Raw genomic sequence first — 57,671 nt, 5'->3', positions numbered from 1 at the left:
CTCGACCTCCTCCGGCTCAGGCCTGTCCCGGAGGTTGATGACGGACGTCCGTGAGGTCGCGGGTCCCGCGATCATCGAGGCCACGGCCACGAGGGCCGTGGCTGCGACCAGTACGCCTCCGAGCCACAGAGACAACCGCCGCTTTGTTGACATCCTGCGCACAGCCCCTCGTCTCATCGCCGCCACAGATCTTCGGAAGGCCTCATCACGCCCGCATGACCCCTGAGAAGTGGCGTACACGGCTTGATACGGAGGGTGCCTAAGTGGGGCGGCGTCGGGACCCGGGGAGAAGTACGTATTGCGCCTTCAGCTATGCACCACACACCGTCACCAGATTTGACGGGTCTCGGCATCACGCCCGATCACGCAGCTGAGTGCCCGCGCCTTCGCAGTGGACCAATGCCCAGGTTCGGATGTCGCGTCACGTCACGACGCTCGTCAGGCCGGTGCCCGAGTCTCGACGCGCACTGCCTCCTCGTCGTGGACGACCACAACAGCGGGTCGATAACCTGCTTCGCCGAGATCGGTGACGAGAAACCAGCGGTCGTTGGAGTAGGTCAACAGCCGCGGACCCGTGTAGCGGTAAGTAGGACCTCCGTCCGAGTTCGGTACCCGCGCTGCGGTGACCAGGGATCCCCCGCTGAGATCGATGGGCTTTTCGCTGTAGATCGTCACCAGAGGCATGCTGCCGGGATCGGCGGCGAGGTCGCGGGCCGCACCTGTTCCCAAGGTGCGTGCGTAGGTCGTGGCCGCCCAGAACGCGGACAGGGCCAGAACGAGCACGCCGACGACGGCAGCGGCGCGCGGAAGCGGCGCAGGCCGTCCGGGCACGCCGGCGCCGAAGCGCAGCAGCATCGTTGCGCCGAGCGCCAGCAGGCCGGCTCCGGCAATCGGCGGGACAGCCGCGATGACGGCGTAGGCCCGGGCCGTGAGCAGGGCGACGACTACCAGGACGATTCCAACACCGGCTAGGCCCAGACGTATGCGCCGGCCCCACACTCCGAGCTCCTCACGGGCGAGGACGAGCGAGATCACCCAGTCGACGGTCACGAGCGCGCAGCAGACCAACGCGAGGACGAACACGGACGCGGATCCGACGTCCGCGCTCTGCAGTGTGAGGTCCTGCGGGCTGAAGCCGAGCAGCCCGGACTTCACGCCGAACCAGTCATAGAAGGCGCGGGTTCGGACCCATCCGACATAGACGAGGAGACCGGTCAAAACCGTCAGCGGTGTGAGGAAGCTGGACAGAAGCTGCAAACGCGCGGCGCTTCCGCCGCCAGTCGCTGCCCGCGCCACAGCCGACTCGCTCACGTGCCGCCACCCGAGGGCGGTACATAAGCCTTCGATGTTGGTGGAGCGGTGGTTTGCGTAGGTGGCGGCGTGGTCCTTGCAGTCGTCGTGCACGGCTCGGACGGGCAGTCTCTACGAGCTATCGGCGCCGGCAGTTGGACAGGCACGACGGGAACGGTCTCGGGTGTCACGGCGGTAGACGTCGCTGCAGCCGTAGTAGCAACAGCCGGTGTGGTCGGAGGCTGAGCAGCGTGGGTCCGGCCGTTCGCAGCCGGCGCCCGTGTCTCCTCTCGTGTCACGGTCGGCTGGTCGGACTCGGGCGAAACGCTACCTGTCGAGGAGGACGGTGGCGTCGGCGTCACCGCAGGATGGAACGAACCACGGGAGTCCGCTTCGGCAGCGGGCCCGCACCCTGCGCAGAGGAAAACTGCGCTGCTGATCACGGTGAGAATGACGACGCGCATGGAGACCCCCACCTCGGGGAACGGGGAGCGCCCGAGGTGAGGAAGTGGTCGCCCTGCGTATCCGTGGCGTTACGGCACCTTGCGTGTTGGAGGATCTCACCTCCCCCACCCCACGTCCGGCAGCCTCCTGACGAGCGGGTGTTCCGGGTCCACCCCCCGCACCCCGTCCCGCATCAGCGCGAGCTCGCGAGCAGCCGCTGAAAAGTGACCGCGGCGCATCAACACCCCGGCAAGGTGCATCCGGGCGACGAGGGTGTCGAGGTGCTCCTCCCCCAGCTCCCGAATCCGCCGGTCGAGGACGTCCCGGAAGATCGTCTCGGCGGCGGGGAGTCGCCCCTGAAGGAGGTGGACCAGCCCGAGGGCGTCGAGGCTCCGCATGGTCTCCACCTCGTGCGGCCCCAGCACCTCGGTGTGCAGATCCACTGCGGCAGCCGAGGCGCGCGCAGCCGAGTCGAGCCTGCCGTCGAGCCGCAGCAGCCAGGCGGTCAGCGAGGCGCAGCGGAGCTCGTCGGCGCCGACCTCCCGGGTCAGCGCCTCGAAGCGCGGCAGCAGATCGAACGCCTCCGCCCGGCGGCCGGCGAGCCCGAGCACCCAGATCCGTCGGTAGAGCGCGGCGAGGGAGTGGGGATGGTGCTCCCCCAGCACCCGGACGGTGTCCTGCAGAACCCGTGAACTCTCCGCGAGGGCCGTGGACACCCGCCCTGCGGTTCCGACGACCCACACCAGCTGCTCGCGCGTCGCAAGAGTGTCCGGATCACCAGGCCCGTACACCCGGTTCCGCACGGCGTGGATCTCCTCCAACGCCGCCTCCGCCGCCGCCAGACGTCCGGACAGCGCCTCGACGACGGCAGCCCCGTGCCGAATCTCCAGCACCAGCCGGTCCTCGTCGCCGAGCAGCATTGCGGCGTGCGGAGCCAAGCGCGAGAACCGGGCCCGGGCGTCGGCGAGCCGCCCCCGCCGGGTCACGACCCTAGCCAGGTAGTAACGCGTCGTCAGGGTAGCCAGGTGATCGTCGCCCAGCACCCGCCGTCGATCGGCCAGCAACGCCTGCAGCTCCCGGTCTGCCGCCTGCACCCGCCCGCTGCGCAGCAACGCCCACGCCCGGTAGGAACGGCTATCCATCGTGTGCGGATGGCTGGACCCCAGCACCTCCCGCCGACTCCGCACCACCCCCGCAGGTCCTCCTCGGCCTTGCGCGCGTCGCCGAGCGCCAGGGTGAGCCGGGCGAGCGTGTGGCGGGTGCGCAGCGTGCGGGCGTGGTCGACGCCGAGCACCTTCTCCTGGTCGGCGAGGAGGTCGGAGTAGGCGTCGACGGCGTCGTCGAAGCGCAGCTGCCGCATCGCGACCCAGGCCTGCCGGACCCGGACCATCAACGTCATCGAATGCGTCGCGCCAAGGGGCTCCAACTCCTCGCAGAGCGAGGCGAACAGCTCCCGGGCCTCGTCCAGCCCCTCCTTGCCGAACGCGTCCTGCGCCAGCAGGCAGCCGAGCCGGTAACGCGAGTTGTGCACGTCGAGGTGCGCGCGGGTGCCGTGCAGCTCCTCCCGTAGCCGCACGAGCGCGCGCAGCTCCTCCTCCGCCTCGACCGGGTTGCCGGCCATCCCCGTCACCCAGGCCAGCCGATGCCGAGTCGCCAGGGTCTCGCGGTGGAGGGGGCCGAGCAGCTCGGTCCGCTCCACGAGCACCCCGATCAGCCGGCGCGCGGCCGCGTCGAGCTCGCGCTGCTCCGCGAGGACCCAGCCGAGGAGGTACTGGTCGCGCAGGCATGGCCGCTCGGCGGGCCTGCGCTCGTGCTGGTCGGGGAGGCGGGGCTCGGCAAGACGACCACGGCCCGCGCGGTGGCCGCACACCTCGGCGGGCGCAACCGCGCGATCTGCGTGACCGCCCACGACCTCGACGACGTCTGCGACGGGCTGCGCCGGGTCGCCCGCCTCCTCGGCGCGCCCACCCGCCGGCTCGACCTCGCCCTGCGGCCCGTCGACCCGGCTGTGCGGGCCGAGGCGCTCTGGACCGCCGTCGTCCATCGTGTGCGGGGGCTCGACCCGCAGTCGGGGGCGAGGATCGTCCTCGACCGGCTTCCCACGCCCGCCCGCAGCGGTTGGGCGGAGCCGGCGCAGCGGTTGTCCTCGCTGCTCGGGGGCCTGCCGCTGGCCCTGCGGGGTGCCGGGGAGGCCGCGGCGTCGGGTGGCACCGCGCGGTTGGAGGAGATGCTCGCGGACCTGGACCCGAGTGCACTGCCGGGCGGCGACGCCGTCGCGGCCACCTTCGAGGTCTGCCTCGACGCGGTGCCGGGCGAACTCCGGGACCGGGCCGAGGGCCTGCTCGGGGTGCTCGCCCGGTTCCACCCGGACGAGCCCCTGCCCGCCGCTGTCGTACCCGAGGACCCCGAGGCGCTCGACGCGCTCGTGCGGGTGGGGCTGCTCGACCGTCGTGAGGCGGCCGACGGCACCACGGTGGTCCAGCTGCACCACGGGTTCGCGGAGCTGGCACGCCGGAACGCGCCGGCCCGGTCGCACGCCCAGGCCGTCGTCGCGCTGGCAGCGCGAGCTCGGCGCGCTGCTGACCTTGGGGCTGACCTGCAGTGCGCGTGCCGCGTCGGCCCAGCCGGCTCCGTCGTGGGCGAGCCGGTGGTCGACGGCGGCGCGCAGGGTGTCCGGCATGGTGCGCAGAAGCGGGTCGAGACGGCCGGTGGGCTGGTCGCGAAGGGCGTCGACGAGATCGACCTCGGCGAGCCGGGCCTGCTCGCGGGCCTTCTGCACCTCGGCGGCCAGGGTCAGCGCGGCCCGGTCGCGCCCGGGGCGCCAGGCCGTGAGCTGCTCCCCGAGGACGAAGTAGCAGCGGGTGACGAGGTAGCCGGGCACGGCCCGCCCGCCGGGCCGCCACCGCCCGCCGACGACGTCGTGCCGCTTGAAGCGGGCCAACGCGTGCGCCACGGTGGCGTCGAACAGCTCGCTCCGCTGGGCGCCGTCGGTGCGGAGCATCTCCCCGTCCTCCGGTGTGAGCCACAACGGGTGCAGCCCGGCTCGCCTGCGGTGGACGTTGGCCTCCGTGACCAGCGTGTGCCGCAGGAACTGCTGGTGCATGGTGGCCAGGGCGTAGCGGGCGAGGTGCTCGGCCACCCCGTCCCAGCCCGGCCCGCTCGCCCCGCACCCCCGCAGCACCGCGACCGCCTCCTCGTCGCCGATGCGACACAGGAGGCATCGGCACCACTGATCCGGTTCCTGCTTCCGCTCGTGCACGTTCACGGACGCCTCCCCGCAGGTGTCCGGGGGCGTCCACCGCGTCGCCCGCGCCGACCTTTCGCCTTGCCGCGCACTCCGTCCTACGGGCGCGGAGGACCCGGTCCCCTCGCGATCCGCAGAAAAGTGTGGGCAGACGTCCGACGCGTGCGGTGTCGGGCGATCACCCGACACCTACCTCCCTGGCCACCCCCACCGCGGTCGCACGACCACGATCAGCATCCGCTCCCGCCGCGGCGAGTCGCGCGCCACAATCACCCGCAGCGCCCCGCACGCCTCCGCAATCACCTCGGCCGCGGCGGCGAAGTCCTCACGCCTGGTACCCAGACGACAGAACGCGGTGACGACGACGGCCTCGCCACACGGCCGGGCATTGACCAGCAGCGGGAGGTTGCCGGACCGGTTCTCCAACCCGGCCCACACGCACCCGACACGCACCCGGTGCAGCACGACGAGCGCGAGCACCTCCCCCGCCACCCGTTCTCGCGCGGGCCCAAACAGCAAGGACAGCGCGACTGTTCCGACGGTGGTGACTGGCGCGACCCACCCGAACTCGGACCAGAGCACGCCGAGCCCGCCGAGCAGAGTCAGCTCGCGCCACCAGCGGGCGAGGGTGGCGCCGGGCGCGAAGCGAAGCCGACGTTCGGGCTCGAGCCGCCGCAGGTCACGGGGACGGCTGGGGACGGGCCGGCAGGACTCAGAGGGGTGGGCCATCTGCGCCTCCGCACTCGACGCGACGGCCAGGTGAGCCGTCGTGGAGTGCTAGGGCGCGCTGGTGTTGTTCCCCCTCGGAGACACGGGCGGGATCCGGTGACCTGGTCTTCTCCGGATCCAGCGCGGCGGTGCTCAGTCGAGCAGCGCGAGCGCGCGCTCCCCGCGCGAGGGCAACGCAGGCTCGTCCACCCGCCCGATCAGGTCGGGCCGGTGCAACAGATTTCGGCTGGGTCTTCCTCCTGCCCACCAGGGCGGGTGGAAGACGGGGAGCCCGTCCTCCATCATGATCGTCCATTCGCCGCGATGGACGAGGCGATGATGCCTCGGACATAGGAGCACCAGGTTCTCCAGGCAGGTGGAGCCGCCCTTCGACCAGTGTTCGATGTGGTGCGCCGCCGTCCACTGGGCCGGGATGGAGCAGCCCGGCTGAGCACAACCTCCGTCGCGCTGCTCCAACGCCCGCCGCAAGGCCGGGGTCACCAGCCGAGAGCGCCGCCCGACGTCGAGCGGTTCACCCCGCGACCCCAGCACGATCGGCACGATCGCCGCGTCGCAGGCCCACCGCCGCGCGTCCTCCGCCTTGATCGCCGAGGCCAGTGTGCCGTCCCCAAAGCTCAGCAAGCCGGCACCGGAGCCCCGAAGCTCCGTCAGCGGAATCGTCACCGTGACCTGCGGCCGCGCGCCGCCGTCGATCGGCAGGGCCCCGGAGTCGAGCATCCGGCGGCACAGCTCGACCAGCGCGTCGCCCTCCCGCTCGGCGATCGACCGGGGATCCGGCCTCCGCTCGCCCGGCAGGTGCTCGCATCCGGTCTCCTCGCACTCGCCCGGGCCGTGCTCGGGCACCAGCTCAGACAGCGGAGACAGCGCCGTGCGAACAACCGCCGCGGACTCCCGGTCGAACCAGCCGCGCGCCTCGAACCCCTCCCCGCGCGGCATGAACCGAAGCCGAGTCCGCGCCGGCGCGCCGTCCCGCGGCCGGGGCCCGTCCGGGTCGAGCAGTGCCAACGCGTGCTTCCCCGCCCGCCGCAACGCCTCCGGGTCGAGGGTGCGCCCCAGCTCGGCGAGGTCCCGCTCCAGTGGCTTGCGGTGGTCGGCCTCGAGATGCGCGGGCAGCGCGGCGATCGTCTGCTGAATCACCCGCACGTGCTCGAACGAGATCTCCGCGGCGGCGAGCCCGAGCGCCGTCGACGGCAGCTCGGCCGGTAGCTCCTCTCCCAGCAACGACCGCTCCGGCACCACCGCCCGCGCCGCCCGGACCCGCGCCCTGGCCACGGCTACGGGCACCCGCTGCACCGACTGCAGCATGTCCGCCGTGTCCCGGTACCCGTGTTCGGGAGCCAGCCCGCGCGACTCCAGCTCGGCCACCGCCGCGAGCATCCGCGCGTCGATCGCGTTCCGCGCCAGCTGGGCATCGGCGACGGCCGCGAGGAGCTCCTCGTGCGCCATCTCCGCCCAGCCGGTCACGTCCAAAGTGTATCGAACACATGTTCGAGAATCAAGCTCTGGCTCAGCCCTCGGCGCAGCGCCACCCACCCGTCCGCCGACGACCGACGCACTCGAGAAGTCCCGCCCTGAGCGCCGCTGCTGTGAGTGACGCGAGCGGGTGGCGATCGCCCTGCTACGGGTTCTGGCGGGGCGGTTGCCGGCAGTCGGCCAGGCCGATGTTGTCGACGAGCTGCTGGTGCGCGAGCGAGGAGACCCCGCTGCCGAAGCCGGGCCCGGCCATGGAGCTCACCGCCGCGCCGGCGCAGTTGTGGTCGCCGGCTGCCGCTGGAACGGCGGCGGCTGCGACCGCCGTCGTACCGATCGTCGACGTGAAGATCGCCGAAAGGATCAGCCCGGCCTGCACACTTCTCCGCATTCGTCACTCCGCATCTGACTCAACCCTCGGACCGCGCGCCCGCACGACCCGTGCCTCAGCATCGCGTCCGCCAGTGACACGGGTCTGTACGTAGATCTCACCCTTGCCCGAGTCCGACGGCTCGTCATCCGGCCCCGGCACGACCGCCGTCTGCTCGACCTCCGTGCGTAGCGTGAGGAGCCCTCACGACGACCCATAGCCCCTCAGGACGAGTGGCGACGACCGAGGGCCCGGTAGCTCCACCCCGCGGCTTCCCACTTGTCGCGGTCGAGCGCGTTGCGCCCGTCGAGCACCCGCTTCTGCCTGACGACCTTGCCGAACGCCACCGGGTCCAGCTCGCGGAACTGCTTCCACTCGGTCAGCAGCAGCACCGCGTCAGCGCCCTTGGCCGCTTCCTCCGGGGTGTCGGCGTAGTCGATCTGCGGCCACTGCTTCTTGCAGTTCTCGATAGCAGCCGGATCGGTCAGCACGACGTTCGCGCCCTGAAGCTGCAACTGCGCGGCGACGTTTAGCGCCGGCGAGTCCCGGATGTCGTCGCTCTCCGGCTTGAACGCCGCCCCGAGCACCGCCACCCGTTTGCCGAGTAGCGAACCGTCGAGCACCTCACGCGCCAGCTCCACCATCCGGATCCGCCGACGCATGTTGATGTTGTCCACCTCCCGCAGGAACGTCAGCGCCTGGTCCGCGCCGAGCTCACCGGTCCGCGCCATGAAGGCACGGATGTCCTTGGGCAGGCAGCCGCCGCCGAACCCCAAGCCGGCGTTGAGGAACTTGCGGCCGATCCGGTCGTCGTAGCCGATCGCGTCGGCAAGCTGCTTGACGTCCGCCCCGGTCGCCTCGCACAGCTCGGCCATCGCGTTGATGAAGGAGATCTTCGTGGCAAGGAACGAATTGGCTGCCGTCTTCACCATCTCCGCGGTGGCATAGTCAGTCACGACCTTGGGCGTCCCCGCCGCGACAATCGGCGCGTAGACCTCGTCGAGCAGCGCCTCCGCGGTCGGGCCGGTCTCGTCCTGCGGGATGCCGTACACCAGCCGGTCCGGGTGCAGCGTGTCCTGCACCGCGAACCCCTCGCGCAGGAACTCGGGATTCCATGCCAGAGCCGCGCCGGGCACCTTCTCGACCACGAGTTCCGCAAGCCTCGCGGCGGTGCCCACAGGCACCGTCGACTTCCCCACCACCAGCTCACCCGGCTGAAGCACGCCGAGCAGCGACTGGGCCCTGACCCCGTTTCGTGGACACGCTGATCCCCGCACCGTCGGGGGAAGCGAGATGATGTCTGACCATGGCCCGCAAGAACTACTCCGACGAGTTCCGTCGGCAGGCCGTCGAGCTGTACGAGTCCACGCCCGGGGCGACGGTGAAGGGCATCGCCGCCGACCTGGGAGTCGAGCGGACCACGCTGGCGTTGTGGCTCGACAACCTCGGCACCGGCACGCGCACCGCCCCCGACGGGACCCGCAGCCGAAGCGCGCGTTCGGTGCGTGCGCCGCGCCAGAATTCCGGTGCCGTGTCCGAGGCGGATGAGACGCCCGAGCAGCGCCTGGCCCGCCTCGAGGCCGAGAACACCGCGTTGCGGGCGGAGAAGACCAAGCTCGAGACCGAGCGGGAGATTCTTCGCCAGGCGGCCAAGTATTTCGCCGGGGAGACGAACTGGTGACCCGCTTCCAGTTCGTCGCCGACCACTCCGACACGACCTCCAGCCCGCGCCCGGGCTGGACGGTGAAGCGGCTCTGCGCACTGCTCGACGTGCGACGCTCCTCCTTCTACGCCTGGCTCGCCGCCGCCCCGACTCGCGCCGCACGCACCGCGGCCGATACCGCCTTGGCCGAGCGGATCCGCGCCGTGCATGACGGCGACCGCACGTGCGGGCGGCCGCGGATCACCGCCGAACTCAACGACGGCGTCGAGCCGGCTGAGCGGGTGAACCACAAGCGGATCGGACGGGTCATGCGCGAGCACGGCATCGCGGGCTATCGCAGGCGCCGCCGGGTGCGCACCACCATCCCCGAGCCCGCCGACACGACGGTGCCCGACCTGCTCGGACGCGACTTCACCGCGCAGGCTCCGAACACCGTCTACGTCGGCGACATCACCTACCTGCCCCTGGCCGACGGGCGGAACCTCTACCTGGCCACCGTGATCGACTGCTACTCCCGCAGGTTGGCCGGGTGGGCGATCGCCGACCACATGCGCACCGACCTCGTCGCCGACGCCCTGCTCGCCGCAGCCGCGGACCGCGGCAGCGTGGCCGGGGCGATCTTCCACTCCGACCACGGCTCGGTCTACACCAGCCGCGTCTACGCCGAGCTCTGCGACCGACTCGACGTCCGGCGGTTGATGGGCGCGGTCGGGTCCAGCGCCGACAACGCCCTCGCCGAGTCGTTAAACGCCACCCTGAAACGAGAAGTGCTGCAGGACAACGCGTTCTGGCCCGACGAGACGACCTGCCGCCGCGAGCTGTACCGGTGGCTGACCCGCTACAACACCCGACGCCGCCACTCCTACTGCCGCTACCAGACCCCGAACACCTACGAGGCGAGCTACGCCGCTACCGTCCCGGAAGTCGCGTAATCCAGCCCGTGTCCACTATCCGGGGTCAAGGCCCACTCGACCGCGACCTCCACGTACTGCAGGTCCGCCGCGTACTCGCCGCGCTTCTGTGGCGTCCCGACACAGACGAAGTGGATCTGGCACCCCGCCGCCTCCGCCAGGTCGGAACTGAACCGCAGCCGCCCCGAGCCGAGCGACGTGGTGAGCAACTCCTCGAACTCGGGCTCGAAGAACGGCGCGCGGCCCGTCGCCACAGCCCGATCTTGGAGGCGTCGACGTCGACGCCGACCACCTCGTGTCCGAGCTCGGCCATGGACGCTGCATGGACGGCGCCCAGGTAGCCGCAGCCGATCACCGATAGCTTCATCCAGTTCCTCTCGCGCGCACTTCACCCGGACTATCGCTCACCTTCGACTGCCGGCGCGCGCAGCCTAGAGCGAGAATTCCCACACCGCGCGTCACAGCGCATCTCGTGACTACGTCGAACGCCACTCGCTCGTACTGCATTCGGACTGAAGCATGTGTATCATCCGTCACCTGGCAGCCTGTTCGTGGCGATGGACGACACGGAGGTGTTCGGAGTGCGTGGCTACTGCCGTGTGATGCTCACGCACACCTTGTAACACCCGCGCCCGAGCGGCCGACGGACCCGATGCTCCCCAGCGAAGGTCCGCCGACGACGTCGAGACCTGTCTCTTCAGCACGCTCCCCACCTGTTCTTGGAGTCTCCCCTTGCGCATCGCCATGATCGGCACCCGCGGCGTTCCCGCGCGGTACGGCGGCTTCGAGACCGCGGTCGAGGAGATCGGGCTCCGCCTGGTCAAGGCGGGCCACGAGGTGCGCGTGTACTGCCGGGGGGACGACGACTCAGCCGAGTACCTGGGGATGCACCGCGTCCGGCTCCCGGCGATGAAGCACCCCGTCACCGAGACGTTGAGTCACACAGCGCTCTCGGTCGCACACCTGCTCCGCCATCGAGCGGACGTCGCTCTGGTCTTCAATGCCGCCAACGCTCCGCTCCTGCCGGTGATCAGAGCCGCACGGATTCCCGTCGCTGTCCACGTCGACGGTCTGGAATGGAAGCGGGCGAAGTGGGGCCCCAACGGCCGCCGCTACTACCTCGCGAACGAACAACTTTCCGTGGCACTCGCCGACGAACTCATCGCGGACGCCGTCGGGATTCAGGACTACTACCGCGAGCGCTATGGGGCGCAGAGCATTTTCATCCCCTACGGCGCTCCCATTCAGGAGCACTGCGATTTCGCGCGGCTGCGCGAACTTGAGCTCGACGCCCGCGGTTACCACCTGGTCGTCGCGCGCCTCGAGCCCGAGAACCACGTCGACGTCATCATCGAGGGCTACCTGCAGAGCAAGGCCACCAAGCCGCTCGTCGTGGTCGGCTCCGTCCCGTATCCGAGTGACCACCAACGCCGCATCCGGGAACTCGCCGCGACGGATGCGCGGGTCAGGCTCGTCGGCGGTGTCTGGGATCAGGACCTGCTCGACGCGCTCTACGCCGGCGCCGCGAGCTACCTCCACGGCCACTCCGTAGGGGGCACGAACCCCTCGCTCCTGCGTGCGATGGGAGCCGGCGCCAACGTCATCGCCTGGGACGTCAACTTCAACCGAGAGGTCCTCGGCGCGTACGGCAGCTTCTTCGCGCGTCCCCAGCAGCTGGCCGAGCGCATCGACGCGACCGAAGCCGACCTTCCGGCGGCCGAGGCCAACGGCGTCGGTGCGCGCGAGCGCGCGGCAGAGGCTTACGGCTGGGACGACGTCGCACTCGAGTACGAGCAGCTTTGCGTCGATCTCCTGAACCGCACCCGTTCCCGACGTCACCGCACCCGAATCTGAGAGAAGACATGCGGATCCTGGTCACCGGTGGAGCCGGCTTCATCGGCTCCAACTACGTCCGTCACGCCTTGACCGGCGCCTACCCCGCCGTCGAGTCTGCTGAGATCGTCGTCCTCGACGCCCTGACGTACGCAGGGACGATGACCAACTTGTCCGAGGTCGCGGAGTCTCCTCGCCTTCGGTTCGTGGAAGGCGACATCCGGGACGCGGCTCTCGTCTCCGAGACGATGCGCGGCACCGACGTCGTGGTGCACTTCGCCGCGGAGTCCCATGTCGATCGCTCGATCACCGGCGCCGCCGACTTCGTCTCGACGAACGTGGTCGGCACCCAGGTCCTCCTGCAGGCCGCTCTCGACGCGGGCGTGGGGAAGTTCGTTCACGTGTCGACCGACGAGGTCTACGGCTCGATCGACGAAGGCTCCTGGCCTGAGGACCATCCCCTCCAGCCGAACTCGCCGTACTCCGCGTCGAAGGCGTCGTCGGATCTCCTCGCCCGCGCCTACCACCGGACGCACGGCCTGCCGGTGTGCATCACCCGGTGCTCGAACAACTACGGGCGCCACCAGTTCCCGGAGAAGGTCATCCCGCTGTTCGTCACCAACCTGCTCGATGGCAAGAAGGTCCCGCTCTACGGGGACGGGCTGAACGTGCGGGACTGGCTCCACGTCGACGATCACTGCCGCGGCATCCAGCTGGTCGTCGAGGGCGGCCGGCCCGGCGAGCTCTACAACATCGGCGGCGGCACGGAGATGACAAATCGGGACCTCACGTACCGCCTCCTCGCCGCGGTGGGGGCCGACGAGTCGATGATCGAACCGGTCGCCGACCGCAAGGGTCACGATCGCCGCTACTCCGTCGACTGGTCGAAGATCGCCGACGAGCTCGGCTACTCGCCGCAGGTCTCGATCGCCGAGGGCCTCGTCGACCTCGTGGACTGGTACCGCACCCGTCGCGACTGGTGGGAGCCGCTCAAGGCCGGAAGCGCGGTGGCGCGATGAAGGCTTACGAGCTCGGCATCCCCGGGGCCTGGGTCTTCGAGCCCCCGGTCTTCCCCGACAACCGCGGCCAGTTCGCGGCGCCCTTCCAGGTCGCTGCGTTCCGCGAGGCGCTCGGCTTCGACCTGGTTCTCGGGCAGGTCAACCAGAGCATCTCCGCTCGCGGCGTGATCCGCGGTGTGCATTTTTCGGATGTGCCGCCCGGCCAGGCCAAGTACGTCTCGTGCGCCCGCGGGTCCCTCGTCGACGTCATCGTCGACATCCGTGTGGGCTCCCCGGCCTTCGGCGTTGTCGAGACGGTGGAGATGGACCCGACGAGCGGCCGGTCTGTCTACCTCGCGGAGGGGCTCGGCCACGCCTTCGTCGCCCTCGAGGACGACACGACGATGACCTACCTCTGCTCGACGGGCTACAACCCCGGCAGTGAGCACGGGATCTCACCGCTCGACCCCGAGCTCGGCATCCCGTGGCCGAAGGGACTCCCCCAAGTCCTCTCCGAGAAGGACACCCAGGCACCGACGCTGGCCAAGGCCCGCGAGACCGGCCTCCTCCCCTCGTGGGACGCCTGCCAGGAGCTCTACCGCTCGCAGCGGGAAGGACAGCGATGAAGGGCATCATCCTGGCCGGGGGCTCCGGCACTCGCCTGTACCCGATCACTCGCGCGGTGTCGAAGCAGCTGCTGCCGGTCTACGACAAGCCGATGATCTACTACCCATTGTCGACTCTCATGCTCGCCGGCATACGCGAGATTCTGATCATCAGTACCCCGGACGATCTCCCCGGCTTCCGCCGGCTCCTTGGAGATGGCTCGGAGCTCGGCCTGCAGCTCTCCTACGCGGAGCAGCCGTCGCCGGATGGCCTAGCCCAAGCATTCATCATCGGAGCCGACCACGTCGGCGACAATCCTTCCGCTCTCGTCCTGGGCGACAACATCTTCCACGGTCCTGGCTTCAGTAGCCGCCTCGCAGCAAGCATTGAAGGCTTGCGTAGTGGTGCAGATGGCTGCGTCCTGTTCGGATATCCCGTCAGAGACCCCGAACGGTACGGCGTAGGTGAGGCAGACGACAACGGACGCCTCATATCAATCGAGGAGAAGCCACTCAAGCCACGCTCCGACCGGGCGGTAACCGGCCTTTATCTCTACGACGCCCAGGTTGTAGAAATCGCTAGGTCACTCAAGCCGTCAGCTCGCGGCGAGCTAGAGATAACGGACATAAACAGGACCTATCTCAGTCAGGGAACCGCACGCCTCGTCGACCTGGGCCGTGGATTCGCTTGGCTCGATACCGGACTTCACGACTCGCTGCTTGAGGCCAGCCAGTACGTCCAAGTGCTTGAGCACCGGCAAGGTGTCCGCATTGCCTGCATCGAGGAAGTCGCGCTACGCATGGGATTCATCGACTCGGCAAGGTGCTACTCCCTCGGCGAACGTATGGCGAAGTCCCGCTACGGGCAGTACGTGATGTCTGTAGCTTCCTCGGACGCGTTCGCACACGCATGAGCCACCGTCGAGCGCGCAGGCCACAGTCGCCCGACACGAATCTGATAGCGCATCGCGGCACGAACCAGTGGTGACGGGAACAGAAACTCATTATGACGATCCGACAGGTTCTTCTCCTAATCCGCGGCAATTGGGTGCTACTTCTGATCGCAATCGCACTGGGGATAGCCGCAGGTATTGGAGTTCATGCAGTCCGACCCGCTGCCTACACAGCGACGGCAACGCTTTACGTAAGCGCCCAAAGCGGTGATACCCCTCAAGGGGCGTTCCAAGGAGCGCAGCTCTCTCAGCAGCGTGTCACCTCATACGTGGAATTAGTGACAAGTCCGCGCGTAACCACAGAGGTTAAGCGCCGCCTCAACCTTCCACAGACGCACGCTCAGATCGCCTCGCACCTCGCCGCGTCAAGTGCCCTCAACTCGGTGCTCATCGACATCCAGGCGAGCGACCCAAACCCCAACACCTCGGCCCAACTCGCCGATACTGTCGCCGACGTGATGACTGAGCTCGTAGCAGACCTCGAGCGCCCGTTGAACGCCGGCGTCCCAGCCGTGCAAGTCAGGCTTGTCCAGCCCGCTCCGGTTCCAACCGACCCCTCCTCGCCGAGCATGCCCTCGCTGGCAACATTCGGCGCTCTTGGTGGACTCATTATCGGCGCTGCGATCGTCGTCGTGCGCAACTCCCTTGATACCGCCATCCGAGACACTGATACCATTGTGAGCGCAACTAGCGCGCCGAATCTCGGCTCTATAGCCTTCGAACCGACGATCGAGACCAGCCCTCTTCCGATAAGCACAAATCCGAGAGGACGAGCTGCCGAAGCATTCAGGCACGTCCGAACCAATCTACAGTTCGTCGACATCGACCAAGAGAACCGAGTCTTCGCAGTTACCAGCAGCCTTCCTGCCGAAGGCAAGAGCACTCTGACGGCCAACCTAGGACTTGCTCTCGCTGCCACAGGCGAGCCCACTCTACTAATTGAGGCAGACCTGCGTAGGCCCAAGCTTGCCGAGCTGTTTGGCCTCGAGGGCAGCATCGGCATGACAACGGTGCTTACGGGGCAGACCCATCCGAGCCAGGCCATCCAGAATTGGCGCGGACAACTTGACGTTCTCGCCAGCGGCCAGCTTCCACCAAACCCTAGCGAACTGCTTGGATCAAACGCGGCAAAGAAGCTAATCGCAGATCTACGGCCTCGCTATAGAAATATTCTCATTGACACGCCACCGATCCTTCCAGTAACCGACGCAGCTGCTCTGAGTTCTGCGGTCGACGGAGTGATCCTCGTCGTGAGCGAAAAACAGACATCGATCGGCCAGCTGCGTGGATCGGTCGATCGCCTCCACAGCGCCAAGGCGATAATAACGGGGACTGTATTTACGATGGTGCAACGAATCGGAGACAAAAGCGGCTACTACGGCGGCACCTACTACCAGACCGAACCGTCCAAAATCGCTAAACATAACCAGCAGCGATGACCGCTCCCCGCTACTCTATGAACAGTTCACCAAAAGAAACTGCCGCACACGATGCTTGCCAACTTCCAGACACTTGGCACGCCCGAGTGGCGGTCGGCATAGCAACATACAGGCGACCAGACGGCCTGGAGTGGCTGCTTTCAGCGCTTGCGTCGCAGATCTCTGCAAATCCGTTCGAAGTGGTGGTTGCTGACAACGATCCACTAGAAAGCGCCCGCGCCACAATCGATCGACTCTCTAGCCTACTTCGAATTCGGTACCTGCAGGTCTCAACGCCTGGGATAGCAGCCGCGAGGAACGCCATCATCCAGAGCGCGATTGACGTCGACTATATCGTGTTCATAGATGACGATGAGATCCCTTCGCCGGGTTGGCTCTCTAACATGGTTGAGGCCCAAGCTAGGAGCGGACAAGCCGGGGTCGCAGGACCTGTTCGATACGTCTACGAGTACCCTCCCCCACGATGGGTCCACTCTGGGGGATTCTTCATATCTCCAGACTTTAGCGAGGGTTTCTCGATGCCTCATGCCGCGACGAATAACCTGCTGTTGAATCTACGCTTGTTACGCGCTAAGGGCGGGATACCCCGCTTCGATGAAGCACTCGGGATTACGGGCGGATCCGATACTGATTTCACACGTCGATTGATCCGGTCTGGAGAGACTATAGTCTGGACAAAGACAGCCGAAGTCATCGAAATCGTCCCAGCAGCGCGCTGCACTGCACGCTGGGCTATTCGTCGGGCCGTACGAACAGGCAACAACGCTGCGCAAATCGTACTTCGCGCTGACACTTGGTCCCTCCGAGGCAGAACACGAGTGTTCGTGGGCGGAATTTTACGCCTCCTCGGCGGCTCAGCTGAGTTGGCGGTCAGCTGGCTGCCGCTAGCACAATTCCGTGCCGGCAGGTCGATACGCCGTGCATGTCGGGGCTGGGGAATGCTTAGAGAGCTTGCTGCGGTACGGGTAACGGAGTACAAGCGATGAGAGCAATTCTCAATTATCTCCGAGCTTCTCGCACAAGCCCGAACCTGCATCGTCGCGTGCTCTACCTCGCCGTCCACGACATCACCTATCCGAGAAATCGCCGAATCCGTTCATACCTCTCCGAGAATTATGGCATCGACTCCGAATCTACGGAACTTGAACAGCACGGTGGCTACCTTCGCCGAAGCGTTCGGATGCTCATTGCTGGTCTACGCAGATCCAACAATATCGGCGCGGTTGTGCTCGCCGAGTTCAACGTGCAGTATTGGTGGATCGGCTATATCATTGGCCGCTTCCGCCGGGTTCCGGTGATCACTGATAGGTTCGTGGGTCTTTACGAGACCAACGTCGAGGACTGGCAACGATTCTCTTCTCGATCCATAAAAGCACGAGCGCATGGACTGTTCGATACTCTCGCAGTTCGTTTTGCCGACTATGTTCTTATCGATACCGAAGTCCGGGCTATGGAGCTACGTTCCCAGACCTCACGCGCACGAGTCTTCTCGCTTCCGGTGGGTGCACCTGATTGGGCAGTTCCTCGGCCGCGCGCTAGATCCGCCAGTGATCCTCTAAAGATCTTGTACTACGGGAACTACATCCCGCTGCACGGACTTTCTACCGTGATGGCAGCTGCGGAAACCCTAGCTCGAACGGGTAAGACCTTCGCTCTAACGATGGTCGGGGATGGCGAACTACGGGGCGAGATCGAGAGCGCCTTTCGTCGTGGCACAGCCTCAGAACACGTCAGCTTTCTCGACCCCGTGCCCGAGCATCAATTGTCGGAAATTATAAGCGAGCATGACGTGGTCTTGGGAATCTTTGGCGATTCACGAAAAGCGGCTTCCGTGATCGCCAACAAGGTTTGGCAGGGACTGGCATGCGGCCGCACAGTCATAACACGTAATTCTCATGCCCTCGGCGAGATTGCAAGTCTTACTGAGGGACAACTGGTTCAGATTGAGGCGAGCAATTCTGACGAGTTAGCTTCAGCGCTTGCAATGATAGAGCCCGTACCTGACGACGGCGAAGCGAGTGCAAGCCATATACGACTTCGAGAATATGTCGACTCAAGGTATGCCATGTTTGCCGCAGCGCTGATGCAACGCCTTGAAGGAGCACTTGATGAGCCGTGACACGAGCGTGAAGCGGCACATCTCCTACAAGCGCGTAGGAAGACTTGGGTTGTTCGCGCTCGCTCCGGCGATCGCCGCAGTAAGCCCACTGGTGACACTCCCCGCCATTACCAGTGCCTTTGGATCAGGCGGCTGGTCGGCAATTGCCGTGGGGTTCTCCGTTGGCGGCGCTGCCGCGACAGTTATTGAGATGGGGTGGGGGTTGACTGGCCCTCAGGCTGCGGCTGCCCAGTATCGTACGCGCACCAGCAACCTCATCGCTCTCAGCCTAGCGACTAGATGCATCGTGATGCCTCTGGTCGGTACTGTGGCCGCTCTCGTCGCCTTCATCGCTTCGCCCTCGTACCCCGTCGTAAGTCTAATGGCGGCGGTCGCGACCAGCGTTGGCGGATTGGGCTTCCCATGGCTCTACATCGGTCTGAACAAGCCGCTACTTCTGCTTGCCAATGACGTCGCTCCGCGGGTACTCGGTTCGGTTAGTGGCGCGCTGATTCTCGGCCTCGGCGGTAAGCTCGTTTTCGTCCCCATAATGCAGGCAGTAAGCGCACTCTATATTATTGCAGCCGGTCTTGTATGGTCTCACCTAACACTCGCTGATCTCAGATCGATTGATAGGTTCGACTTTCGTCGCATATTTCGATTGCAGCTGGCTGCTATGAGCGGCCGCCTCGCCAGTGCTGTCTACATAGCCCTACCAACCACACTAGTAGCGCTGGTGGCACCGGGATCTGTCGCCATCTTCGCGGCGGTCGATCGGGTTCAGCGCACTCTTCTGAACGGCCTCAGTGCACTACCCAATAGTATGCAGTCGTACGTTGCCCTCGCACCTCCGGGGCAGACTAGGTCCCGCCTATACAAGACCGTTCTCCTCAATGTGGCAGCAGGAGCAACCGCTGGGGTCTTGCTTGTTGTATTTGCCACTTCGGTCTACTCTTTCCTTTTCAGTGGGACAATCCACCCCACGCTTTTCGCGGTATGCAGTTCGGCGCTTATTATTACCGCTACGTGTATGTCGCGCGCCACTGGAGGACTCGTCCTTGTGAAGCTGGATCGCGTTGGATCAGTCGCAATCAGTGCGGTGGTTGGCTCGATTATAGGCCTCACGGGTATCGTCCTCGGCGGACATTTGGGTGGGTATGAAGGCGCCCTTGCAGCCATGGCGCTGGCCGAGCTATCAGTGCTCGCTACTCAGACCGCTACACTAACCCGGTTCCGGCAGCTTGGAACCCAGCTAAGAACTGAAACCTCGGCGAGCCGCTGATGCCGAGCCAGCTTGCCGCGGTTCGCGGGTCCGACAAGGCCCTTCTTGCACTGCTCCTTGTCAATCTGTTGTTTCTCCGGTACATGCGCGAGGCAGTCCCGGCGTTGTCTGCCGTCCCGATGACCGTGTTCACCGTCGTAGCCTGCATAGCAGGCGCGCGAGGTATAGTGAGAAACTCTCAATTCCTCATACTGCGACGTATCCTATTACCGTTGCTCCCTCTATTACTAATTGTTCTTATAAACTTTTCTCTCCGCGGCGTTAAGTTGGTTGGCGTAGGCAACGTGCTGACAGCCTTGCTGCCCGTGGCGGCGATTGTCTACTTCGCTCATCTGACCTGTCAGTACTCAAACGACGCATTGGCTCGAGTTGTCGCAGTCGTGTCTCAAGTTCTGAATGTGTACTTCGTCGTCAACTCGGCTATTGTTTATGTACAGATCTCAAGTCAACGGTTCTTGATGGAGCCGTTTCTCGCGCACAATCCCAACGCGTTCGATCATATGGACGGACTCATTGGCTCGAACGGTGCGAGCGTGTTGAACTTCGTATGGCTTGCCACGTTCGGGCTTAATGTAACGCGGATTGTACGCAGACAAGGACACCCCGCACTGCCGATCGTCGTTGTGATTCAGCTTGGCGTAATGGCTGATATATCTACCAAGAACGACAACAAGATGTTTATCCCGATGTTTGCCGTCTTTGGGATTGTGTTGCTATATTTTGTTGGCAAGTCTAGCTGTGTCACCGGGCGAATGAAAGGAGCTGTTGGAGCGTCCCTCGCAGTTCTCGCTACGATTGTGATTTCCGCGAATGGGTTCTTGAGTAACTCCGGTTCATCATATCGCCCTGTAGATAATTCATCATATGTGGAGATTATCCTCCCGTCCAGCACCGTACCCGACGCAAGAAACGAGCGTGCATACCTAAACTACGTTGCCTATCGCGACTACCATGCAGCGAGTCTCGGCGCTGGCCTCTCAAACGTAGATGATCAGAAGCAGCGGATACACGTTCACCTGGGCATCAATAGCGGATCGTTGCTGCTAATTCAAGGTGGGGTTATTTATCTGGCCGGTCTAATCGCTTTGATGGTCGCAGCGCTTGTGACTGTTACCGTCGCCCGAAACCGGATACGTGCAGGAGACGTGATGTCGATTGGGCTCCTGATCCTCATCACAACATTTGCCTCGCAGATGTTCAGAGATCAATTCTCCAGCGTCGCAATCGGTCTGTTCTTTGTAGCGATCTCGACGCTCGACGGACAGCCTGGCGTCGAAGGCGAAGTCCGACAAGAAGCCCGCTCAAATTAGAACTTTCCCTTCCTGGGAATCAGATACGCGAAAAGTGGCTCTAGGGCCTATGTACGGTTGACGACACGCGTACACGCAGCAGACGAGGAGTTACCCGGCAGGTGAGCGGGATCCGGTTGATCGCCTTTCATCCAAGCGTTGAGCTTTATGGCTCCGATCGAATGCTCCTCCGCGTAATTGAGGCAATACAGTCATCGACAGAGATAACTGTGGTGCTTCCGTCGACCGGCCCGCTGAGCGAAATGTTGACGCAGTTGGGCGTCGAAGTACGAACAGACCCCTCAATGGCTGTGCTTCGCAAGGAGATCCTTCGATCGCCTACGAAGCTCGTTCTACTATCACTCAACGCGCTCTGCAGCCTAGTACGCACAGCGATCATGATTCGTGAATCGCGAGCGAGCATCTGCTATATTAGTACAGTAACTATTCCCGTTCCGATCCTCGCGGCACGCCTCCTACGTGTTCGGTCGGTGCTGCACGTACATGAGGCAGAGACCGCACTCCGTCCCGTTTTCATGAAGCTGCTTACCTTTCCAGCTCGGTTGGCAAGCGATGTTATCTGCATAAGCCGCGCCGCCCGCGATTTTGTCTCAAATGGAGGTCGCTGGCGTGAGGTTGATGAGAAGACTATTATTGTTCCGAATACCGTCCGCACTCCTGGATTGGTTGATCCGCTCCCCCATGAGAGACCCGAAATTCTGCGGCTTCTGCTACCCGGGCGACTCTCGCCTCGGAAAGGAACGGATGTTGCGGTCGCAGCGCTCGCCGAGCTACGTACTCGTGGGATTCGAGCCGAGCTAACTATCATTGGTAGTGCATTCAGTGGCTACGAGTGGTACGTTTCGGAGATCCGGAAGGTGGTCTCGACGCTCAAGCTAGGCGCTTTTTGCACTATTCACGACTTCAGATCAGACATAGATGATGTTTATCGAGAGCACCACGTGGTTATTGTTCCTTCGCGTATCGAGCCATTCGGTCTGGTAGCGCTCGAGGGGATGGCGCGTGGCCGCATCGTCATTGCTAGCGATGTAGGCGGTTTAAGCGACATTATCCATAATCGCCATGACGGAGTCCTGTTTCCGCCTGGGAGTCCGACCACCCTCGCGGACGCGGTCGAATACGCATGGTTGAACTGGCAGACAGCCCTTCAGATCTCTAGCAACGCCGAGCGGACGGTAGCCATAAGATACTCTGAAGATGCGTTCGCTCGGAGTATCCAAATGGCTCTCCTAGGCGGAGAACAGGACGCCTGAGCCGCTTTCCGGTGCGCTCGGTTAGATTCGCACGGCCCGTTGCGTCGTCGGATCGTGCCTGGAATGCGCATGTAAGGCCGTCTGGCGGTCGCGAGGACGGGAGTCCGCCCGCAGATACACACGGGACCAGCGGCACCGCCACCCCCTGATGTTGCCGTCCTCCTTTGCCTTGGCGATCGCGTCCCGGAGGGACCTGGCCAGGGGCTACGCAGCCGGCGAGTGTCACGCCACCGGTCCTCGGCGCGGGTGGCTCTACCCCGCCCGCTCCGCGAACCCCAGCGCGTAGTCCGGGTACCACTGCCCCGCCGGCGGCTCCCCCGGCCGGCACGCGCCGTCCGACTCGCCCGGCCGCTTGACCCACAGCAGGTCGTCGACCAGCGGGTTGCCGCTCTGGGTGGTGGGCCTCGCGCCGAGGGCACGGCCGGGTGGGTTGCAGAAGCTCGGGGCACCGTTGACCTGATCGGACCCCACCGGGCCCGCGCCGTTGCGGCTGGTGTCGATCACGAAGGGGGCCCCGCCCAGCGCCTCGGAGATCTTCGTGCCGTAGGCGACGTTGTCCTCGGTGGTCCAGAAGTTGGCGACGTTGAGCGCGAAGCCGTCCGCCCGCTTCACCCCCGACCGGTCCAGCGCCGCGGCGAGAGCGCCGGTGTCGGTGATGAAGCCGGGGTTGCCGGCGTCGAGGTACACCCGCGCACCCGCCCCCTTGAGCTGGTCGATCGCCTCGCCGAGAAGCTCGTAGCGCTCGTCGCGCAGGTTGCCGTCCACGCAGCCGGAGATCTCGTGCGGCACCGCGTCGGGTTCGAGGACCACCGTGGCGCCGGCACCGTCGAGCGCCGCGGCCAGGCCCTTGACCCACTGGCGGTACTGGCCGCCGTCGGTCGCGCCGCCGCCGGAGAAGCTGCCGCAGTCCCGGTGCGGGATGTTGTAGCCCACCACCAGCGGCTTCTGGCCGGCCTGCTGCGCGCGCCCGACGTACGCCCGGGTCTCGGACTCGACGGCTGCGGGATCAGCGGAGACCCACAGCGGGACCGGCTGCTCGGCGATCTTCCGGATTTCCTGGGCGTCGTCCGTGCGGCCTTGTTGCTCCCACGTCATGACCTGCGCCGCGGCGGGTGTGGTCGGGTCGACGTAGAAGCCCGTCGGCGAGGTGACCGCCGAATCGGCCGTGGGCGTCGCGCTCGGCTGCTCCCCACCCGAGGAGCAGCCCAGTGCAGCGGCGGCCAGCACGCCACCGGACAGGAGGCTGCCCAACCAGCGGGACAGACGACGTCGAGCCACGTCCACCGATTCTGGCAGAGCGGTCTCCGCGCTCACGTGACGTGCACCCAGTGCGCCTTCGAAGGCGTGCCTGCGCCGTCGACCAGGAACAGCATGTAGTAGCCGGGCGGGACCAGCGTCGGCTGCTCGGGGATCGCGAGGTCCAGCGTGCCATTCGGGTTCGTCGTGACGTCCAGGGCCACGCTGCGCTGCTCGACGTCCGTGGCGTGCGTGGCCGCGGACGGCCGGATCAGCCGCGCCTTCGCGATCTGCCCGGCCTCGGGCGAGGCGACGGTGATCGTGGAGCCGAGGGCCGCGGTGTCCGGCGCCGTGGTGATCGTCGGCTGCGGCCCGTGGACAGGTACGGCGGCGTGTAGATCTCCAGCCGCTGCTCGAAGGGCGCGGTCTTGGTGTCCGCGGCGTCCTTGAACAGCGAGTTGCCGCCGAGGGTCATCACCTGGCCGGTGGGCAGCAGGATGCCCTCGGAGTGGTAGTCGCGGCCGACGAACGGGTCCGCGGCGGCCGAGAGCGTGTTCGTGTCCGGGTGGTAGAGGCTCGCGACCAGGTTGTCGCTCGCGCCCTTGCCGCGGTAGTCGCGCGAGCCGTTCGCGATCAGCAGCGAGTCGTCGGGCAGCTGCACGACGTTCGGGTAGCGGGTCGGCACCGGCAGGTCCGGGCCGGGTGTGTACGCGGCCTTCGGGCCCTTCTTGAGGTCGATGACGTCGATCCGCTTGCTGGTCAGCGGAGACTCGCCGACGCCGCCGCCCCCGACCACGATCATCTTCTGGTCCTGGACCGGCCCGGCCCAGGCCGAGCCGCTCGTCTCCATCTGGTCGGCGTCGCGCAGCCCGGCGACGGGCTCGAACGAGTTGTCCCCGGGGTTCCAGAAGCCTGGGACGCGGCCCTGGTCGGCGGGGCCGTAGCCGGCGTTGGAGCCGGTGTAGAAGAGCGTCCCCTCCTTCGCGGTCTGGAAGATCGCGGGGTAGGTCGGGAAGTAGCGGAACAGGTCCGGACGCTCGGTCCAGGTCTTGCTCTTCGGGTCGTAGATCTCGTTCTGGCCGGGCAGGATCACGCCGCTGCCGTCGAGCCCCGAGGTCGTGAGCACGGTGCCGTCGGGCAGGCCGGTCAGCGTGGGGTACCAGCGCTTTTGGTTCATGTCCCCCACCCGCACGTACTCCTCGGCGAAGGGGTCGAACTCGTAGGCCTGCTCGATGCCCTGGTAGTCCTGCTTGTCCATGGTCATCTTCTGGCCGAGGCCGTAGACGTTGTCCGCGTCGGCGCCGGTCAGGCCGGTGATCGTGTACTGCGTCGGGACGTCGGTGACGCCGGCGGTGCCGGTGTCCTCGGACTCGACCCACACCTTGCGTCTCGCTCGCGGTGACGGTGACGTTGCCGCGCTTGCCCATCTGGGTCTTGGTCGCGGGCTTCACCGTGAAGGCGTTGGTGGCGAGGTACTTCCGGCTGTCGGGCGCGACGAACTCGGTGCCCTTCGGGAAGTCCCGGCCGGCGTCGGGGTTCTCGTTCTTGACCACGAGCTGGCCAGCCGCCTTGGTCACCGCGCCGTCGAGGATCTCGTAGCGCTGGGTGCCGCCGGCGACGAGCAGGTTGCCGTCGGAGAGGAAGGCGTGCCCGCCGCAGAACATGTCGTCGGGCGTGAGCACGATCCGGCCCTGCCCGGTGGCGGGGTCGTAGACGAGGGACGTGAAGGTGCCGGCGTCGAACTGGGTCTGGTCGTTGCCCGAGCCGGCGATGATCAGCAGCTTGCCGGTGGGCAGCAGCGCGGCGTGGATGGCGTTGACACGCAGGTCGGAGGGGAGGTCGATGACGTCCCACTTGCCGTACTGCGCCTTGTACTCGGCGCTGTTGATCAGCTTGTCGTGCTGGTAGTCGCTCACGAACGCCACCGCGGGCGGCACGTTCACGGCGAGCAGGACGCCGGGGACCGTCACGAGGGTGGCCAGCTTGCGGTGCCGGACCAGCCGTCCCAGGACGGCGCGAAGGGCGCGCTTCACGCGATGGCTCCGATCTCGTCGTCGGTGTTACGGGGAGCGGGGACCGCACCCGGTCGCAGCAGGCCGGGCTGGGCCGGGATGTGCGGCTGCGGGCGGAGCGGGCGGACGGGGGCGGTGGCGCCCACGAGCTCGCTCGGGGACTGGGTCCCGGTGGCGTCGTCGTCGCGCTCGAGGAGCCAGATGGCCAGCGGGGCGAGGCTGACCAGCAGCGCGATCGCCGGCCACATCATCACGTCCACGTTGGCGTAGCCGAGGACCACCGAGGTGACGAGCGCGGCGGCGAGCAGGGCGGACCACTGCAGGTGCCGACGGAAGGTGTCCACCCGGTCCGGCGACGACGCGTCGGCCTTCGGGGTGACCACGAACTTCGCGGGCCGGCGCAGGACCGTGGCGGTCAGCGCGCTCGCGTAGATCGGCGCGGAGAGCACCGACATCGCCATCCCGCGCAGCCCGGCGCTGCCCGTCTCCTCGTAGGGGCTGACGTTGTAGCGGCGGTTGCGGATGTAGACCCACGCCTGGAAGAGCGTGGCGTCGACGTAGAGGGCGAGCCACAGCTCGGGCGGGACCACGATGCCGGCGACGCCGAAGGCCAGGTACAGCGTGGCGTTGACGGCGCCGAGGATCCAGCCGACCGCCATCGACGGGTAGAAGGTCGTAATCAGCAGGTAGTGCAGCATCCGGCCGGGCGTCAGGCGCAGGAACCGGCGCCAGAAGGTGCCGGAGAGGATCTCGAAGGTGCCGCGGGACCAGCGCAGCTGCTGGCTGAAGTAGTCGGTCCAGGAGGAGGGGCCCTCCCCCACCGCGACGACGTCGGGCGTGTAGACCGAGCGCCACCGCCGGCCGGTCCCGGGGTTGCGGCGGGTGTGCAGCGCCAGGCCGGTCGCCATGTCCTCGGTGATCGAGTCCGCGAGGCCGCCGATGCACATCAGCGCGTCGATGCGGACGGCGTTGTTCGTGCCGACCAGCATCGGGATGCCGTAGGCGTTCGCCGCCCGCTGGATCACGCTGTGGAAGGGGAACTGCTGCGACTCGGCGGCCTTGGTCACGAAGTTGTCGACGTTGGCGTAGCACTGCGGGCCGACCACGAACGCGACGTCCGGGTCCCGGAAGTAGCCGAGCATCCGCTCCGCGTAGTTCGGCAGCGGGACGTGGTCGGGGTCGACGGAGAGGAAGACGTCGTAGCGGTAGCCGTGGGCGTCGACCCAGGCGTTGTAGTTGCCGTGCTTGGTCTTCGCCTTGAAGAAGCCGCGGGGCTGGTTGTAGGCCTCGACGCCCTTGCGGGAGAAGTGGTGCACGCCCGTTTCGAGGCACATCTCCTTGACCGCCGGGGCGTCGCCCTCGTCGAGGAGCCAGACGTCGAACCGGCCGTCGTGGCGGATCCGCCGGGCCGCCTCGAGGGTGGTCCGGACCATCTCGATCGGCTCCTTACCGGGCACGATCGTGGTCAGGAACGCCACCCGTAGGCCGCTGTCCGGGCGGACCGGGATCGGGTCGCGGGCGAGGATCGAGGCCAACGACAGCGAGACGACGTTGACCAGGCGTAGCGCCTCGACCAGCGCGATCGAGGCGATGACGAACACGTTGGCGGCTTGGGCGAAAGTGTTGCCGTCGACCTCGGGGCGGTGGCTGGGGTGCAGCAGCCACAGCACGAAGCCGATCTCGACGGCGACGTTGAGGACGACGATCGCGAGGGACCCCGCGTAGCGGCGGGGGCCGTCGGACTTGTGCACGCCCTTGAACTCGACCTGGTAGGGCCGGTCGGCGGGTGGCTCGGTGATCGGGCCGGAGATCTCGCTGAAGGCGCGGACGCGTTCCTGTTCCCCGACTGGACTCGCCACTGCTGATCCCATCTGACGTGCAGGCCTCGACGGGGCGCGCGGCGGCACGCTTCCCCGGCACGGAGGTCAAGTCCGCTGGCGTGGTGTGTGACGGCTGACGCGTGATCTTCTTGTTCTGTCAGGCGCTGAGCGCCGGGATGGTGTCGGTGGAGCTCACCTCCTCGTTGCCGGCGATGGCGTCGGGGACGGCGGTGACGCGGGCCCGTGCGAGGACGTCGAGACCGAGGTAGCGGCGTCCTTCGGCCCATTCGTCGTGCTGCTCGGCCAGGACCGCGCCGACGAGGCGGATCAGGGCATCGCGGTCGGGGAAGATCCCGACGACGTCGGTGCGGCGGCGGATCTCGCGGTTGAGTCGCTCGCTCGGGTTGTTCGACCAGATCTGGCGCCACACCTCCTTCGGGAAGGACGTGAACGCCAGCACGTCGGTGCGAGCGGTGTCGAGGTGCTCGGCGACCTTGGGCAGCTTGTCGGCCAGGGTGTCGAGGACCCGGTCGAACTGGGCGTGCACCGAGGAGGCGTCGGGCTGGTCGTAGACCGAGTGCGTCGAGCTCGGACGCCACGATCGAGACCTGCGACTTCGACAGTCTGGTGATGCCGAGGGACTCGACGAGCTTCTCCATCCGCCGAGTCGACACGCCGAGCAGATAGCAGGTCACCACCACCGTGGTCAGCGCCCGCTCCGCGCGTCGGCGGCGCTCGAGCAGCCAGTCCGGGAAGTAGCTGCCGGACCGCAGTTTCGGGATCGCCACCTGCAGCGTGCCGGCGCGGGTGTCGAAGTCGCGGTGGCGGTAGCCGTTGCGGGTGTTGGTGCGCTGCTCGGAGCGTTCGCCATAGCCGGCGCCGCACACCGCGTCGGCCTCGGCCGACATGAGCGTGTTGATGAACGTGGTCAGCATCTGCCGCAACAGGTCCGGGCTCGCCTGGGACAGCTGTTCGTGCAGGAACTGGGTGGGGTCGATACTTGAGGGCGTGGTCATCGCGTGATCACCTTCCGGAGACTGTGAGAGGCCTTCAGAAGATCACGCGGTGGCCGCCCTACACCTCGACCCGCCCGTCACCGGGCCGGTCGTACACCACCTTGGTGGACGCCACTGGCACGGAGAGTGCTGGGACGCTGCCCGTGCATCACCCTTTCGAGATCGCGTTGCGTGGCGTTACGTGCGAGTAAGGTCCGGACTGTTCGGTTTCCCGCCTGGCGTAGAGCCCTTGCTGCGCTGTTCGGAGTGCAGGTTGAGGCAGAGCGGACTACTCACGGCGCTCTACCTGGTCCGCGCTGCGTCTCAGAAGGTCTCCCGGATCACAGGACCAACGCCTCTGGCTCCGCTCGTTCCGGTCGCCAGATAGCTTCGATCATCACTTGTGACGATCAGTGACGCGTTGGGCTAACAGGGTCACCGGGATGGCCGACAAGCGGAGCAGATGTGGATCGAGGGGGTCCGTATCTGGAGCCACGAGGAGTAGCCCGACATGACCGCCGCGTTCGACGAGCTCACCGTCGACCTCAGCAGCGTTCCCGTCCCCGCCCAACGCCCGGCGCCCATCGAGGCCGTCCGCGCGCTGGAGCTGCCGCCGGCGCGGCGGGCCGGGACCATCTGGTCGGTGCTCAACGCGGTCGTGGCGGTGCTGATCGTGCTGCTCGTTCTGCCGGTCCTGCTCGGCGTCGCTCTCGCCGTCAAGCTCGACGGAGGGCCGGTGTTCTTCCGCCAGACCCGCGTCGGACAGGACGGGCGCCACTTCCGGATGGTCAAGTTCCGGACCATGGTGGTCGACGCCGAGGCGCGGCTCGCGGCCCTGCAGTCCGCCAACGAGGCCGCCGGGCCGCTGTTCAAGATCGCGCGGGACCCCCGGATCACCGGAGTCGGGGCGGTGCTGCGCAAGTACTCGCTCGACGAGCTGCCCCAGCTGTTCAACGTCATCGGCGGCACCATGGCCCTCGTCGGCCCCCGGCCCGCCCTGCAGCGCGAGGTCGACCTCTACTGCGCCGCCGCCCGTCGTCGGCTGATGGTCAAGCCCGGCATGACCGGGCTGTGGCAGGTCTCCGGACGCAGCGACCTGTCCTGGGGCGAGTCGATCACCCTCGACGCCCGCTACGTCGACACCTGGTCCCCCGCCCTGGACCTGAAGATCCTGGTCCGGACCGTCGGCACGGTCATCAAGGGCGACGGGGCGTACTGAGCAGGAGCCATCGCCATTGAAGCAGATGTCAACACGCCTGCAGCGACGGTACTTCGAGATCGTAGAGCTGCTGCTGTTCGGCAGAGATGACCTCTCCGGCGTCAGTGCAGATGCGGGCGATCGCTCCGAGGACATCGGTGTCCCACAGGCTAACCGTCCTGTCCACGCTTCCACTCGCCAAATAGCGCCCGTCGCGGCTGAAGGCGAGATGCGTAACTGCGTCGGTGTGGCCCGTCAGCGGCTCACCGACGCTGGTCGGGTTCGCACGGTCGGCGACGTTCCACAAACGGACCGTCTTGTCGGCGCCACCCGTTGCCAGGATTAGCCCGTCCGCACTGAACGCGAGGCTCGGCACATAACCCGAGTGACCGGTCGCTATCGCACTTATCGACGCGATGGAGTTCGGGTTCGTAACATCCCAGAGTTCTACTCGGCCATTGTCGTTACTCACCGCGAGTGAGTGACCATCGGGGCTGAAAGCGAGTGCGTCGACCGTGGCGCCCGCGACCTGCCAATAGGACGAGTGAGGTTCTTCTCCAGGTGAGCCGCCTATCTGGAAGATGCCGAGACTGTAGTCGTCGTACCCTACAGCAATGGTGCGTCCATCGGGGCTGAGGTCCATCGAGTGGATCACAGGGCCTGCGTCGGCGCCCTGACCGACTTGTATTGGGCCTCCGACCGCAGACGGTTCTCGCGAGAACCCGATGTCCCAAATCTGTACACGCCCGTCGGAGTCACCGATCAACATTGCGTTGTTCGTCACCCCCAACCAGTACAAGTTTCCGGACGGGGACAAGATCGGTTGTCCATCGGGTATCACGCGATCGGGGACGCTGGCGTCCCACAACTGCACACCCTGAGGACTACCCGTGATTAGTAAACGCCCGTCCGATGTGAAACCGCCGACGATGCTCGTGTGAGAATCCGTCTTCGACCCGGCCACGGGGACCGGCTCCTCCAGCCCGGGCAGCTGCCAGAACCACAACGAGGGACCAGAGGTAGCGGCGTCACCTGGGCCGGAAGGACCGGCAGTCGTACCGGCGACCGGCGAGGTCCCAGTCGCCAGAGTCCGCCCGTCCGGACTGAACCCCACCGAATTGACAGGTTGAGAATGCGTTGCGATATTCGGCAGATCCCACACTCGGAAAGTCCCGTCGGCGCTGGCGGTCGCCAGCAAGTTTGCCTCAGAGCGGAAGGCGACGGACCACAAAGGGCCTTTGTGCCCCTTCAGGGGTGTACCCATCAGGGCTGCACCGTCAGCGCTGCCGAGATCCCACAGTCGCACCGTACCTTCGTCTCCCCCGCTTGCCAGCATATTTCCCGCCGAATTGTAGGAAAGTGAGGTCACCGAGTTGTGACCGGCCAGTGGCGCACCTCTCGGCCGTACACCGTTGGCGCCTCCAGGATCGCTCGCATCCCATAACCTAACTTTGCCATCGCCGCCCCCGCTGGCCAAGGTCCGGCCGTCCGGGCTGAACGCGACCGAGGTGACGAAAGCCGTGTGACCTCGCAGAATCAGGACCTTGGAGTTGGCAGTTGAAGGGTCGGACACATCCCAGAGCCGGACCGTCGAGTCCCCGGCGCCCGTGGCGAGATGCCGCCCATCGCGGCTGAATGCGACTGAATAGACGAAGTTGCTGTGGCCCGAGAGTGGTGGGCCGGCCGGCTTCCAGCGCGCCGGATCCGTGACGTCCCACAATTTCACGGTATTGTCCGAGCTTGCGGTTGCAAGTGTCCGACCGTCCGGGCTGAAGGCGGCCGAGGTGACCCAGGCGCCGTGATTGAACGTCCCGTCCACAGGTGTGAGATCACCCTCGGCACCTACCCTCCAGAGATGCATCGCGCCATTGCCGTCACCTGTGAAGAGCAGCTTGCCGTCCGGCCTAAAAGCAAGCGCGCGTACCGCGTATACAGTCACTCCGACCGGCGACCCCACCGGAGCCACATGGCCCTCGCGGTCGACCTTCCACATCTGCAGGGTGTTATCCGCGCCGGCAGTTGCCAGTAAACTTCCGTCTGGACTGAATGCCACACAGTAGACATCTTTCCCGCCGAGGGTGAACGGTCTCGACAATGCCCGCGCTCCCGTCTCGACCAATTTCGTGTAGAGAGCCGGAGTCGGCGACATCCGATACGCGGTGACGAGCAGCTGAGCCGCGAGGGATTGGTCACTGTCCAGTAGCTGATCGGCCTTGGCGAGTAGCTGGTTGAACACTGCGCGGTCGCGTTGTGTGTCTGCAACGGCGCGCTGCTGCAGGGCGAACACCGAAACACCGGTCACCAGGACCAACAGGACGGCCAGCGCGGCTACTCCGCTCTGACGAGCGCGTCGGGCACGGCGTCGGTACCGGACGGACGCGGCCATGAACTCGCGAGCGGTGACGCTGAGCTCGGTGGGTGGCCGTGTCATCGCCCAATCGCGGGCAGTCGCCAGTCGGCTCCCGCGATACAGAAGAGACGCATCCCTGTGCTCGTTCTTCCAGGCTGCCGCTGCATCCTCCACCGCTTGGTGCAGGAGCCGCTCGGCCCTGTCCTGGTCGAGCCACTCCCGTAGCCGCGGCCACGAACGTATGAGGGCTTCATGAGTGATCTGCGCGCCGTGTTGATCCAAGGTGATCAGGCGTGCGTCGGCGAGCGCATGGAGTGCTGCGCTCGCAGGTGCCCTGTGCGGCAGGACCTCGAACATCGAGTCGTACGAGAGGCGGCGGCGCGTGTCAGGCGTATCCGCACTGATCCGGACCATCGCAAGGAGCAACCGTCGTGCTGCCTGCTGAGCCGCGACGTCCAGAGACGAGAAGGTACGGTCGGCGGTACCGGCGATCGCCCCGACCACGCCGCCCACCTCGTGATATCCCCGGACGGTCAAGAGGTTGTTGCGGCGGCGCTGCCACGTGGCGAGCAGTGCGTGCGAGAGGTAGGGCAGAGCGCCTGGATCGTATTCGGCACTTCGGTCGTAGCTCGGGACGGCGCCGGTGTCGCGGAGCAAGATGTCGACGAGGCCGGGCTCCAGTTCGAGGCCGGCCTCTTGGGCGGGTTCGACGATCGCGGCCCGCAGCTCGCGGTAGGACATGGGCCCGACGACGATCTGGTTGCTCTCGAGCGCGGTCACCAGAGCGGGGAAGCGGGCACACTGCCCATGAAAGTCCGACCGTAGTCCGAGAACGACCAGAGCCAGGGCGTGCTCCCCGGCTCCGGCCACGGCGTGCAGTGCAGCCACGAAGTCGTGCCGCACCTCGTCCGAGGTCACGTGAGTGAAGAGCTCCTCGAACTGATCCACGACGAGCACCACTCGCTGGTCGGTCCTGTTGACGGCAGACCGCGGAGCGACGACGTCGGCAATGGCTTCGCGCACGGCCCGCGGCCCCCGGACGAGGTGTGCCGCCAGCAGACCCGCGTCTTGACCGGTGAGCCGCGCGAGCCCGGCCGCCAAGGCGCGGAACGGGTCGGGTCCCGGCGTGATCGTGATATGCGGCCACGCTGCCGAACCCGTCACCCCCAGGTCCCCGTGTGAGATCGCCGGAAGGACACCCGCGGCAAGTAGCGACGACTTGCCGGATCCCGAGGGCCCCGCGACCACGGTCACTCCACCGGTACGGGTGCGCTCGGCGAGGCGGCTCAGTACGTGCGCCGTAAGAGCGCCCCTGCCCCGGAAAACCAGATGGTCCTGAGCCGAATACGGCTCCAGTCCGCGGTAGGGACACGTTCCTCTCCACTCGGGTTCCGTCGGCGCGTCGGGCGGCTCCGGTTCGTTCCTGTACGCGCGGTTGACCGCCAGCGCCACGTCGCTCGCGAGGTTCCCGGTGCGAAGAATCGGCTGGGGGCGGCCACGGACCGTCATCCTGCGGGACAAGTAGTCGTAGAGATGCTGCAGCCGGATATGGGCCGGCGCCGTCGGCACGCCCTCACACAACGCACGGACCAGTTCCCCGCTGAACCCGGTGTACTGCTCACCTACAGGGGCCAGGGCATGCTCATCGCGGTCGGCCGACACGAGAAGGGCGCCGCTCGGTACCGGAACGTGCGCCCGGTTCGAGTAGCAGCAGTCCAGGACGACGATGACTGTGCGCGCCTGACAGTTCAGCACCGCCTCGGCGATCTCGACATACGACAATGCCTGAAATCCGGCCTTACCCCGCGTCAGGTCGATCGTCGCCCGAGTTGCCAGGTGAAGGTTGCCCGCAGCATTCAAGACCCCGTGCCCGACGTAATACACCAGAAGGACGTCGGTGGCCGCAGACGACGCTCCGATGATCGCGTCGAGCGCCCTTTCCGGATCGGCCGGATCGATCAGGGAACTCACGTTCTCCGTGCGAACTCCGCAGACATGAAGCAGGCAGTGTTCCACGGCGCGCACGGTCGCCGGGACAGCCGGCACCGGCGGCAGGACCGAGCCCGCGCCGTGCGACCCCGTTCCCAGCAGAACGACTCGGACACCCGCGCCGTCCAGGCCGGTCATTCCCGGTTCGCCCCGGCCTGGCCGCGTCGAACGGAACGGACCTCGGCGACTCGTCCTGGTCCATCGGGGTCGGCGTGCTCCGGCTCTTCCTCGATCATCGCGGAGAGACGCTCCGCCAGGTCGCCCACTTCCTCAGCCCGGACCGTGCGCGCGTGACTCGACTCCAGTTCCACGCTTGCACCGCTCTCGGACCTCACGACCAATTTGAGAGTGCCGGTGCGGTTCTTCAGCCAGGTGACCAGCGCGGCGGTGAGCACTCCCGCCGCTGGATCGGCGATGATCTGCAGGGCTTCGAGCGTCGGCCCCAGGCTGTCCGCATCAGGTGCTCTCTGCACCTCGCGGACACGACCACGCAGGTCCTCCTCCTCCACGAGCCATGCACGTAAGGAGCGAAGATCATCCGACGAGACCGCGGGTCCCTGCAACTCGATCCGCACGTTCATGCGCGACTCCTCCACACGCCTGATCCCCGATTCTCGACCGTTGACGACGAGAACAGACGCTGACGCGTCGCGAGTACGTGAGCAATACGTAGTTCTTCCCATACCCGGGGAGATTCCGAGGGTTCCGACGGCGGGCCGCACCATGCGCAAGGGCTCAGCGTCGGATACGCAGGTCCACCCGGTACTCCTCGGAACCCTGCTGCTCCCACGGCCGACGGTTCACGAGCTTCAACAGTGTGGGCCCCTCGCGGAGCGCCCGAAAAGTGAAGCGATGGACTCCGCTGCCCCCACGCCGGTTCTGATCGAACTCGTACGTATCGTCGACCACCTGCAGCGCCGAGGGATCGATCTCCGGAAGCCACTGATACCCGGACGTGGGTGTCTCCGGAAGGCGAACGACGATCTCGTCCCCGACCGTCGCGGAACGCCTCGAATTCGCGTCGGCTGCGCTCAGCTCCACGCGCCCTCCTCCACCTGTGCGGTCAGGCGTGCACGGCGTCGTCCCGCTTCGGGAGCAGGAGGCTGTCCCTGCTGCCGGTAGGCACACGCTACCGCGGCTTCGGTCGGCGTCGCGACCCATTCTTCACAGCAGGTCCGGTATAGGCGGGTACGCAGTACTGCGTATTCTTGGAGGCGCTTCAAGCCCGCACAGATACTACGCAGTACTGCGTACTCGCCCGAGCAGTCGCCGGGACGACAATGATGCCGCGCCACCGAGTGCGACGAAGTCGGTCACTCGGGCCCGGCGTCGTCGTGTTCCCAGGCCGACCAACTGACGGGGGTTGATCGAGATGTTCCACGGGCTCCTCGGAAACGGAATTCTCTACCATCGGATGAGCGAAGATCCGCAGCACGGCATGCGGCTCGGCCGGCACCAACTGCTGGACGCCCGAAGCTTGGCTTACATGGTCGAGAACGACGTGGCCGCCATGAACACGACTCTGAAGGACCGCCTCTGGCAGCGTGTCGTGACCATTCTCGATCAGGGGAAGCTCGGTTCGTGCACGGGCAATGCCGGCACCGGTGCCCTGGGCACCGAACCCTTCTACAGTGCTGTCGGCCAGAAGGTTCTTCCCGATCCGGACGACGAACGAGCCTGCGAGAAGTTCGCGGTCAAGCTCTACTCAGAGGCAACCGAGATCGACCCGTTCCCGGGGTCGTACCCACCCGAGGACACCGGTTCGTCAGGGCTCGCGATCTGCCGGGTCCTGAAGTCGAGGGGCACCATCAAGGGCTACACCTGGGCTCGCACGGCCTACGGATTCCTGACCCTGCTCCAGTCGGGCCCTGTGCTCCAGGGCATGCCGTGGTACCGAGCGTTCTTCCAACCGGACGCCGACGGATTCATCGACGCGGACCCGACCTGGACGTCCAGCGGGATCGCCGGAGGTCACGAGGTCGAGGCGCTCGGCGTCGAGCTCGACACCCGTGACGTCTTCGACAGCGTCATCACCTACGCCAACAGCTGGGGTACGGGCTGGGGCGACCACGGCATGTTCCGAATGCGCCTGCGCACCTATGAACAGCTGAACGGGGTCGACCTCAAGCAGTTCACCCTCTGATTCAGCCGGTCCGGCCGTTCCACCGACTCCTGAAGGGTTCGTTTACATGAGTGGCATTCCACCGGTCATCATCCGCAACCCAGGCGAGTTCGACATCGTCGGCAACACCATCTCCGTCGTGGGCGTGCGGTTCCCCCATGATCGGGGAGGCATCAGCTATAAGGGGTAGCGATGCCAGAGGTACGGAAGCGATACGACCGGGAGTTCCGTGACGGGGCGGTCCGGATCGTGGAGGAGACGGGCAAGCCGATCGCCCAGGTCGCCCGCGACCTGGGGGTTAACGAGGGCACGCTGGGCAACTGGGTGGCCCGCGCACGCGAGGCCCGCGAGGACACCGAGGGCCTGTCCCGGGGCGACGTTGAGGAGCTCAAGCGGCTCCGGGCGGAGAACGCCGAGCTGCGGATGGAGCGTGATGTCCTCAAGCGATCCGTGGTCCTGTGGGTCAAGGAGGCGACGAAGTGAGCGTGGCCCGTTTCATCGCCGACCAGAGGACCTTCCACCGGGTGCCGCACACGCTGGCCTGCGCGCTGCTCGGGGTGTCGATCTCCTGGCTGTACAAGTGGCTCGACCGCGCCAACAGCCCCGACGGTGGCGCGACCCCGACCGAGCGGCGCCGTAGCGCGTTGGACGCCGCCGTGGCCGTGGCGTTCGACGACGCCCAGCGTCTGCACGGCTCGCCCCGTCTGCACGCCGACCTGCGTGAGGCCGGGTGGAAGGTGTCGGAGAAGACCGTGGCGGACTCGATGCGCCGCCAAGGCCTGGTCGCCCGCCGGATTCGCCGCCGCAACGGGCTGACCCGCCAGGACAAGGCGGCGCCGAAGTTCCCGGACCTGCTGCGCCGGGCCTTCACCGCGGCCGAGCCGAACCGCCGCTGGGTCGGGGACATGACCGAGATCCCCACCGCGGCGGGCAAGCTGTATCTGGCCACGGTGATCGACCTGTACTCGCGGCGGCTGCTCGGCGCGGCCACCGGACTGCACCCGAACGCCGAGTTGGCCTGTGAGGCAATCCGGATGGCCGTCGCGGCCCGCGGCGGCGCGGACCGGATCGCAGGGGTGATCTTCCACACCGACCGCGGCTCGACCTACACCGCGGGCAACTTCACCGCGCTGTGTCGGCGGCTGAACATCCGCCAGTCCATGGGCCGGGTCGGGTCGTGCTTCGACAACGCCGCGGCGGAGGCGTTCTTCTCCAGCCTGGAGTGGGAAGTACTGTCCCGCAACGACTTCGACACCACCAGCAGGGCTCGGGCGGTGGTCATCGACTGGTGCTACGGCTTCTACAACCACCGGCGACGACACAGCGCCGCCGCCGGGCTCCCACCGATCATCTACGAGAACGCCGCCCTCACCCGAGACGCGGCATAGGGAACCCTCCACGATTTCGGGGGAACCACGGCGTCGGAACCGGATTCGAGGGGGTGCTCGCCGCTCGTCTCCGCGACGACCACTCAAACGTGCTCGACGAGACCACGTTCAAGGTGGGTGGGACCGGGCTCTGGGACACATTCCTGGTCAGCTTCACAGTGCAGACGCGTGTCCCGTCCACCTACCTCGGCTCGGTCGAGGTGTTCGAGTACTCGTCGGGCGGGTCGGCGACGGAGCTGCACAAGCAGGTCGTCCGTGTGGCCTTCGGTCCCGCGCTCGTGCAGCCGTACGAATACGTGGGGTTCGGCGAGCACATCGTGGGGGCCGGCGAGACGCTGTCAGGGATAGCACGGCTGAAGTACAACAATTCGGCGCTGCACGAGATGCTCTTCGCTGCCAACCGCGATCGACTGGCGATCCCAACAAGATCCAGACCGGACAGGCCCTCCGCATACCCGAACGGCCGGCCGACTGACGGTGCCCCGCCAGTCCGTCACAGGCGATCCGGGCCGGCCGAGTCGGCGGCGGAGCCTCGCGGCCGGGCCCGGCGCACGACGGTCATGGACATCAGTGTGCAGGTGGACTGCTCGGCGGCTGGATCGGACGCACCACGAGGTCACCCTCGTCCGGATACGCCTCGGCGAGAGCTCCGGCGGGGGTGAAGCGGGCCCTGAAGGTGAGATGGGCCCCCGGTCGGGCATCTGCCAGCAACTCGTGCCGGAACCCGACGGGCAGATCCTCACCCTCGTGCCGGGACAACAGGTCCGCCTTGTCCGGCACGGGACGGGCCACCTCGACGTGGACGATGACGACATCCCAACCCGCACGCTGCGGATGCGGCTGCCTGCCGACGAGACGCCCCGACAGCCACGTCAAGTTCTCGACGACCTGCACCACGTCATCGCCTCATCGCTGCTGGGTCCGCAACCGGTGTACATCCGACGGTCCGTCCCGCGCCAGCGTGCCAGAACCACCCCTGACGCGGAACGGACCGCGGCGACCGGTCAGACGGCTCCTGTGCGTCCGGAGTCGACCAACTGCTCGAGGGTCGCGAGATCGGACTTCAGCTTGGCGAACGCGTCGGACACCTGTCCATTCGGCTGGACGGAACCGAGACGCGCTGCTCTGCGCTCGGCAACTTCCGGTGCAGGGCGTGGCGTTGGAGCAGGGCTCACGGACACCGTTGCCGACATGCTCGGCCCCGAAGCCGAGATCCCGGTGACGGACACCGACGTCACATGACCGGTGTAGGAGTTCGAGTCGGGGTTGGACGTCGGCGTGAACGCCGTGTTCCCGCTACTACCGGGATACACGTCGCCGGAGTCCCCGCGGTTGCGGCCCCGCTCGAGGTCCCGCTGCGCGTCGGCCTGCACCAGACCCACCATGTAGTGGGTCTCGTCCGAGTTGTCCTGCTGAGTCTCGTCGATGTGCCAGATGAGCAGCCCCGGCCCCGGGAGCAGCCGGTCGTAGCCCGTCCGCTGACGGTTCTCGACCAGGAAGTACTCCGGCCTCCGCTGTCCGTCGAGCCAGAGACGATGGACCGTGCGTGTCGACTTGACGTCGGTGAAGGTGACCGTGCCCGTGCTCGTGACGTCGACGTCGGTGACCCAGCCCTGCTGAAGCTTGCACCAGGCGGACGGATGGGCCGGTACGTCGCCGCCTCCGTTCCATGAACCACCGCCCATGAGGCACCAGTTGCCGACGCCCTCGGAGCTGTAGTCGATGTCGTACAGATCCGGGAAGCCGAAGAGCAGGTGGCCCAATTCGTGGGCGCACACACCGATCCTTGCGTCCTCCGGGATCGTGAGGTAGGCGTAGATCTGAGTGGCGTCGGTGCTGTAGGGCGAGGCGAGGACCCACTTGTGCGACCAGATGTCACCAGGATTTCCGGTGGCCTCGCCCCCGGCACCCGCATGTACGACGATGAACGCGTCGACGAAACCGTTGCCGTCGTTGTCGTAAGGCCCGAAGTCGATACCGGGATCCGCGACCGTCGCCGCGTCGAGTGCCATCCGCTGGGCTCGCGGCGTGCCCGAAGGGCGCCCGATCCCGAAGTTGTTGTTGGCGTACCACGCGAGGCTCTGTCCCAGCCGGAACGGACCGACCACCTCACCGACGAGGTCGACCATTCCTCCGGTGACCTCGCGGTAGTACTCGGCGACGCTCCCGGAGGGGAGTACCCCGCTCGAGAAGAACAGCTCCTCGAAATGCTCGTTGCTCTCCTGCATCGGCCGGTCGGGGAAGTCGACCAGCACGACGACGACACGGACCTTGCCACGCAGCGGCGTGCGGTCCGCCGCTGCACGACCGATCTCGCGGGCGGAGGTGCCCAGCGGGAACTGCCTCGGCGGGAATATCGTCCCGTCGCCGTATCCGGGCCACCGCGGACGACCGGGCAAGGCGAGTTGCCGGAGGACGGGTGAGCTCGCGCTCTCGCGCACTTCACGAAGCTCGTCACGCAGGCGCTCCCTGAGTTCAGGGCTGGGCGACACAGCGCAAAGATCTCGCCACACTGCAATGGACATGTGCCGGCTCGCTTTCGTTCACACGACGCTTGGGGCGTGCTTCCACGTCAAGCGTCGTGACGCAGGAATTTCGACCCTTTCACAGCAATGACAGGCCATCGCCGCGTTCCGGTCAAGTACGCAGTCCTACGTAACCCGACCTGCGGATACGCGTGATTCTCGAAAATGCGTACGCAGAAGTACGCATCGCCGGCATCTCACCGATCACATAGGCTTCGCGGTACGGGCCTCGCCTGCCCCCGTTCCACGAAGGAACGCTTCGATCAGCGGTATCGGGCGGCCAGGTCCGATCACGGGTACACGAGTCGACTCTACTCTCGAGTCGCATGTGGATATCCCGATCCACGTATTCCAGCCACCACGACAGGAGGTCGAACATCATGAGCACAACGATTCCCGACGAGACGACGGCCGTCGAGACCGAGCAACTCGCCGGGCCGGACGCGGTAGCCCCGGCGGCCGGTTTCATCGCCACGATCCGGAAGCACGGCGTGTTCACCCAGCTGTTCAATGTCGCCGGTGTGAACAAGGGAAGCGCAGTGTGCGTCAGCCTGTCCGAGATCACGGCGAGCACGCCCGGTGGAGCACTGGACACGCCGTTCCTGGGGGATGCGGCGATGAAGGTCTACAACGTCGTTCCTCTCGACGGCGGCCAGGTCCGCCTGCGTGGAGAGGTCGCGTGGGGCGTCGACCTGAACGTCCGGGTCATGTTCATCGTGTCGTAGGCACGGCCGAGCGACGAACCGCGCCGGACCCCGGAAGGCCGTCGTGGAGCCTCGGCGGAGGCTCCACGACGGCCTCGTGCGCGCGCCCCTTGTGCGGGCGACGCCGAGGTGTCCGGAAGGTCGTACAAGTACGTACGCGCAAGCGGCTCGCTCGTCGTCGAACAGGGGATACCCTGCGTGACGCGGTGGATGGGGCGTGCGGGGTATGGCCGACATCTTCTTCAGTTACAAGCGTGAGGACCGCGGCCGCGTCGAGCCGATCGTGCGGCTCCTCGAGCGGGAGGGGCTCAAGGTCTGGTGGGACCCGGACCTGGCCGCCGGCGAGCGGTTCGACGAGGTCATCGCCGAGGAGATCGACGCGGCGCTCTGCGTGATGGTCGCGTGGTCGGTGCACTCGGTGAGGGCGCCCTGGGTACGGGACGAGGCGTCCCGTGGCATGAGACGTGGCGTGCTGGTGCCGCTCAGTCTCGACGGGACCGAGCCGCCGCTGGGCTTCGGCGTGATCCACACACCAGACCTGCAGGGGTGGCAGGGTGACGAAGCGGACCCGCGGATCCGGCACCTTGTGACGGACGTGGTCGGCCGGGTCACCGGCACCGTCCCCGAGCCCGGTCCGGATCTCGTGCCCGAACCTCCACGGGTGTCCCGGCGGACGTTGCTCCAGGTCGGCGTCGGAACGGGCGCTCTTCTCTTCGCGGGCGCTGGCGGCTGGGCCCTCGACTCGTTCATCGGCCGCCGGCTGCCATCCACCCGGATCGAAACCTTCTCCATCGCCTCCGTCGACTCGACCGGCGCGAGGCTGCCCGATCAGGGCGCGACCGCGGACGTCTTCGACCTGCCCGTCGGGAACACGACGATGCAGTTCGCGATCGTGCACGGGGGCAGCTTCCTCATCGGCTCCCCCGACAACGAGCCGGGCCGACGTCCCATCGAGGGGCCACAACAGCAGATGACGGTCGCCTCCTTCGCGATCGGCCGCACAGCCGTCACCCAGGCCCAGTGGGCGGCGCTCGTCGGGGCAGCGCGGGAAGCGATCGAGGTGCCACTCGACCCCGCCCCGTCGTCCTTCAGCGGAGCCGGCCTGCCGGTGGAGACGATCAGCTGGAAACAGGCCACGGAGTTCTGTGCCCGGCTCTCGGCCCTGACCGGGCTCGTGCTCCGGCTGCCGAAGGAGGTCGAGTGGGAGTACGCCTGCCGCGCCCACACCACCACCCCCTTCCACGTCGGGCCCACCATCACCGCAGATTTGGCCAACTACTGCGGGACCGGCGGTGCAGTAGCGGGCCGGAGCGGCGAGGTCGACGTCTCGAGCATCGAGTACGGCGGGGTCGTCTACGAGAGCGGGGCCTACGATCAGGGGCCGCTCGGGATCTTCCGCGGTACGACGGTGCCCGTCGGGACCTTCCCGCCGAACCGATTCGGCCTGTACGAGATGCACGGGAACGTGTGGGAGCACTGCGCCGACGCAGGGCCCGTCGAGTACCGGAAGACGGGCGCCGATGGACAGGTCTCCGGGGACGGCAGCGGAAGCCGCGTCCTGCGGGGAGGCTGCTGGTCGCACAATCCGGCGATCTGCAGGTCGGCCTACCGCGACGGGATGGACGCGGACTTCAGCGGCTGGCAGGGGCGGGTCGGCATGCGGGTCGTCTGCGAGATCTAGTCCATCTCGTTGTCTCCGGTCATGCCGGTCCCGGGCGTGGTCGACTTGTCCTTCGTGGTCGTCATGCCGTCGTTCGGGCCCATGTCCGTCGGTCCGGGGTTCTGCGGCTTCGGTTTCGTGGTCGTGTTCGGCCTGGCCGGCTGCTGGGACGTCGGCTGGGGCTTCGGTCGCGTCGTCGGTGCCGGCGCAGCAGTCGTGGGCCTGGGTTTGGTCGTCGTCGCGAGAGGTGCGCGCTCAGCTCGCGTGCTTGTCGTGGTGGAGGGCGTAGTCGCCGTGGTGGTCGGGGTGGAGCGCGCCTTCGCCGTGGTGGTCGGGGGCCGCGACGACGAGTTCGGTGGGACGGCCGGAGGGACCACGGGTGGAGCGGCCTCGTCCTCCGGAGTCAACGGATTGTCCGCCACCCCGCTCGCTGATCGCACGAACGCCGGGCTCAAACCTGCCGGACAACTGACGACGGCCGGCGTGACCCGATTCAACGTCACGGTCAGTGCGGTGTAGACGGCGCAGCGACCCGACATCCGATCAGGGCCGAGGCCGTTCCAGCCGTAGGTGCTGGCTTTCTGATAGCTGGCGAGCGCGCCGGCCTGGTCGCCGCGGCACATCTGGATCGCGGCAGCGAACAGCAGGACCTCGCGGGGACCGGTGAGCTGGTCCCAACGGGAATTCAGCGCCTGCTGTCCCGGGTCGCACCCGGTCCGGACAGCGCGATACACCTGGGCGTCGGGATCATCACCGATCACGTCCGCGACCAGCGCCCAGTCGTAGCTCGGCGCGAAGGTCGGCAGTGGTTGGGGGGCCTCAGACCGCCCACCGCAGGCGGCCAGCAGCAGGGCCGCGCCCACGAGTCCCAGGGCGCGGGCCAGCCACTGCCCGCGCCCGCGAGCGGACCGGGCAGGACGGCACGCGTCCCTACTGGCCACCGGTCGAGGGTCCCAGGCCGGACCGCCGCCGTCATCGGCACGATGGCGGAGTGCGGGGTGCAAGAACTGCGTATGGACAGCTACGAACGGTCAGCATCTGCCGGACGTGGTAGCCAGGCCTCGTGCGGACGGGCCGATTAGCGCGACGGAACGATCTTCTCGACGATCCGGTAGACCGCGTCCGTGATCAGCACGACGGCGTCGTGATGCGCCTGCTGGGGCTTGCCGATCGGGTCGACGACCGACAGCTCCTCGCGGTCGAGCGGCACGAGCCCGCGCTTCAACCGAGCCTGCTCCACCAGCTCGTGCGCACGCTTCACCGGGTCACCCTCGGGGAGCATGGTCTCGTCGACGGCGTCGGCCAGGGCGGCGAACTCCCGCAGCGCGAACGTGTTCTTCAGTCCGGCCGGCTCCCGCTCCACGACGGCACTGCGGTGGCGCAGGCTCGCACCCAGGACCAGGTCGGAGCGGCGCACCATAGGGCTGCGCAGCTGGCGGGCCCGAAAGGCACCGGCCTGTGCGGGCCCGTCCAGACCCCAGGGAGCGAGCTCGTCGCGGGTGTCGGGGTGCATCATCTCCCCCACCACCGCGTTCACCCCGGCGCTGGAGATGTCGAAACGCGCCGCCTCGCGGCCCCCGAGCTTCCCCACCAGCAGGTGGCGGGTCATGATCTCCGCGGCCGGGGAGCGGCAGAGGTTCCCGGTGCAGACGAAGAGCAGGCGGAACATGTCGGCCCGCTCGGGGTCGAGGTCCGGCCGGGAGTGTCTGCCCACGACTCCCAGTGTGACTGCTCGGTTCTGGACCTGCCCACCGCCCACGTCGCCCGGTGAGCGGGTGAAGGCCGAGGCGGACAGGGGCAGCTCAGGAACCGAGCCCGCCCGCATCACCTCACCGTCAGGGCCGTCGGATCGGCGTCACGCATCAGCGAACCCGCTTCGACGAGGTGCGACGACGGCGAGAGGTCGTCGCGGCCTTGTGGCCGTCCACTTCTCGGCTCGGGTGATGCGGTCGAGGACTTCCCGGCCGCGGCGGCCCGCCGATGAGATGTCGCCTCAGAGCGGATCCAGCACCTCCTCCACGACCTGTCCGTCGATCTCCCCCGTGTCGATCGCCCAGTGCGCGAGCGCTTCGAGGTAGCCGGCGGTCTCGCAGGAGTCCTCGTCGCCGCGCAGGCCGGGGATGCCGTCGGTGTCGCTGAGGCGGTTGCGGAGCCGGTCGAGTCCGGTGCGGACGCTGGCGGGGGTGGTGCCGCCGAGGCGTTCGGCGATCTCGCGATAGGTGGCCGGCCGGCTGCCGGCGAGGGTGAGGACGGGTTCGCAGAGGGCTGCGAGCATGCGCCGCTCTCGCTCGGACAGGCGCGAGGCGCCGTAGCGGGTGACCCGCCCGTTGTCCCGCACGGGCTCCTCGAACGGGCCGAGATCGGGTGGGCTCAGCATGCCGCGGGCGTCGAGGTGCAGCGTGTACTCGGCGCCGTAGCGACCGGGGATGTCGATACGGACCTGCTCGAAGGGCATCGACCCGACGGCCATGCCGGGGCGGATCCGCAGCTCGGGGCCTGGCATGGCCAGAAACCGGATGGCCTGTGTCTTGGAGGTGTTGCGGATCAGCACGCCGTCGCGCAGCCCGGTGAGCGAGCCGGCGTCGCGGGAGACGAAGTCGTCGAGCGGCTCGTGGCCGATGCGGATGTCGCGGTCCTCCCCGCGCCCGAAGGTCACCTCATCACCGGGGCGCAGCGCCCAGCGCCGGGTCCCGGAGCGGACGATGACGAAGCCGGGGACGGGCGCGTTCACGAATTCCTCCTACGGGACGGGCACCCGGCCCGTCGAGCAGCTGCGGGTGGTCGTTACGCCGGTTTCATCATGATTGACGATCTCGGCTAACGAGATCACCGATCTTGGCGAACGGCGTTGTGTGGCGGGGGATTTCGACATGTTCGGCCCGTACCGGCTCGAGGAGTTGCTCGGCCGGGGCGGGATGGGTGAGGTGTACCGGGCGTTCGACACCGAGCACGAGCGCGACGTCGCGGTCAAGCGGCTGGCGCCGCACCTGGCCGACGAGCCGGAGTTCCAGCAGCGGTTCCGCCGCGAGGCCCATCACGTGGCCCAGCTGCGCAACCCGCACGTCATCACCATCCACCGCTACGGCCAGATCGACGGGCAGCTCTACATCGACATGCAGCTCGTCGACGGCGGCGACCTGCTCAGCCTGATCGAGCGCTCCGGGCCGCTGCCGGTCGAGCGGGCGGTGAAGATCCTCGAGCAGATCGCCAGCGCCCTGGACGAGGCGCACGAGAGTGGGCTGGTGCACCGCGACGTCAAGCCGTCGAACATCCTGCTCGACGGCAGGCTCGCCGACTTCTGCTACCTCGCGGACTGGGGCATCACCCGCGCGACCACCACGCGGCGCAGCCACTCGCTGACCCGCACCGGCGCGCTGCTGGGCAGCCTGACCTACATGGCCCCCGAGCAGTTCGACGGCGCGGTCACCCACAGCTCCGACATCTACGCATTGACCTGCGTGTTCTTCGAGACGATCACGGGGAAGCGGCCGTACTCCGGCGACGGGCTGCCCGTGCTCATGCACGCCCACATGAACGTCCCGCCGCCGCGCCCGTCCGAGGCGGTGCCCGGCCTCACGATGTTCGACGACGTCGTCGGCACCGGGATGGCCAAGGACACCGCCTCTCGCTACGGCACCGCCGGTGAGCTGGCCCGCGCCGCCCGGGCCGCCCTCGCCGCGGCGTCGCCGCCGGCACCGGTCGCGGCAGCGCCCGCGGCCGTCGCGACCTACGTCCCGGCGCCCGAGACCGACGTCTCGCCCGTCCCGGCCCCGGAGACCGACGTCTCCCCCGCGCCGGTTCCCGCGGCGCCAGGCGCGGCCCCCGTCCACGCCGACCTGATCGACCCGGCCCGTGCCACCCGTCAGGCCACGCGGCCTCTCGACCCGCCCGCCGCCGCCGCCCCGCCGGCCGGACCCGCGCGCGACCGGCGCCGGCTGCTGCCGGTGACCGCTGCAGTGGCCGCGATCGCGGTCCTGCTCGCCGCCTGGGTACTGCTGCGCGACAACGGGAACACCGAGCAGGCTCCGGCGGCGCAGGCCCCCACCCCGGCGCCCGTCACGGCCACGCTCGCCCCGGCGGCGGCGCCCGCGGCCACCGGGCCGGTCATGACCGAGGCCGTGTTCACCGGCCGGACCAGCGGCAACGAGCTCACCCTCGCCGTCGGGATCAAGGACGGCCGCGCCGCCGGCTACCTGTGTGACGGCAAGCAGGTCGAGGCCTGGCTCGAAGGGACCGTCACCGGCGACAAGCTGGTGCTGCGCGGCAAGACCGAGGCCAACGCCGTGACCGCCACCCTCGACCAGCGCTCGGCGCTGGGCATCGTCACCGCCGGCGGCGTGCAACGCCCCTTCTCCGCCCAGCTCGCCCTCGGCGAGGCCGGGCTGTTCGAGAGCCGGCGCACCGTGGCCGGCCTCTCCACACGGATCGGCTGGATCGTCCTGCCCGACGGCAGCCAGGTCGGTATTGCCAAGCGCGGCGACGTCCGCGAGCCGGCCCCGGCACTCGACCCGAGGACCCTGCAAGCCGTGGACGGCGGCGAGACCGTCACCGCCCAGCGCCTGTCGGGCGCGTCGACCGTGCTGGGCTGATCCCCCGCGTGGCGACGCACGGTCGCCACGGTTCTCGGCCGGCTTCCGGTCCACGGCAACTCCTCGCAGGTCGTAGCGGGTGTGTCCCCGACCGTCCCGCCCAGCGGTCGCCGCTCGTGGTTCAGGGATGAACCGCCACCGGCAGCCGCTGATCGACAGGCTTCTCCTCGTCAGCACGACCCGAGCCGAGGAGCCCGAGATGAACCGCACCGCCCGTTTCGCCGCCGTCGCCGCCACCGTCGTCGGGGCCTTCCTCGCCACCGCCGGCGCCGCGACGGCAGCCGAGCCGACCCCGCCGATCGGTGCCGCCACCGTCCAGCCGGTCCGGTCCGCCTGCCCCGAGCTCGACGACTGCTACGGCCCCGACGAGATGTCGGCCTTCGGGGCGGAGGCCGTCCGCCAGGTGAACCGCTACGCGCAGCAGATGCGGCCGGACGTGCCGCTCCCGCTGTACCGCATCCTCGAGCGGGGTACGTCGGCCACGAGCTCCTGCGTCGACGGGTACGGGGACCCGGAGGCCGACGAGAACGCCGCCTTCTACTGCTCCGCGGACCAGACGGTCTACCTCGGCGAGGAAGCCCTGTGGACCTTCTACGGCAGCTACGGCGACGCCGCCGCGATGCTCGTCGTCGCCCACGAGTGGGGTCACCACCTGCAGTTCGCCGGTGGAGGTCCCGAGGCGACCGACCTGGAGCTGGAGAACCAGGCCGACTGCATCGGCGGGTCCTTCCTCGGCGAACTGGCCCACGACGGCACGTTCCGCCTCCGCGACGTCGCGGACATCGCGCGGATCCTGCCCGACAGCTCCGAGAACGGTCCCGACCGCACGCACGGCTCGCTGACCGAGCGCACGTCCGCCGTCGCGCTCGGAGCCGCGCGGGGGCTGACGGCCTGTGACCGCTACGTCCCGGGCTCGGACCTCGCCACCACTTTCTGACGCTCCTCCACCGACGACAGGCCGGCGGGTCGGCCGGCCCGTCGCACCACATGAGGAAAGATCATGACCACGCCCTCTTCCCGCTCGCGCGGACGCCTGGCTGTCGGTGTACTGCTTCTCGCTGCGCTCGGGCTCCTCGCCGTGCCGGCCACCACCCTCGACCTCTCGGCGGGCGTTCCGAGCCTCGCTCGTGCGGCGGTGATCGCGGCGTCGAAGAATCCGTGCCACGACTCCGCCGTCCCGCGGGGTCTGGAGCTGCCCGCCGGAGGCAGCGAGAACGCGTACGTCGTGACCGGGCCGAACTACACCGCCCGGGTGTGCAGCGACGTCACTCTCCGGCTGACGACGGCGACGTATCCCGTTGTCGCCCGGGCCTGCCTGCAGCCGTCGAGGGGCGGGCCGATGCAATGCGGTGCCTGGACGCCGCTGGGCGAGCCCGGGGAGTGGGAGGAGCTGGCCGTCGACGTCCTCGGTGACACGAAGTGGCAGTTGCAGATGTACTCGGAGGGCGGGGCCCAGTCGGTCGGCGTCGAGTACACGAGTGCGTGAGACGCCTCGTCGGGCTGCTTCGGCGGCAGCGCCAGACCGATGATCACGCAAAGGGGGATACGTAGGCGTACTTGTCCGGCTACTCGGCGCTACCGCGGCTCCTCGACGCGGTCGGCCTCCGCGTTGCCCTCCTCCCCGGCCGGGTCCGTCGCCGACGCGGCCTTGACCACGAGTTGCCCCCACTGCCCCCGCTCGCTCCGGAAGACCCACTCGACGCGTTCGATCTCGCGCGCGAGGTCGGCGCCCGGCAAGTCCCAGTCGATGCCGGCTTCCTCGAGATTCCGCTCGGCGTCGGAGTACAGCTTCGCGAGCTGCGGGAAGCCGATCAACGACTCGTACGCCGTGACCGCCCCGGCGAGAGCCCCGAGGACGGCGGCCCCGATCGCCCAGGCCGCGCGGGCGGTCCCGTGCACCGCCTGCGAGACGACACCGGCCACGGCCGCGGCCATGAGCAGAACATTGCGGACGAGGACGACCTGGTCGTGGGCCGTCTGGTACTCCCTCGCCCGCGACGCGTACCACCTCCGCTGGTCCTCGATGCGCATCCGCCGGTACAACGCGCGGAACTGCCCGTCCCGGTCGCTCATACCGGCTCCTCTCCCCGCTTGATCGCGACGACCGCCCGTCGCAGCCGGGTCGTCCGGTCCTCGTCGGCGTACCGCCCTGTGCGCGACAGATAGCGGAAGTAGGCGGACTTCAGCCGCTCCGCCTTGATCCGCTCGTCGAGAAAGGTGTCGAGCGCGCGGAGCTCGCCTGCGGCACGGCCTGCGAAGGCCAGCAGGAGTCCGAGGACGGCGAGCATGATCCCCGGCCACCGCTCTTCCGGGAACACGGCCTGCAACCCGCCCAGCCCGGTGAGCACCGCGGTCCCGAGAATGATCACGACCTGCTGGCGCCGGTACCGGTTCTGCTGCCTCAGCGCGGCGTGATCGGCCGCGCCGAACTCCGGCCCGACGATCTCGTCAGCGAGCTCGATGTCCGCCGCAAGCTGCGGATACTCCGCGGCGACCGCAGGGGCCAGCACCGATCTGTTCCGTGCTCGTACAGGCCGCAGGCTCGGGAACCGGGCGAGCAGCGCCGGGCGTCTCATCGATCATCTCCTCGTCGTGTCGGGGAGTGACTCGTCGCCGGCTAGCCGGATGTGACTCCGAGCATCTCCCCGAGCACGGACCGGAGTTCGCCGGGCGCCTGGATCGGTACGGACCGGACGAGGTCCCGGCGGCTCGCGATCCGGGCTGCGCGTGGATCGGCGGGGCCGCCCGCGATGGCGTCGGCGATGGCGTCGGCGGTGCGTCCGGTGCCGGTCAGGACGAGCACGGGGCGCTCCCGCTCGAGGCTGCGCTCCACGTCCGCGTAGGCGATCTCCCCGCCGTTGACGAGCAGCGTCGCTGTCGGGAGATCACCGGCCACGAGGTCGGCCACCATCGCGAGCCATGGCGCCTCGTCGCCCCAGGTGTCGCCCGGAACCAGCAGGAGATGCGTGTGGTGCGGCTCGGGAACCGCGGTATCGGCCGTCCCGGCACCGACCGGCGCCACCGTGCCGTGCGCAGCCACCCCGACCAGCGGGAAGCGCCCGCCGGCCGTCGACCGGGCCCGCCCGATGGCGCGCATCACCCCGGCGTCGGTGCCGCCGTCGACCACCGCGATCCCGTGCTCGTCGAGGAGCGGGACGAGCACTCTGCCGAAGAGACTTCCCGTGCGGTCGAGGACGAGCCCGTCCATCCCGTCCGCGCCGCCGACGAGTACGAGAACCGGCCGCACACGGGACAGTCCCACTCCGCCGAGCACATCGCGGAGATCCTCGCCGGACATCTCGACAATCCGGGGGCCGTCGTCCGCGGCCGGTCGAGAGGGCGCCGGACCAACACCCCGTTCGTCCATGCGTCCCCCGCTCCTCGTAGGCCCGAACCCTACCGACGAGTGCTGACCGGTGACCTCGCGCTTCAGGAGGGTATGCGAGCGGTACCGCCGTCGGTACGCACTTCGCACATGTTCGGGTCAACCTGTTGGCCCTTTGCGTGGCGCCCTCCACTTGCCACGATCTGTGACACCACGATCTCGCTCCGTGCCCTCACGAGGGATGCGACGGTGCAGTTCGACGAGCGGGGGCCCGTCGGCGTGGGAGGCGGCAGGGGGGTTCGCCGCGGCCTTGATCGGCCGTGGCGAGGTCGGGAGCAGTGTGGTGGACGATCGAGGCGATCGGTCCGTGCGCGTCTTCATCTCGTACGCGCATGGTGTGCCCGAGCACGAGGCGGACGTCAGACGGCTGTGGGAGCTGCTGCGGCACAACGGTGTCGACGCCGTGTTCGATCGAGTGGCCGACGAGGAACCGCAGGACTGGTCCACATGGACCCGGGAGCAGGTCCGCACCGCTGATCACGTCCTGCTGATCGCGTCGCCCGCCTACCGTCGCCGGTTCGAGTCCGACGTCGGAGAGGAGGACGAGGCCGGCCCGGGGCTCGGGGTGCAGTGGGAGGCCCGCTTCATCCGGTCCGAGCTCTACCGGGACCAGGCAGGCGCCCGGCGGAAGTTCTTGACGGTGCTCCTCCCCGGCACGAGTACTGCGGACGTCCCTTACACGCTCCAGCCAGGTGTGGTGACGGAGTACCGCGTGGAGAGCTTCACGGTGGAGGGCGTGACGCGGCTCCTACGCTTCCTCACCGGTCAGCCGGCCATCGTGTCTCCTGAGCTCCGCCCGGTCCCTCGGCTCGCCCCCGACGACCCGACGCCACGGATCGTCCTCCACATCACCGTGTCGGGAGGCTCCCCTTGGACACGGCGAAGGGCCGCGGAGGTCCTCACCACGAAGGCGCCGGCGGATGCCGAGGTGGTGACGGAGAGCCTCCTCGAGGGTAGCTGCGAGGTGTACGAGCGGGAGGTGACCCTTCGGGCCGACGACGTGTCCGCTGCCGGGCTGCTTCTGGACGACCTGCATTCGTTCACGCGGCACGAGAAGGCGAGGTGCAGCGTCGGAGCGGACGTCGACCACACTGGCGGAGCCACTCCGAGCCGGCTCGCCGAGCGGCTTGCAGGTTGTCGCGCGACCGCACTGATGCACCGCGTGCACGGTGCCTCGACGGTCGTGGCGATCTCGCACGCCTTCCACGAACGAGCCGTAGCCTCCTCGGGCTTCTTCCCGCCCCTCCGGTCATTCCGCGAGGTCGCCGCAGACGCTGCCGACGGCCGCACGTGCTGGATCGCCGTCGCGGGCCGTTCGGTCTGTCCACCGTTACCGGCCGGACGTTCGGAACGCCCCCGGGGGAACGGCGAACCCAGCCCGGATTGGTCCGTGCAGCACAACAGTGGCCCCGTGGTGATCCAGCGCGATCACGGCTCCGTCCACATCGGTCACATTTATGGTCCGGGAGAACGATGAGCACGCCCGATGACTCGGAGCAGGCCCCTGCTGCGCCGTCAGCGCCCGCTCCCGGTCCTGCCGGGGGAAACCCAGGAGCCTCGTCGAGCGGCATCGGGGACGGCTCTGCGCCGGCCACGGGCACGGACCGGAAGGCGTTGCAGGACGACGCCGACCAGGCTCAGCTCCTCCGCGGTCGGAAAGCCCTCCGTCCCATTGCCACCGCCATGATCACCGGCGGTCGTGATCAGCGGGTCCACGTGGGCGACCGCATCTACGTCGGTGGCCCGCGGCAGCGTGCGGCCGAGGCCGGTCAGGTCCGGGAGGAACGGCTGGAGCTGCTCCGGGAGCAGTACGTGGCCGTGCCGGGGTACGACGAGATGCTCACCGCCCTCGATGCGCGGCGGCTACTCGTCCTCGTCGGGCATCCCGGTAGCGGCCGCGCGACCACCGGGCTCCACCTGCTCGACACGGTGAGCGAGGGCAAGGTCTTCCGGTTGGGGCCGGGAACCGACCTCGGCGACGTCGACGAGCAGACGATCGCCGAAGGCACCGGCACCCTGGCCGAGATCACGGAGCGACGCCTTCCACCCACCGAGGCCCAGGCCGACCGCCTCGCCGCCCTCCTGCAGCGCCGCCGAGGGTACTTCGTCCTGGTGGCGCCCCCGACTCCGGCCGTCCTCCACGCACTCGGCGACTACCTCCTGGAGTGCGCCCCGCCGCCCTACGAGGCGCTCCTGCAGGGCCTCCTCGAGCTTCATCGCCGTCCGGACGACATCATGACTGTGGACGAACTCCTGAGGTGTGCAGAGGCACCAGAGGTCCGGGAGGCTCTGGGCCCCACGCCTCGCCCGGCCGAGATCGCGGGGCTCGCACTTCTGCTGGTCGATCACATGAAGGAGCGGCTGACGCTCGAGGAACTGCGCACCGCCGCGGCCGGGTTCCTGTCCCGGCGGATCGCCGAGTATTTCGCCGACCTCGGCGAATCGGTGCGTCGCGACGTCACGGAACGCAGGCTCAGGACCGCTGCGCTCCGGATGGCTCTCGCTGTATTCGACGACCTCCCGCTGCACATCATGAGCACCGCAGCGGCCGACCTCGCAGACCTGCTGGTCCACGCCGGCGGGAACGCACCCACGCTCGGCCGCCCCGTGGTGTCCGAGACCGACGACACGGTCCTGGCAGCACTCGACGCCGAGACCGCGGAAGGTGACGTCACGATGGACGGTGTGCCGGTGCCGTCGCAGGTCGTCCGGTACCGGGACCGACGGACGCCTGCGGTTCTGCTGACGTACGTGTGGCAGCGGCACCTTCCCCTTCGCGAACCGGTCGTGGAGTGGCTGTGGCGGCTGTCCGCCCACCCGCAGGCCCTCGTGCGCAACCGGGCGGCCCAGGCAGCGGGCCTGCTGGCTGCTGCGGACTTCACCCACACGTTCCCGGCTCTCATCGCCCGAGCCGCCGAGGTGCGCCCGCCCGCGAGGGCACATGATCCGGACCGCGACACACCAGACGATGACGACGCGGACGACGAGACGTGGATCGGACGGCGGACCTTCGCCGCCCTGGCGCTCGATCACGCTGCTCTCGACGAGCGGACGCGCGAGGTCGTCGAGGCGCAGTTGCGGCGGTGGCGCCGCTCGGACGAGCTGGCCCTGCGCTGGACAGCGGCGCGCTGCCTCGGCTACGGGATCGGCAAGCGCTCGATCGACAGATCCTTCGAGGAGCTCCGGGTGATAGGCACACCATGGGAGTTGATCGCGCCCGACGACGTGCCCGGCCGGCATGCCGCGCAAGTCTGGGACCTGCGCCTCGTGAGCGCGCTCAGCGCAGCACGGCTCTTCGCCAACGCAGACGACCGCCATGCGGTGCTCCGGAAGGTGCGCGATTGGCTGAGCCACGAGCGTCCGAGCGTGCGTGAACTCGGTCAGCAGTGCGTCGTGCTCATGGCCGGACTGCGGATGTCGTCGATCGGCAGCGACACGGAGGTGTTCGGCGACCAGCCGCGGACACAGGCCGATCGCCGGCGGTGGCCGATCCTTCTCGGCCTGCCGAACGAGGACGGGAGGTTGTGGGAGCCCGTCGGTGACATCCTCCGCTCGGTCCTGTCCGAACGCTTCGCGGGATCGGTCCTCATGAACTCCATCGGCTCGTGGTGGCAGATCGCCGAGGATGATCCCGCCACACTCGACGCCTTCCTGGGACTGGTGCCGCATCTGGTCGACGGGGAGCGCGATCGACGGCGGCTGCTCCATGCCGTGGACAGCCGTCGGCGTCGGTGGGCGGACCCCCTGTCCCCCCGCTCTGCGGAGCGCATCACCGCAGCGATCGCGGCCACGGCGTCACGAGAGGGCGCCTCGGCATGACCCAGCCCGACGGGAAGACGCCGGATGACCAGAAGCCCCGTGAGAATCGATCGGACCGGGACGCGGTGGAGGGAACGTCTCGGCCGCACCGATCGGACGCCGTGGCGGGCGGATCGAATTCGCCGTCTGCGCTGCAGGGCGCGGACCCCGTCCTGCGCGAGCGGCACCAGACCCGGTTCTCCGCACTCCGGTCCCGGCCACACCCGAGCGCTCGGGTGGCCTTGGTGATCATTGACGCGAAGGGCCGCTCGCGGTTGTTCGAGCCCCATGCCCGACCGACCGCGGGCGAGCTGTTCTGGGCCGGCGCCGGGACGGTCTACGAGGTCGACACCGGCCTCCGGCACACGACGATCGAGTTCGACCTGCCGTCCAAGGGGGACACGTATGCGTTCCACGCGAAGGCGAGCGTGCGATGGCGGGTGACGGACCCGATGCTCGTCGTGCAGGATGCCGTCCGCGACATCCGGGAGGTCCTGACCGCTCCGCTGGAGGAGGTCCTCGGGACCGTCACGCGCCGCTTTCCTGCGGAGGCGGTCGCCGAGGCCGAGATCGCGGCGCTCGACGAGGCGCGACGGCACGACGTCGGGAGCGTCTACGGGTTGCGGACGTCCGTCTATCTGCGGCTGACGATGAATGCGACCTCCGTCCGTCAGCGGACCAGCATCGACGAGATCGGCCACCGGATCGAGCTCGAGGACCGGACCCACCGGCTCCGTGTCCTCCAGGAACGGAACAGCGACGACGTGCTCGGCGCGCGGGTGGATCGCTACCGCGTGCTCCTCGCGGAGGGCGAGCTGGCACAGGTTGCCTTGCAGGTCGCCCACAACCCCGATGACGTCGCGAAGGTGGTCGAGATCCTCCGGGAGGAGCGCCACGAGAACTGGCGGCACGCGACCGAGTTCGTCAGCAGGCTCCTGGAATCGGGCGTGATCGAGAGGTGGGAGATCGACGAGCAGGCCAGAGTGGCACTGCAGCTGTTGAAGGATTCCGTCGAACGCTTCATCAGGCCGCCGGAGCATCCACCCATACCGATACCCGACCAGTCGCGCCCGGCCGACGGGAAACAATGATCGCCTTCCTCCAGGGGCTATTGCTCGTGGTTCTCGTCGGCCTGGCGGCCGCGCTCGTGGGAAGCCGGGTGCTCCCGACCTCTCTCCGAGTCATCGCGCGCATGACCGAGGATGTGGCCGTCGTGGCCGCGGGCGTGCTCCTTCTGCCCGAGTACTGGATCAGCACCGGCTTCCGCTCGCGGGGCGCGCGGCCGCCCCTCGTCGCCTACGAGTACGGAGCCGCGGTCGCGGGTGCCGTGATCCGTCTGCAGCAGCTGTGCGGGCTGTCGATCCGGCAACTCGCCCGGCTCGCCGAAGCACTACCGCCGCCGATCACCGGCGCCGTCGCGGCAGTGACGACGGCCCTTCTCCTCCTGGCGTGATGCGACGCGGGGACTCTGGACAGGAGACCACAGACCTCGTGCCGGCCACGACGATGCCGCACGACGCCTTCAGGGTGGTGCTGTGGTCCGGACCACGCGGTACAACGATGTCAGCGCCGGACGCCGCCGTCATCGGCCTGACGGCACAGTCCGGGGTGCGGGATGTGCGTATGGACAACTACGCACCGTCAGAAGCATCGCCGGGCTGCGTAACGCGCCGGACACTCTCCGCGACCTTGGTGACACGTGCGTCGAAGGTCAGGGGAGTCGGTGGACCGCGAGGGCTACGCGCTGGGCGTGGACATCGGCATGTCCACGGTGGCCGCGGCGGTGTGTCGACAGGGGATCACCGACGCCGTCGTCCTGGCCGGCGTGGCTGCCGTCGTGCCCACCCGCTACCGGCTCGACGAGCACGCACAGGCCGTTCTCGGTGAGCCCGAGGGGCCGATCCGGCCGCTCGGCGACGACGCCCCGCCCGGTGCCCTCGTCCGTCTCCTCCGGACGATCGTCGACGTCGTCTCGGACCGGGAGGGTGGTCCGCCGGACGCGGCGGTGATCGCCCACCCGACCTCGTGGGACGAGGCGCACCGGGACAGGCTCGCCGCCGCGGTGCGCCTCCTCGACCTGCCCGCGACGCGGATCGTCACGACCCACGAGGCCGTGGCCGCGCACCTCGCCGCCACCGAGGAGGCCGGCGACGCGCGCTCCGTCGCCGTACTCGACGCCGGTGCGACGCAGTGCACCACGGCCGTCGTCGTGCGGCGCGCCGGTCGGTTCGAGGTCCTGTCCACGGAGACCTCGCCCGGGGCCGACGGGGCGGACGAGACGCTGCGCCGGCGACTCGGTCCCGACGTCGAGCTGTCGGTCTCCGCCGTGCGCCGCGCTCGGGAGGAGCTGACGACCGCAGCCGACACAACGGTCGTCGGCGTCGGCGGCGAGGTCCACCTGGACCGCCGGCAGCTCGAGATGGTCCTGGCGCTGCCGATCAGCAGCGCGGTCCTCGCACTCATGGCGACCCTGCGGGCAGCCGGATTTCCCGAGGGCCGCGGCGACGGGCTGCGGTGCGTGGCCGTCGTCGGCGGATGGTCCCGCACACCGCTCCTGCGCGAACTCCTGGAGCAGCACCTTCCCGCCTCGGTCCTTTGCTTCCCGGGCGAGCCGGACATCGTCGCCGCACGAGGCGCCGCGGTGCTCGCGGAGCACGACCGGGTGGTGCTCGCAGAGGCGGAGCCCGTGGCGTGGGACGACGACGTCCAGTTCACCGTCCACCGGCCCGCAACCGTCAGTGCGAAGACCTGGACCCCACTGCTGCTCTTCGCCCACAAGACCGACGCCGTCGTCGACCCCGACTCCGGGGAGACGGTGGACCCGACGCACCTCGTGCAGAAGGCCGCCGAGCGGGCGGTCGCCGACCGCTCCGAGCCGTACGGGTCGGTCGCGGCCCCTGCCGCGCAGCGGTTGGCCCACGGCGACGAGATCGTGGTCGAGCCCTGGCTGCGGGAGGGCGAGGTCAACCCGCCGTCGGCTGCCTTCCGTTGGGAGGAGGCCGTGCACAAGGTCGAGTTCCGCATCCGGGCGTCGGAGCGGGCGGTCGGCCGGTCCCTGAGCGGCGGGGTGCGGATCTTCCTCGGCGTGGTGCTCATCGGCGAGGTCACCTTCCGGATCGCGGTGACCCGCGGCCGGCAGGCCGCGACGCCGCCGCGGGAGCGCGACGTCGCGGTCCGGTACCGCAAGATCTTCGCCTCGTACTCGCACCGGGATGCGGACATCGTGCGGGCGGTGTCGTCGGCGGTGTCGGTGATCGGGGACCGGTACATCGTCGACTCCGCGGCGCTGCGGGCCGGGGAGCGGTGGGAGCCGCGGCTGCGGGAGCTGATCGAGGAGGCGGACGTCTTCCAGCTCTTCTGGTCCCACAACGCGATGCGGTCCGAGCATGTGCGCGACGAATGGGAGTACGCGCTGCGCCTCGGACGGGAGGGGTTCGTCCGACCGGTGTTCTGGGAGGATCCCCGGCCCCAGGACGTCGCCGCCGGGCTGCCGCCGGAGTCGCTCGACCGGCTGCACTGGTCGTGGCTCCACCCCCCCGTGCCGACGGCGGCGCGACGGCCTGCCGGTCCGCCGCCCCGTCCGGCGCTCCCGCCGCCCGAAGCCGCGGTCACGGTGCCGCATTCCCCGCCGCCTCCCTCGGCTCCGGCGGGCGCACCATTGCCCCCTCCGACCGTGCGGATCGGGACACCGGACCTTCCGCCGCCCTTCGGGGCTGCGGGTGACCGGTCGGCTCCGTCCGCGGCCGGGGCCCGGCGGAAGAAACGCCACCTCGCGCTCCTCGCCGCCGCGGCCGCGCTCGTGATCGTCGGTGGCGCGGCGGTGGTCGGCCAGGTCAACAGCGGGCCGACGGGCGGCGCGGCCGTCGCGGCGGCTCCACCGGCCCGGGGCGCCGACAGTGCCGGATCGTTCCGCGCCATCGGGACCGACCGCTCCGCCCTCTCCCCCGACGGCGCGACGCTCTACCTGGCGGCGACGGGTGGGGTGCGTGCGCTCCCGGCCACCGACCT

General features: G+C 68.1%; 47 protein-coding genes and 5 pseudogenes (2 of these 52 cut by a window edge). 26 read left to right on the top strand and 26 right to left on the bottom strand.

What is annotated here, in order from left to right; all coding sequences use genetic code 11:
- The 8 genes from PKE99_RS10600 to PKE99_RS10565 all read right to left on the bottom strand — a co-directional run.
- Positions 1 to 84, bottom strand: partial view of a hypothetical protein gene (locus PKE99_RS10600; RefSeq protein WP_156067510.1) — the beginning only. It extends 702 nt beyond the left edge of the window; only the first 84 of its 786 coding nucleotides appear in the window; its start codon is at positions 82 to 84; its stop codon lies off the left edge, out of view.
- Positions 85 to 438: 354 nt separating this feature from the next.
- On the bottom strand, positions 439 to 1,404 hold the full coding sequence (locus tag PKE99_RS10595; RefSeq protein WP_037044991.1) for a hypothetical protein: 966 nt from the start codon (positions 1,402 to 1,404) through the stop codon (positions 439 to 441).
- A gap of 446 nt (positions 1,405 to 1,850) precedes the next feature.
- Positions 1,851 to 2,828: a tetratricopeptide repeat protein gene (locus tag PKE99_RS10590; RefSeq protein ID WP_344742265.1), complete on the bottom strand. Its 978-nt coding sequence runs from the start codon at positions 2,826 to 2,828 to the stop codon at positions 1,851 to 1,853.
- On the bottom strand, positions 2,747 to 4,999 hold the full coding sequence (locus PKE99_RS10585; RefSeq protein ID WP_037044986.1) for a tetratricopeptide repeat protein: 2,253 nt from the start codon (positions 4,997 to 4,999) through the stop codon (positions 2,747 to 2,749). Before PKE99_RS10585 ends, PKE99_RS10590 begins: the two co-directional genes overlap by 82 nt.
- Positions 5,000 to 5,167: 168 nt before the next feature.
- A complete protein-coding gene (locus PKE99_RS10580; RefSeq protein ID WP_037044984.1) occupies positions 5,168 to 5,707 on the bottom strand; it encodes a hypothetical protein in 540 nt (179 codons plus the stop codon).
- A gap of 132 nt (positions 5,708 to 5,839) precedes the next feature.
- Positions 5,840 to 7,171 (bottom strand): HNH endonuclease signature motif containing protein, encoded by a 1,332-nt coding sequence (locus tag PKE99_RS10575; RefSeq protein ID WP_051737320.1) that lies wholly within the window; start codon positions 7,169 to 7,171, stop codon positions 5,840 to 5,842.
- Between the two features lie 154 nt (positions 7,172 to 7,325).
- Positions 7,326 to 7,556, bottom strand: coding sequence for a hypothetical protein (locus PKE99_RS10570; RefSeq protein WP_037044982.1), 231 nt, complete (start codon positions 7,554 to 7,556; stop codon positions 7,326 to 7,328).
- Positions 7,557 to 7,771: 215 nt separating this feature from the next.
- A complete protein-coding gene (locus PKE99_RS10565; RefSeq protein ID WP_269322978.1) occupies positions 7,772 to 8,824 on the bottom strand; it encodes a UDP-glucose dehydrogenase family protein in 1,053 nt (350 codons plus the stop codon).
- 29 nt (positions 8,825 to 8,853) lie between these two features.
- Between PKE99_RS10565 and PKE99_RS10560 the strand changes: the two genes are divergently transcribed.
- Positions 8,854 to 10,142 (top strand): IS3 family transposase gene (locus tag PKE99_RS10560; protein ID WP_156067508.1). Its coding sequence is split into 2 segments (ribosomal slippage): positions 8,854 to 9,208 and positions 9,208 to 10,142, totalling 1,290 coding nucleotides; the frame shifts between segments, so codons are not numbered across the junction.
- Here PKE99_RS10560 and PKE99_RS10555 read toward each other — a convergent pair.
- A pseudogene (locus PKE99_RS10555) lies at positions 10,112 to 10,434 on the bottom strand (hypothetical protein). The gene PKE99_RS10560 and the pseudogene PKE99_RS10555 sit on opposite strands and share 31 nt — an antisense overlap.
- 419 nt (positions 10,435 to 10,853) lie before the next feature.
- Here PKE99_RS10555 and PKE99_RS10550 point away from each other — a divergent pair.
- The 11 genes and pseudogenes from PKE99_RS10550 (at position 10,854) to PKE99_RS10510 (ending at position 21,892) form a co-directional block, all read left to right on the top strand.
- A complete protein-coding gene (locus PKE99_RS10550; protein ID WP_037044971.1) occupies positions 10,854 to 11,975 on the top strand; it encodes a DUF1972 domain-containing protein in 1,122 nt (373 codons plus the stop codon).
- Between the two features lie 8 nt (positions 11,976 to 11,983).
- On the top strand, positions 11,984 to 12,973 hold the full coding sequence (gene rfbB / locus PKE99_RS10545; RefSeq protein ID WP_037044968.1) for a dTDP-glucose 4,6-dehydratase: 990 nt from the start codon (positions 11,984 to 11,986) through the stop codon (positions 12,971 to 12,973).
- Positions 12,970 to 13,578 carry a dTDP-4-dehydrorhamnose 3,5-epimerase family protein gene (locus PKE99_RS10540; RefSeq protein ID WP_037044966.1) on the top strand — a complete coding sequence of 203 codons (609 nt, stop codon included), beginning with the start codon at positions 12,970 to 12,972 and terminating at the stop codon, positions 13,576 to 13,578. Before rfbB ends, PKE99_RS10540 begins: the two co-directional genes overlap by 4 nt.
- Entirely contained in the window at positions 13,575 to 14,471 is an 897-nt protein-coding gene (gene rfbA, locus PKE99_RS10535; RefSeq protein WP_037044963.1) for a glucose-1-phosphate thymidylyltransferase RfbA, read from the top strand. The genes PKE99_RS10540 and rfbA overlap by 4 nt, the downstream gene beginning before the upstream one ends.
- A 92-nt stretch (positions 14,472 to 14,563) precedes the next feature.
- Positions 14,564 to 14,812 (top strand): annotated as a pseudogene (locus PKE99_RS39005) (Wzz/FepE/Etk N-terminal domain-containing protein); the annotation flags it as partial.
- Between the two features lie 81 nt (positions 14,813 to 14,893).
- Complete coding sequence (locus PKE99_RS10530; RefSeq protein WP_231498182.1) at positions 14,894 to 15,949, top strand: tyrosine-protein kinase domain-containing protein; 1,056 nt, start codon at positions 14,894 to 14,896, stop codon at positions 15,947 to 15,949.
- Complete coding sequence (locus PKE99_RS39000; RefSeq protein ID WP_081924072.1) at positions 15,946 to 16,935, top strand: glycosyltransferase family 2 protein; 990 nt, start codon at positions 15,946 to 15,948, stop codon at positions 16,933 to 16,935. The genes PKE99_RS10530 and PKE99_RS39000 overlap by 4 nt, the downstream gene beginning before the upstream one ends.
- 56 nt (positions 16,936 to 16,991) lie before the next feature.
- Complete coding sequence (locus PKE99_RS10525) at positions 16,992 to 18,068, top strand: glycosyltransferase (protein WP_197040592.1); 1,077 nt, start codon at positions 16,992 to 16,994, stop codon at positions 18,066 to 18,068.
- Complete coding sequence (locus PKE99_RS10520; RefSeq protein ID WP_156067506.1) at positions 18,058 to 19,329, top strand: hypothetical protein; 1,272 nt, start codon at positions 18,058 to 18,060, stop codon at positions 19,327 to 19,329. The genes PKE99_RS10525 and PKE99_RS10520 overlap by 11 nt, the downstream gene beginning before the upstream one ends.
- 284 nt (positions 19,330 to 19,613) lie before the next feature.
- A complete protein-coding gene (locus tag PKE99_RS10515; RefSeq protein ID WP_156067504.1) occupies positions 19,614 to 20,639 on the top strand; it encodes a hypothetical protein in 1,026 nt (341 codons plus the stop codon).
- Positions 20,640 to 20,740: 101 nt separating this feature from the next.
- Positions 20,741 to 21,892, top strand: coding sequence for a glycosyltransferase family 4 protein (locus PKE99_RS10510; RefSeq protein ID WP_081924070.1), 1,152 nt, complete (start codon positions 20,741 to 20,743; stop codon positions 21,890 to 21,892).
- 252 nt (positions 21,893 to 22,144) lie between these two features.
- Here PKE99_RS10510 and PKE99_RS10505 read toward each other — a convergent pair whose 3' ends face one another.
- The 6 genes and pseudogenes from PKE99_RS10505 to PKE99_RS10485 form a co-directional block, all read right to left on the bottom strand.
- On the bottom strand, positions 22,145 to 23,170 hold the full coding sequence (locus PKE99_RS10505) for a glycoside hydrolase family 6 protein (RefSeq protein ID WP_051737334.1): 1,026 nt from the start codon (positions 23,168 to 23,170) through the stop codon (positions 22,145 to 22,147).
- A gap of 32 nt (positions 23,171 to 23,202) precedes the next feature.
- A complete protein-coding gene (locus PKE99_RS10495) occupies positions 23,203 to 24,291 on the bottom strand; it encodes a galactose oxidase early set domain-containing protein (RefSeq protein WP_369075872.1) in 1,089 nt (362 codons plus the stop codon).
- Between the two features lie 158 nt (positions 24,292 to 24,449).
- Positions 24,450 to 24,509 (bottom strand): annotated as a pseudogene (locus PKE99_RS38995) (hypothetical protein); the annotation flags it as partial.
- 25 nt (positions 24,510 to 24,534) lie between these two features.
- A pseudogene (locus PKE99_RS38990) lies at positions 24,535 to 24,792 on the bottom strand (galactose oxidase); the annotation flags it as partial.
- 365 nt (positions 24,793 to 25,157) lie between these two features.
- Positions 25,158 to 26,999 (bottom strand): glycosyltransferase family 2 protein, encoded by a 1,842-nt coding sequence (locus tag PKE99_RS10490; protein ID WP_051737319.1) that lies wholly within the window; start codon positions 26,997 to 26,999, stop codon positions 25,158 to 25,160.
- A 118-nt stretch (positions 27,000 to 27,117) separates the two neighbouring features.
- Positions 27,118 to 27,976, bottom strand: a pseudogene (locus PKE99_RS10485) (transposase).
- 490 nt (positions 27,977 to 28,466) lie between these two features.
- Here PKE99_RS10485 and PKE99_RS10480 point away from each other — a divergent pair.
- Positions 28,467 to 29,174 (top strand): sugar transferase, encoded by a 708-nt coding sequence (locus PKE99_RS10480; RefSeq protein ID WP_081924068.1) that lies wholly within the window; start codon positions 28,467 to 28,469, stop codon positions 29,172 to 29,174.
- Between the two features lie 28 nt (positions 29,175 to 29,202).
- Here the strand turns inward: PKE99_RS10480 and PKE99_RS10475 are convergent, their stop codons facing one another.
- The 3 genes from PKE99_RS10475 to PKE99_RS10465 form a co-directional block, all read right to left on the bottom strand.
- Positions 29,203 to 33,630: a caspase, EACC1-associated type gene (locus PKE99_RS10475; protein WP_051737318.1), complete on the bottom strand. Its 4,428-nt coding sequence runs from the start codon at positions 33,628 to 33,630 to the stop codon at positions 29,203 to 29,205.
- Entirely contained in the window at positions 33,627 to 34,073 is a 447-nt protein-coding gene (locus PKE99_RS10470) for an effector-associated constant component EACC1 (RefSeq protein ID WP_051737317.1), read from the bottom strand. Before PKE99_RS10470 ends, PKE99_RS10475 begins: the two co-directional genes overlap by 4 nt.
- A 154-nt stretch (positions 34,074 to 34,227) precedes the next feature.
- Complete coding sequence (locus PKE99_RS10465) at positions 34,228 to 34,533, bottom strand: protease inhibitor I42 family protein (protein WP_037044959.1); 306 nt, start codon at positions 34,531 to 34,533, stop codon at positions 34,228 to 34,230.
- Positions 34,534 to 34,855: 322 nt separating this feature from the next.
- Between PKE99_RS10465 and PKE99_RS10460 the strand changes: the two genes are divergently transcribed.
- The 3 genes from PKE99_RS10460 to PKE99_RS10450 all read left to right on the top strand — a co-directional run bounded on the left by PKE99_RS10460 (position 34,856) and on the right by PKE99_RS10450 (position 37,002).
- Positions 34,856 to 35,635 carry a C1 family peptidase gene (locus tag PKE99_RS10460; protein ID WP_037044956.1) on the top strand — a complete coding sequence of 260 codons (780 nt, stop codon included), beginning with the start codon at positions 34,856 to 34,858 and terminating at the stop codon, positions 35,633 to 35,635.
- Positions 35,636 to 35,806: 171 nt separating this feature from the next.
- Positions 35,807 to 36,097, top strand: a complete 291-nt coding sequence (locus PKE99_RS10455; RefSeq protein WP_037044955.1) for a transposase — start codon at positions 35,807 to 35,809, stop codon at positions 36,095 to 36,097.
- Positions 36,094 to 37,002: an IS3 family transposase gene (locus PKE99_RS10450; RefSeq protein ID WP_037044954.1), complete on the top strand. Its 909-nt coding sequence runs from the start codon at positions 36,094 to 36,096 to the stop codon at positions 37,000 to 37,002. Before PKE99_RS10455 ends, PKE99_RS10450 begins: the two co-directional genes overlap by 4 nt.
- Positions 37,003 to 37,569: 567 nt before the next feature.
- On the opposite strand, the gene PKE99_RS10445 is transcribed toward PKE99_RS10450, so the two are convergent.
- Together PKE99_RS10445 and PKE99_RS10440 are read right to left on the bottom strand one after the other, a co-directional pair.
- Positions 37,570 to 37,899 (bottom strand): hypothetical protein, encoded by a 330-nt coding sequence (locus tag PKE99_RS10445; RefSeq protein WP_051737316.1) that lies wholly within the window; start codon positions 37,897 to 37,899, stop codon positions 37,570 to 37,572.
- A gap of 107 nt (positions 37,900 to 38,006) precedes the next feature.
- The gene (locus tag PKE99_RS10440) at positions 38,007 to 39,527 is read right to left on the bottom strand and encodes a M6 family metalloprotease domain-containing protein (protein ID WP_156067500.1); all 1,521 of its coding nucleotides are present in this window, start codon (positions 39,525 to 39,527) and stop codon (positions 38,007 to 38,009) included.
- Positions 39,528 to 39,853: 326 nt separating this feature from the next.
- On the opposite strand from PKE99_RS10440, the gene PKE99_RS10435 reads away from it, so the two are divergent.
- Positions 39,854 to 40,252 (top strand): hypothetical protein, encoded by a 399-nt coding sequence (locus PKE99_RS10435; protein WP_156067498.1) that lies wholly within the window; start codon positions 39,854 to 39,856, stop codon positions 40,250 to 40,252.
- A gap of 205 nt (positions 40,253 to 40,457) precedes the next feature.
- A complete protein-coding gene (locus PKE99_RS10430; RefSeq protein WP_051737314.1) occupies positions 40,458 to 41,912 on the top strand; it encodes an SUMF1/EgtB/PvdO family nonheme iron enzyme in 1,455 nt (484 codons plus the stop codon).
- On the opposite strand, the gene PKE99_RS10425 is transcribed toward PKE99_RS10430, so the two are convergent.
- From PKE99_RS10425 to PKE99_RS10415, 3 genes are all read right to left on the bottom strand, one after another.
- The gene (locus tag PKE99_RS10425; protein ID WP_156067496.1) at positions 41,909 to 42,754 is read right to left on the bottom strand and encodes a hypothetical protein; all 846 of its coding nucleotides are present in this window, start codon (positions 42,752 to 42,754) and stop codon (positions 41,909 to 41,911) included. The genes PKE99_RS10430 and PKE99_RS10425 overlap by 4 nt on opposite strands.
- 215 nt (positions 42,755 to 42,969) lie before the next feature.
- On the bottom strand, positions 42,970 to 43,605 hold the full coding sequence (locus PKE99_RS10420) for an arsenate reductase/protein-tyrosine-phosphatase family protein (protein ID WP_051737313.1): 636 nt from the start codon (positions 43,603 to 43,605) through the stop codon (positions 42,970 to 42,972).
- A gap of 279 nt (positions 43,606 to 43,884) precedes the next feature.
- Entirely contained in the window at positions 43,885 to 44,622 is a 738-nt protein-coding gene (locus PKE99_RS10415) for a hypothetical protein (protein ID WP_037044949.1), read from the bottom strand.
- 139 nt (positions 44,623 to 44,761) lie between these two features.
- Here PKE99_RS10415 and PKE99_RS10410 point away from each other — a divergent pair, with 139 nt between their 5' ends.
- The 3 genes from PKE99_RS10410 to PKE99_RS10400 all read left to right on the top strand — a co-directional run bounded on the left by PKE99_RS10410 (position 44,762) and on the right by PKE99_RS10400 (position 47,966).
- Complete coding sequence (locus tag PKE99_RS10410) at positions 44,762 to 46,480, top strand: serine/threonine-protein kinase (protein WP_156067494.1); 1,719 nt, start codon at positions 44,762 to 44,764, stop codon at positions 46,478 to 46,480.
- A 199-nt stretch (positions 46,481 to 46,679) separates the two neighbouring features.
- Positions 46,680 to 47,417: a neutral zinc metallopeptidase gene (locus tag PKE99_RS10405; RefSeq protein WP_156067492.1), complete on the top strand. Its 738-nt coding sequence runs from the start codon at positions 46,680 to 46,682 to the stop codon at positions 47,415 to 47,417.
- A 63-nt stretch (positions 47,418 to 47,480) separates the two neighbouring features.
- A complete protein-coding gene (locus PKE99_RS10400; protein WP_037044943.1) occupies positions 47,481 to 47,966 on the top strand; it encodes a hypothetical protein in 486 nt (161 codons plus the stop codon).
- Between the two features lie 89 nt (positions 47,967 to 48,055).
- Here PKE99_RS10400 and PKE99_RS10395 read toward each other — a convergent pair whose 3' ends face one another.
- From PKE99_RS10395 to PKE99_RS10385, 3 genes are read right to left on the bottom strand one after another with little or no spacing between them, the layout of a single operon-like run.
- Entirely contained in the window at positions 48,056 to 48,553 is a 498-nt protein-coding gene (locus PKE99_RS10395; RefSeq protein WP_037044941.1) for an SLATT domain-containing protein, read from the bottom strand.
- Positions 48,550 to 49,056 carry a DUF4231 domain-containing protein gene (locus PKE99_RS10390; RefSeq protein WP_081924065.1) on the bottom strand — a complete coding sequence of 169 codons (507 nt, stop codon included), beginning with the start codon at positions 49,054 to 49,056 and terminating at the stop codon, positions 48,550 to 48,552. Before PKE99_RS10390 ends, PKE99_RS10395 begins: the two co-directional genes overlap by 4 nt.
- A gap of 41 nt (positions 49,057 to 49,097) precedes the next feature.
- On the bottom strand, positions 49,098 to 49,742 hold the full coding sequence (locus PKE99_RS10385) for a hypothetical protein (protein WP_156067490.1): 645 nt from the start codon (positions 49,740 to 49,742) through the stop codon (positions 49,098 to 49,100).
- A gap of 430 nt (positions 49,743 to 50,172) precedes the next feature.
- On the opposite strand from PKE99_RS10385, the gene PKE99_RS10380 reads away from it, so the two are divergent.
- The 5 genes from PKE99_RS10380 to PKE99_RS10360 form a co-directional block, all read left to right on the top strand.
- Entirely contained in the window at positions 50,173 to 51,342 is a 1,170-nt protein-coding gene (locus PKE99_RS10380) for an SEFIR domain-containing protein (RefSeq protein WP_197040589.1), read from the top strand.
- A 359-nt stretch (positions 51,343 to 51,701) separates the two neighbouring features.
- On the top strand, positions 51,702 to 53,684 hold the full coding sequence (locus tag PKE99_RS10375) for a hypothetical protein (protein WP_271214870.1): 1,983 nt from the start codon (positions 51,702 to 51,704) through the stop codon (positions 53,682 to 53,684).
- The gene (locus tag PKE99_RS10370; RefSeq protein ID WP_156067488.1) at positions 53,681 to 54,754 is read left to right on the top strand and encodes a hypothetical protein; all 1,074 of its coding nucleotides are present in this window, start codon (positions 53,681 to 53,683) and stop codon (positions 54,752 to 54,754) included. The genes PKE99_RS10375 and PKE99_RS10370 overlap by 4 nt, the downstream gene beginning before the upstream one ends.
- Entirely contained in the window at positions 54,751 to 55,116 is a 366-nt protein-coding gene (locus PKE99_RS10365; RefSeq protein ID WP_037044933.1) for a hypothetical protein, read from the top strand. Before PKE99_RS10370 ends, PKE99_RS10365 begins: the two co-directional genes overlap by 4 nt.
- A gap of 270 nt (positions 55,117 to 55,386) precedes the next feature.
- Positions 55,387 to 57,671, top strand: partial view of a TIR domain-containing protein gene (locus tag PKE99_RS10360; RefSeq protein ID WP_037044932.1) — the 5' portion only. 751 nt of this gene lie beyond the right edge of the window; only the first 2,285 of its 3,036 coding nucleotides appear in the window; the start codon lies at positions 55,387 to 55,389; the stop codon falls past the right edge of the window.

Origin of the sequence: Pseudonocardia halophobica (genome assembly GCF_027922425.1) — a bacterium.
GTDB lineage: Bacteria > Actinomycetota > Actinomycetes > Mycobacteriales > Pseudonocardiaceae > Pseudonocardia > Pseudonocardia halophobica.
This window is presented reverse-complemented; position numbering and strand designations above follow the sequence as displayed.

What these genes read in the sequence shown, in the direction of transcription:
- rfbB (WP_037044968.1), top strand. Translation starts at nt 11,984, where the DNA reads ATGCGGATCCTGGTCACCGGTGGAGCCGGCTTCATCGGCTCCAACTAC.
- PKE99_RS10390 (WP_081924065.1), bottom strand. Translation starts at nt 49,056, where the DNA reads ATGAGACGCCCGGCGCTGCTCGCCCGGTTCCCGAGCCTGCGGCCTGTA.
- PKE99_RS10370 (WP_156067488.1), top strand. Translation starts at nt 53,681, where the DNA reads ATGACCCAGCCCGACGGGAAGACGCCGGATGACCAGAAGCCCCGTGAG.
- PKE99_RS10520 (WP_156067506.1), top strand. Translation starts at nt 18,058, where the DNA reads ATGAGCCGTGACACGAGCGTGAAGCGGCACATCTCCTACAAGCGCGTA.
- PKE99_RS10455 (WP_037044955.1), top strand. Translation starts at nt 35,807, where the DNA reads ATGCCAGAGGTACGGAAGCGATACGACCGGGAGTTCCGTGACGGGGCG.
- PKE99_RS10410 (WP_156067494.1), top strand. Translation starts at nt 44,762, where the DNA reads ATGTTCGGCCCGTACCGGCTCGAGGAGTTGCTCGGCCGGGGCGGGATG.
- PKE99_RS10475 (WP_051737318.1), bottom strand. Translation starts at nt 33,630, where the DNA reads ATGACCGGCCTGGACGGCGCGGGTGTCCGAGTCGTTCTGCTGGGAACG.
- PKE99_RS10400 (WP_037044943.1), top strand. Translation starts at nt 47,481, where the DNA reads ATGACCACGCCCTCTTCCCGCTCGCGCGGACGCCTGGCTGTCGGTGTA.
- PKE99_RS10470 (WP_051737317.1), bottom strand. Translation starts at nt 34,073, where the DNA reads ATGAACGTGCGGATCGAGTTGCAGGGACCCGCGGTCTCGTCGGATGAT.
- PKE99_RS10440 (WP_156067500.1), bottom strand. Translation starts at nt 39,527, where the DNA reads ATGTCCATTGCAGTGTGGCGAGATCTTTGCGCTGTGTCGCCCAGCCCT.
- PKE99_RS10480 (WP_081924068.1), top strand. Translation starts at nt 28,467, where the DNA reads ATGACCGCCGCGTTCGACGAGCTCACCGTCGACCTCAGCAGCGTTCCC.
- PKE99_RS10365 (WP_037044933.1), top strand. Translation starts at nt 54,751, where the DNA reads ATGATCGCCTTCCTCCAGGGGCTATTGCTCGTGGTTCTCGTCGGCCTG.
- PKE99_RS10430 (WP_051737314.1), top strand. Translation starts at nt 40,458, where the DNA reads ATGGCCGACATCTTCTTCAGTTACAAGCGTGAGGACCGCGGCCGCGTC.
- PKE99_RS10580 (WP_037044984.1), bottom strand. Translation starts at nt 5,707, where the DNA reads ATGGCCCACCCCTCTGAGTCCTGCCGGCCCGTCCCCAGCCGTCCCCGT.
- rfbA (WP_037044963.1), top strand. Translation starts at nt 13,575, where the DNA reads ATGAAGGGCATCATCCTGGCCGGGGGCTCCGGCACTCGCCTGTACCCG.
- PKE99_RS10375 (WP_271214870.1), top strand. Translation starts at nt 51,702, where the DNA reads ATGCTCACCGCCCTCGATGCGCGGCGGCTACTCGTCCTCGTCGGGCAT.
- PKE99_RS10395 (WP_037044941.1), bottom strand. Translation starts at nt 48,553, where the DNA reads ATGAGCGACCGGGACGGGCAGTTCCGCGCGTTGTACCGGCGGATGCGC.
- PKE99_RS10435 (WP_156067498.1), top strand. Translation starts at nt 39,854, where the DNA reads ATGTGGATATCCCGATCCACGTATTCCAGCCACCACGACAGGAGGTCG.
- PKE99_RS10405 (WP_156067492.1), top strand. Translation starts at nt 46,680, where the DNA reads ATGAACCGCACCGCCCGTTTCGCCGCCGTCGCCGCCACCGTCGTCGGG.
- PKE99_RS39000 (WP_081924072.1), top strand. Translation starts at nt 15,946, where the DNA reads ATGACCGCTCCCCGCTACTCTATGAACAGTTCACCAAAAGAAACTGCC.
- PKE99_RS10540 (WP_037044966.1), top strand. Translation starts at nt 12,970, where the DNA reads ATGAAGGCTTACGAGCTCGGCATCCCCGGGGCCTGGGTCTTCGAGCCC.